Source organism: Microbispora sp. CSR-4, from assembly GCF_008033685.1.
In the GTDB taxonomy this organism is placed as follows: Bacteria; Actinomycetota; Actinomycetes; order Streptosporangiales; family Streptosporangiaceae; genus Microbispora.
In genome coordinates this window covers 1-57671 of the sequence record NZ_VJVX01000004.1, presented here as the reverse complement: position 1 = coordinate 57671, position 57671 = coordinate 1, and the positions used below count along the sequence as shown (strand labels likewise).

Annotated in this window: 52 protein-coding genes (1 of these 52 running past the window's edge); 30 read left to right on the top strand and 22 right to left on the bottom strand. The window is 70.7% G+C overall.

The features are described from left to right. Positions 1-1301: the 5' portion of a LuxR C-terminal-related transcriptional regulator gene (locus FLV34_RS06105; protein WP_261985673.1), read on the bottom strand. 1090 nt of this gene lie to the left of the window's left edge; only the first 1301 of its 2391 coding nucleotides appear in the window; it begins with the start codon at positions 1299-1301; the stop codon falls past the left edge of the window. Positions 1302-1409: 108 nt separating this feature from the next. On the opposite strand from FLV34_RS06105, the gene FLV34_RS06100 reads away from it, so the two are divergent. Next, positions 1410-2057 (top strand): DUF1707 domain-containing protein, encoded by a 648-nt coding sequence (locus FLV34_RS06100; protein WP_260617424.1) that lies wholly within the window; start codon positions 1410-1412, stop codon positions 2055-2057. Positions 2058-2061: 4 nt separating this feature from the next. Here the strand turns inward: FLV34_RS06100 and glpX are convergent, their stop codons facing one another. After that, entirely contained in the window at positions 2062-3090 is a 1029-nt protein-coding gene (gene glpX / locus FLV34_RS06095; RefSeq protein WP_142650338.1) for a class II fructose-bisphosphatase, read from the bottom strand. 146 nt (positions 3091-3236) lie between these two features. On the opposite strand from glpX, the gene FLV34_RS06090 reads away from it, so the two are divergent. Both FLV34_RS06090 and FLV34_RS06085 read left to right on the top strand, forming a co-directional pair. After that, complete coding sequence (locus FLV34_RS06090) at positions 3237-3830, top strand: TetR/AcrR family transcriptional regulator (RefSeq protein ID WP_142650339.1); 594 nt, start codon at positions 3237-3239, stop codon at positions 3828-3830. A gap of 46 nt (positions 3831-3876) precedes the next feature. Beyond that, entirely contained in the window at positions 3877-4425 is a 549-nt protein-coding gene (locus FLV34_RS06085) for a DUF4245 domain-containing protein (RefSeq protein ID WP_142650340.1), read from the top strand. A gap of 122 nt (positions 4426-4547) precedes the next feature. Here the strand turns inward: FLV34_RS06085 and FLV34_RS06080 are convergent, their stop codons facing one another. Then, the gene (locus tag FLV34_RS06080; protein WP_142650341.1) at positions 4548-4841 is read right to left on the bottom strand and encodes an exodeoxyribonuclease VII small subunit; all 294 of its coding nucleotides are present in this window, start codon (positions 4839-4841) and stop codon (positions 4548-4550) included. Positions 4842-4975: 134 nt separating this feature from the next. Here FLV34_RS06080 and asnB point away from each other — a divergent pair, with 134 nt between their 5' ends. Beyond that, positions 4976-6817 carry an asparagine synthase (glutamine-hydrolyzing) gene (gene asnB / locus FLV34_RS06075; RefSeq protein WP_147942574.1) on the top strand — a complete coding sequence of 614 codons (1842 nt, stop codon included), beginning with the start codon at positions 4976-4978 and terminating at the stop codon, positions 6815-6817. A 114-nt stretch (positions 6818-6931) separates the two neighbouring features. Here the strand turns inward: asnB and xseA are convergent, their stop codons facing one another. Both xseA and FLV34_RS06065 read right to left on the bottom strand, forming a co-directional pair. Beyond that, entirely contained in the window at positions 6932-8137 is a 1206-nt protein-coding gene (gene xseA, locus FLV34_RS06070) for an exodeoxyribonuclease VII large subunit (RefSeq protein ID WP_147942573.1), read from the bottom strand. Between the two features lie 313 nt (positions 8138-8450). Further along, the gene (locus FLV34_RS06065; protein ID WP_147942572.1) at positions 8451-9785 is read right to left on the bottom strand and encodes a hypothetical protein; all 1335 of its coding nucleotides are present in this window, start codon (positions 9783-9785) and stop codon (positions 8451-8453) included. A gap of 152 nt (positions 9786-9937) precedes the next feature. Between FLV34_RS06065 and FLV34_RS06060 the strand changes: the two genes are divergently transcribed. Next, positions 9938-10903: a 4-hydroxy-3-methylbut-2-enyl diphosphate reductase gene (locus FLV34_RS06060; RefSeq protein WP_142650345.1), complete on the top strand. Its 966-nt coding sequence runs from the start codon at positions 9938-9940 to the stop codon at positions 10901-10903. 24 nt (positions 10904-10927) lie between these two features. Here FLV34_RS06060 and FLV34_RS06055 read toward each other — a convergent pair whose 3' ends face one another. Both FLV34_RS06055 and FLV34_RS06050 read right to left on the bottom strand, forming a co-directional pair. Beyond that, positions 10928-11428, bottom strand: a complete 501-nt coding sequence (locus FLV34_RS06055) for a DUF6542 domain-containing protein (protein WP_142650346.1) — start codon at positions 11426-11428, stop codon at positions 10928-10930. 10 nt (positions 11429-11438) lie between these two features. Further along, a complete protein-coding gene (locus tag FLV34_RS06050) occupies positions 11439-12761 on the bottom strand; it encodes a DNA recombination protein RmuC (protein WP_205830786.1) in 1323 nt (440 codons plus the stop codon). Positions 12762-12861: 100 nt separating this feature from the next. Between FLV34_RS06050 and ychF the strand changes: the two genes are divergently transcribed. Next, positions 12862-13950, top strand: coding sequence for a redox-regulated ATPase YchF (gene ychF, locus FLV34_RS06045; protein WP_142650347.1), 1089 nt, complete (start codon positions 12862-12864; stop codon positions 13948-13950). Positions 13951-14074: 124 nt separating this feature from the next. On the opposite strand, the gene FLV34_RS06040 is transcribed toward ychF, so the two are convergent. Together FLV34_RS06040 and FLV34_RS06035 are read right to left on the bottom strand one after the other, a co-directional pair. Further along, positions 14075-16444 carry an RICIN domain-containing protein gene (locus tag FLV34_RS06040; protein ID WP_142650348.1) on the bottom strand — a complete coding sequence of 790 codons (2370 nt, stop codon included), beginning with the start codon at positions 16442-16444 and terminating at the stop codon, positions 14075-14077. 404 nt (positions 16445-16848) lie between these two features. After that, a complete protein-coding gene (locus tag FLV34_RS06035; protein ID WP_260617427.1) occupies positions 16849-17319 on the bottom strand; it encodes a GNAT family N-acetyltransferase in 471 nt (156 codons plus the stop codon). A gap of 79 nt (positions 17320-17398) precedes the next feature. Between FLV34_RS06035 and FLV34_RS06030 the strand changes: the two genes are divergently transcribed. The 12 genes from FLV34_RS06030 to FLV34_RS05975 all read left to right on the top strand — a co-directional run bounded on the left by FLV34_RS06030 (position 17399) and on the right by FLV34_RS05975 (position 33038). Beyond that, entirely contained in the window at positions 17399-17896 is a 498-nt protein-coding gene (locus tag FLV34_RS06030) for an RNA polymerase sigma factor (protein ID WP_142650349.1), read from the top strand. Further along, the gene (locus FLV34_RS06025; protein ID WP_142650350.1) at positions 17889-18812 is read left to right on the top strand and encodes a hypothetical protein; all 924 of its coding nucleotides are present in this window, start codon (positions 17889-17891) and stop codon (positions 18810-18812) included. Before FLV34_RS06030 ends, FLV34_RS06025 begins: the two co-directional genes overlap by 8 nt. A 312-nt stretch (positions 18813-19124) precedes the next feature. Beyond that, positions 19125-19829 (top strand): hypothetical protein, encoded by a 705-nt coding sequence (locus FLV34_RS06020; RefSeq protein ID WP_147942571.1) that lies wholly within the window; start codon positions 19125-19127, stop codon positions 19827-19829. A gap of 353 nt (positions 19830-20182) precedes the next feature. Beyond that, on the top strand, positions 20183-21193 hold the full coding sequence (locus tag FLV34_RS06015; RefSeq protein ID WP_142650352.1) for a conjugal transfer protein: 1011 nt from the start codon (positions 20183-20185) through the stop codon (positions 21191-21193). Between the two features lie 65 nt (positions 21194-21258). Then, positions 21259-21531, top strand: coding sequence for a hypothetical protein (locus FLV34_RS06010; protein ID WP_244312715.1), 273 nt, complete (start codon positions 21259-21261; stop codon positions 21529-21531). Between the two features lie 22 nt (positions 21532-21553). Further along, positions 21554-24664: a TcpE family conjugal transfer membrane protein gene (locus tag FLV34_RS06005; protein ID WP_187280552.1), complete on the top strand. Its 3111-nt coding sequence runs from the start codon at positions 21554-21556 to the stop codon at positions 24662-24664. 30 nt (positions 24665-24694) lie between these two features. Beyond that, on the top strand, positions 24695-27172 hold the full coding sequence (locus FLV34_RS06000) for an ATP-binding protein (protein ID WP_142650354.1): 2478 nt from the start codon (positions 24695-24697) through the stop codon (positions 27170-27172). Then, the gene (locus FLV34_RS05995; RefSeq protein WP_261985672.1) at positions 27169-29706 is read left to right on the top strand and encodes a type IV secretion system protein; all 2538 of its coding nucleotides are present in this window, start codon (positions 27169-27171) and stop codon (positions 29704-29706) included. The genes FLV34_RS06000 and FLV34_RS05995 overlap by 4 nt, the downstream gene beginning before the upstream one ends. 19 nt (positions 29707-29725) lie before the next feature. Then, on the top strand, positions 29726-30373 hold the full coding sequence (locus FLV34_RS05990) for a hypothetical protein (protein WP_147942569.1): 648 nt from the start codon (positions 29726-29728) through the stop codon (positions 30371-30373). Further along, positions 30370-31515, top strand: coding sequence for a bifunctional lytic transglycosylase/C40 family peptidase (locus tag FLV34_RS05985; RefSeq protein ID WP_260617426.1), 1146 nt, complete (start codon positions 30370-30372; stop codon positions 31513-31515). Before FLV34_RS05990 ends, FLV34_RS05985 begins: the two co-directional genes overlap by 4 nt. Continuing rightward, positions 31512-31913: a (deoxy)nucleoside triphosphate pyrophosphohydrolase gene (locus tag FLV34_RS05980; protein ID WP_142650356.1), complete on the top strand. Its 402-nt coding sequence runs from the start codon at positions 31512-31514 to the stop codon at positions 31911-31913. Before FLV34_RS05985 ends, FLV34_RS05980 begins: the two co-directional genes overlap by 4 nt. 93 nt (positions 31914-32006) lie before the next feature. Then, positions 32007-33038, top strand: a complete 1032-nt coding sequence (locus tag FLV34_RS05975) for a hypothetical protein (protein WP_147942568.1) — start codon at positions 32007-32009, stop codon at positions 33036-33038. A 1-nt stretch (position 33039) separates the two neighbouring features. On the opposite strand, the gene FLV34_RS05970 is transcribed toward FLV34_RS05975, so the two are convergent. The 10 genes from FLV34_RS05970 to FLV34_RS05925 all read right to left on the bottom strand — a co-directional run bounded on the left by FLV34_RS05970 (position 33040) and on the right by FLV34_RS05925 (position 42233). After that, positions 33040-33315, bottom strand: coding sequence for a hypothetical protein (locus FLV34_RS05970; RefSeq protein WP_147942567.1), 276 nt, complete (start codon positions 33313-33315; stop codon positions 33040-33042). 61 nt (positions 33316-33376) lie between these two features. Then, positions 33377-33724: a DUF262 domain-containing protein gene (locus FLV34_RS05965; protein ID WP_187280551.1), complete on the bottom strand. Its 348-nt coding sequence runs from the start codon at positions 33722-33724 to the stop codon at positions 33377-33379. Between the two features lie 65 nt (positions 33725-33789). Then, positions 33790-34293 (bottom strand): ATP-binding protein, encoded by a 504-nt coding sequence (locus FLV34_RS05960; protein ID WP_147942565.1) that lies wholly within the window; start codon positions 34291-34293, stop codon positions 33790-33792. 146 nt (positions 34294-34439) lie between these two features. Further along, positions 34440-35192: a succinate dehydrogenase/fumarate reductase iron-sulfur subunit gene (locus FLV34_RS05955; protein ID WP_142652439.1), complete on the bottom strand. Its 753-nt coding sequence runs from the start codon at positions 35190-35192 to the stop codon at positions 34440-34442. Further along, positions 35192-37078 carry a fumarate reductase/succinate dehydrogenase flavoprotein subunit gene (locus tag FLV34_RS05950; RefSeq protein ID WP_142652438.1) on the bottom strand — a complete coding sequence of 629 codons (1887 nt, stop codon included), beginning with the start codon at positions 37076-37078 and terminating at the stop codon, positions 35192-35194. The genes FLV34_RS05955 and FLV34_RS05950 overlap by 1 nt, the downstream gene beginning before the upstream one ends. A gap of 9 nt (positions 37079-37087) precedes the next feature. Next, positions 37088-37891, bottom strand: coding sequence for a hypothetical protein (locus FLV34_RS05945; RefSeq protein ID WP_142652437.1), 804 nt, complete (start codon positions 37889-37891; stop codon positions 37088-37090). Positions 37892-38038: 147 nt separating this feature from the next. Then, the gene (locus FLV34_RS05940) at positions 38039-38476 is read right to left on the bottom strand and encodes a response regulator (RefSeq protein WP_147942564.1); all 438 of its coding nucleotides are present in this window, start codon (positions 38474-38476) and stop codon (positions 38039-38041) included. Continuing rightward, on the bottom strand, positions 38469-40040 hold the full coding sequence (locus FLV34_RS05935) for an ATP-binding protein (protein WP_222709425.1): 1572 nt from the start codon (positions 40038-40040) through the stop codon (positions 38469-38471). The genes FLV34_RS05940 and FLV34_RS05935 overlap by 8 nt, the downstream gene beginning before the upstream one ends. Next, the gene (locus tag FLV34_RS05930; protein WP_142652435.1) at positions 40037-41203 is read right to left on the bottom strand and encodes a PP2C family protein-serine/threonine phosphatase; all 1167 of its coding nucleotides are present in this window, start codon (positions 41201-41203) and stop codon (positions 40037-40039) included. Before FLV34_RS05930 ends, FLV34_RS05935 begins: the two co-directional genes overlap by 4 nt. Positions 41204-41306: 103 nt before the next feature. Then, a complete protein-coding gene (locus tag FLV34_RS05925) occupies positions 41307-42233 on the bottom strand; it encodes a LysR family transcriptional regulator (protein WP_142652434.1) in 927 nt (308 codons plus the stop codon). Between the two features lie 198 nt (positions 42234-42431). Between FLV34_RS05925 and FLV34_RS05920 the strand changes: the two genes are divergently transcribed. The 5 genes from FLV34_RS05920 (at position 42432) to FLV34_RS05900 (ending at position 46937) form a co-directional block, all read left to right on the top strand. Next, positions 42432-43211 carry a succinate dehydrogenase cytochrome b subunit gene (locus FLV34_RS05920; protein ID WP_312845795.1) on the top strand — a complete coding sequence of 260 codons (780 nt, stop codon included), beginning with the start codon at positions 42432-42434 and terminating at the stop codon, positions 43209-43211. 53 nt (positions 43212-43264) lie between these two features. After that, complete coding sequence (locus FLV34_RS05915; RefSeq protein ID WP_142652442.1) at positions 43265-45187, top strand: fumarate reductase/succinate dehydrogenase flavoprotein subunit; 1923 nt, start codon at positions 43265-43267, stop codon at positions 45185-45187. Then, the gene (locus FLV34_RS05910) at positions 45184-45924 is read left to right on the top strand and encodes a succinate dehydrogenase/fumarate reductase iron-sulfur subunit (RefSeq protein WP_142652433.1); all 741 of its coding nucleotides are present in this window, start codon (positions 45184-45186) and stop codon (positions 45922-45924) included. The genes FLV34_RS05915 and FLV34_RS05910 overlap by 4 nt, the downstream gene beginning before the upstream one ends. Positions 45925-46037: 113 nt before the next feature. Next, positions 46038-46457, top strand: a complete 420-nt coding sequence (locus FLV34_RS05905; protein ID WP_147942563.1) for an STAS domain-containing protein — start codon at positions 46038-46040, stop codon at positions 46455-46457. Positions 46458-46562: 105 nt separating this feature from the next. After that, complete coding sequence (locus FLV34_RS05900) at positions 46563-46937, top strand: STAS domain-containing protein (protein WP_142652431.1); 375 nt, start codon at positions 46563-46565, stop codon at positions 46935-46937. Positions 46938-46979: 42 nt separating this feature from the next. Here FLV34_RS05900 and FLV34_RS05895 read toward each other — a convergent pair whose 3' ends face one another. Both FLV34_RS05895 and FLV34_RS05890 read right to left on the bottom strand, forming a co-directional pair. After that, positions 46980-47537 carry a Clp protease N-terminal domain-containing protein gene (locus tag FLV34_RS05895; protein ID WP_147942562.1) on the bottom strand — a complete coding sequence of 186 codons (558 nt, stop codon included), beginning with the start codon at positions 47535-47537 and terminating at the stop codon, positions 46980-46982. After that, entirely contained in the window at positions 47538-47771 is a 234-nt protein-coding gene (locus tag FLV34_RS05890) for a hypothetical protein (RefSeq protein WP_030507490.1), read from the bottom strand. It abuts the gene before it with no gap. A gap of 112 nt (positions 47772-47883) precedes the next feature. On the opposite strand from FLV34_RS05890, the gene FLV34_RS05885 reads away from it, so the two are divergent. Both FLV34_RS05885 and FLV34_RS05880 read left to right on the top strand, forming a co-directional pair. Beyond that, positions 47884-49578: an ABC transporter ATP-binding protein gene (locus tag FLV34_RS05885; RefSeq protein WP_147942561.1), complete on the top strand. Its 1695-nt coding sequence runs from the start codon at positions 47884-47886 to the stop codon at positions 49576-49578. A gap of 2 nt (positions 49579-49580) precedes the next feature. Further along, entirely contained in the window at positions 49581-51329 is a 1749-nt protein-coding gene (locus FLV34_RS05880; RefSeq protein WP_142652428.1) for an ABC transporter ATP-binding protein, read from the top strand. Between the two features lie 5 nt (positions 51330-51334). On the opposite strand, the gene FLV34_RS05875 is transcribed toward FLV34_RS05880, so the two are convergent. Beyond that, positions 51335-53383: a DPP IV N-terminal domain-containing protein gene (locus tag FLV34_RS05875; RefSeq protein ID WP_142652427.1), complete on the bottom strand. Its 2049-nt coding sequence runs from the start codon at positions 53381-53383 to the stop codon at positions 51335-51337. A gap of 42 nt (positions 53384-53425) precedes the next feature. Between FLV34_RS05875 and mshB the strand changes: the two genes are divergently transcribed. The 5 genes from mshB to rraA all read left to right on the top strand — a co-directional run bounded on the left by mshB (position 53426) and on the right by rraA (position 56887). Continuing rightward, positions 53426-54331 (top strand): N-acetyl-1-D-myo-inositol-2-amino-2-deoxy-alpha-D-glucopyranoside deacetylase, encoded by a 906-nt coding sequence (gene mshB / locus FLV34_RS05870; RefSeq protein ID WP_147942560.1) that lies wholly within the window; start codon positions 53426-53428, stop codon positions 54329-54331. A gap of 22 nt (positions 54332-54353) precedes the next feature. Beyond that, positions 54354-54788 (top strand): DUF6113 family protein, encoded by a 435-nt coding sequence (locus FLV34_RS05865; RefSeq protein ID WP_147942559.1) that lies wholly within the window; start codon positions 54354-54356, stop codon positions 54786-54788. Positions 54789-54836: 48 nt separating this feature from the next. Next, positions 54837-55271 carry a hypothetical protein gene (locus tag FLV34_RS05860; protein ID WP_142652424.1) on the top strand — a complete coding sequence of 145 codons (435 nt, stop codon included), beginning with the start codon at positions 54837-54839 and terminating at the stop codon, positions 55269-55271. Positions 55272-55360: 89 nt separating this feature from the next. After that, positions 55361-56374 carry an MBL fold metallo-hydrolase gene (locus FLV34_RS05855; RefSeq protein ID WP_142652423.1) on the top strand — a complete coding sequence of 338 codons (1014 nt, stop codon included), beginning with the start codon at positions 55361-55363 and terminating at the stop codon, positions 56372-56374. 30 nt (positions 56375-56404) lie between these two features. Next, the gene (rraA, locus tag FLV34_RS05850; RefSeq protein WP_147942558.1) at positions 56405-56887 is read left to right on the top strand and encodes a ribonuclease E activity regulator RraA; all 483 of its coding nucleotides are present in this window, start codon (positions 56405-56407) and stop codon (positions 56885-56887) included. Positions 56888-57671: the final 784 nt, after the last annotated feature.

Genomic DNA, 57671 nt, shown 5'->3' with positions numbered 1-57671 from the left:
CGGCCCTCGTTGTAAAAGGCGTTGGCCAGCCAGCAGGGGTCGTTCAGGCAGAGGGCCATCCGCAGCCCGGTCTCCGCCTCGCCGGGCTCCTGCAGGCAGAAGTCCATCGCCGTGCGCAGGTTCGCGTGCTCCAGGTTCAGCCGCCTGAGCCAGGAGGACTGGTCGGGGCCGAACCACTCGGCGGCCGCCTGCCGCGCCAGCAGGAAATAGTGGTCCCGGTGCCGCCGCTGGAGCGCCCGGCGCTCCGCGGGCCCGCCGAGCCGCATGCGGCCGAACTCGCGCAGGGTGTCGAGCATGCGATAGCGGACCGTGCCTTCGTGCTCCTCACGCAGGAGCAGCGACTTGTCCAGCAGCGCGTCGAGCAGGTCGAGGACGTCGTCCCGTTCGATGCCGTCGCCGGCGCACACCGCCTCGACGGCGTCCAGGTCGAAGTGAGAGGGGAAGATCGACAGCCGGGTCCACAGCGTCCGCTCCGCCGCGGGCAGCAGCTGGAAGCTCCAGTCGACCAGCGCGTGCAGGGTCTGCTGACGTGGCACGGCCGCACTGCTGCCTCCGGTGAGCAGGCGATAGCGGTCGCGCAGGCGCTCGACGAGCGCGTTCACCGACAGGGCCCGCAGCCGCACCGCGGCGAGCTCGATGGCCAGGGGGATGCCGTCGAGCTGGCGGCACAGCTCGGCGACGGCCGCCTGGTTGTCCTCGGTGACGGCGAATCCGGGCAGGACGGCCGCCGCCCGTTCCGTCAGCAGGCTGATCCCGTCGTACAACTCCAGTGATCTGCGGTTGAGCGGCCGGTCCGGCTCGGGGACGGGCAGCGGCGAGACCTTCATCCGATGCTCGCCTGTGATGCCGAGCGACTGCCTGCTCGTCGCGAGGATGCGCAACTCGGGGGCCGCCCGCAGGAGCCGGTCGGCGAGCACGGCGCAGGCGTCACGCAGGTGTTCGCAGTTGTCCAGCACGAGCAGGGTCCGCTGCGAGGAGAGCACCCGCTCCAGCGCGTCCAGCGGGCAGTCCGCGGTCTCGTCCCGCACGCCCATGGTCGCCGCCACGGTCTCCGCCACGAGCGCGGGATCGGTGACGGTGCTGAGGTCCACCAGCCAGACGCTGTCGAACGCGCGGCGCTGCTCGGCGGCGGCCCGCAGGGCCAGCCGGGTCTTGCCCACGCCGCCCACGCCCGTGAGGGTCACCAGGCGCGACACCGAAAGCAGCCGCCTGATCTCGGCCAGCTCATGCCTTCGGCCGACGAAACTCGTCAGGTCGGCTGGAAGGTTGCCGACCTGCCGTGTCACCGCCCCCGCGACCACGCTCCTCACGCTAAGTGGCCATGAAGTCCCCGGTCAATTCCGGGAGGGCGATGCCGGGCGTAGCGCCGCATGGTGACCGTCGTACGCGGACCGCTTACTCTCGAAGATGTGAGCAGCAGCGAGTCCTCAGCCGTGAAGTGGATCTCCGCGTTCCTCGCGCAGCGCACTCCGGACACGCCCGACCCCTCCCTGCTGCGGGCCTCGGACGCCGACCGGGAGCGGATCGTAGAGGTGCTCACGGACGCCGTCACCGACGGGCGGCTCACGCCGCTGGAGCACGAGGAACGCATCGAGCGTGTCTGGGCCGCCAGGACCCTCGGCGAGCTGGCCGAGCTGACCGTCGACCTGCTGCCGCCCGAGAGCCAGCCGTTCCGGATGGACAGCCGCCCGGTCACCGCCTTCTTCCGTACGGAGACCCGCGGCGGCCGGTGGGTCGTGCCCTCCCAGGTGCCGGTGACGTCCCTCGGCGGCACGGTCACGATGGACCTGTGCGAGGCGCTGCTCCAGTCGCGGCACGTGGTGGTGCAGCTCGCCGTCATGGCCGGCACCGTCAACCTGACGGTGCCCGAGGGCGTGCGGATCGTGACCGCCCCGGACGCCCGCGTCCGGTCGTTCAGGAACGAGGTGCGGCTCCCGCCGGGCGCGACCGACTTCGCGCCGGACGCGCCCGTGATCGAGCTCGCGGGGTTCGTCTTCGGCGGCAGGGTCGTCGCCCGCTCGCCGAAGCGCCCCCGCCGCCGCCTGTTCGGCAGTTGAGGTCCTATACGGCGGTGTCGAAGTTGATGGCGCTGTAGGCGCCGAGCTTCCAGAGCTGGTGCTCGCTTTCGATCTTGCGGATCGTGCCCGACCGTCCCCGCATGACGAGGGAGTGCGTCACCGCCGCGCCGCCCTGGAACCGCACGCCGTGCATCAGCTCGCCGTCCGTGATGCCGGTCGCGGCGAAGAACACGTCGTCGGAGCGTACGAGGTCGTCGGTGGTGAGCACCTGATCGAGGTCGAGCCCGGCGTCGAGGGCCTTGAGGCGCTCCTCCTCGTCGCGGGGCCACAGCTTGCCCTGGATGACGCCGCCCATGCACTTGAGCGCGCAGGCCGCGACGATGCCCTCGGGCGTGCCGCCGATGCCGAGCATCAGGTCGACGCCGGTGCCGTTGCGCGCCGCCATGATCGCGCCGGCGACGTCGCCGTCGGTGATGAAGCGGATCCGGGCACCGGTCTCCCTGATCTCCTTGACGATCCGCTCGTGCCGGGGCCGGTCGAGGACCACCACGGTGACGTCGGACGGCTTGGCGCCCTTGGCCCGGGCCACGGCCCGGATGTTGTCGGCCACCGGGGCGTTGATGTCCACGTGCTCGGCCGCCTGCGGGCCCGTGACGAGCTTCTCCATGTAGAAGACCGCCGACGGGTCGTACATCGAGCCGCGCTCGCTGACCGCGATCACGGAGATCGCGTTGTTCATGCCGAGCGCGCACAGCCGGGTGCCGTCGATCGGGTCCACGGCGACGTCGCACTCGGGGCCGGTCCCGTCGCCGACCTCCTCGCCGTTGAACAGCATCGGGGCGTTGTCCTTCTCGCCCTCCCCGATCACGACGACGCCCTTCATCGAGACCGTGTTGATCAGCTGGCGCATGGCGTTCACCGCGGCGCCGTCCGCTCCGTTCTTGTCGCCGCGTCCCACCCAGCGCGCGGCGGCCATGGCAGCGGCCTCGGTCACCCTGACCAGTTCCAGGGCCAGGTTGCGGTCGGGTGCGCGTTCCCCCGTCGCGAGAGCGGCCGGTACGTGATCAGCCATTTGTCCCCTTTTAGGTAGGTGCCGTTCCAGCGATCGTAGTTCGCGAACCGGTTCTTGTCCGATTGGTCTGAACCTGTTGGGCCAGGTAGGAGGCCATTTGCGGGCGCGGCCCCCCGGAACGCACGGGCCGGGGATATCGTCGCCGCATGAGCGGCGACACCGAACGACCAGTGACGATGCGCACGTCGGAGCGCGGCGCGGCGACCCGGGTAGCTCTCCTGGACGCCGCGAAGGAGACGTTCATCACGAGCGGCTTCGCCGAGGCGGGCGTCACCGACGTCGTGGCCAGGGCAGGCGCCAGCGTCGGCAGCCTCTATCACCACTTCTCCGGCAAGGCCGACCTCTACCTGACGCTGTTCGAGGAGTTCCAGAAGCGGCAGACCCAGCGCACCCGGCAGGCCGTGCAGGAGGCGCGGGCGGCCGGGGAGACCGACCCCATGCCCCAGTTCCTCGCCGCCGCCCGGGCCTACCTGGAGGGCTGCCTCGAAGAGCGCGATCTCGCCGCGCTCTTCCTCCGCGGCGACGCCCCGCCCGGGTTCGAGGTGATCATGCGCGACCGCCTCCGGCAGTGGGCCAGGCGCACCGCCGCGCTGTTCGAGCACGAGGACGCCCTGGTCGTCGTCGTCACCGGCGCCCTGGCGGCCGTCGTGCAGGAGGTCACCCTGTCCGAAGACCCGCAACACGCCCGGAGGATCGCCGAGGACGCTCTTCGCATCATCGGCGAAATTCGGCACCCCTGACGGCCGGTACGGCCACCGCCCACCCCACCGACTAGTCTCGCCTTACGTGGGACGATTCACCCAGGGCATCTACGGCTACGCGTTCGCGCTCCTCGTCTGCCTCGCCGCGGTCGGAGCGTTCCTGCTCGTCACGCCGCAGAGCCGCACCGAGCACATCCCCCGGGTGGACTTCTCGATCGACCGGGTCAACGCGGCGCGCGCGGCGTCGTACGAGGTCGTCGCCCCGAGCCAGGTGCTGCCCGACTGGGTGCCCAACAGCACGTCGCTGACCGACAAGAACGGCGTCGTGACGTGGCGGCTGGGGTTCGCGACCGCCAAGCGGCAGCACGCCATGCTCGCCCAGAGCGACGAGAGGCCGTCCGCGGACTTCGTGAACCGCATGGCCAACACCGACAAGCCCGGCGGGAGCCGGCAGATCGACGGCGCGACCTGGGAGGAGCGGTTCCGCCAGGACAAGAACCAGCGGTCGCTGGTGCGGGTCTTCCCCGATCACGCCGTGGTCGTCACCGGGACGGCCGATTGGGACGAGCTGACCGCCCTCGCCCGGACCCTCGCCCCGCAGCCCAAGCCCTCTCCCGTGCCGTCGTCGGGCTGAGCCCGGGTCTCTTCTGCCGTCACGCCGGGGGAGTGCAGCCGTGCACGATGACCTCGGCGTGCCCGACGGCCGTCTCCGCCGGCCACTCGGCGGCTCGCCGCCCTCTGGGAGGTCTGGGACGGTCAGAAGGGGGCCTCCTCGGGGCCGTTCGGCTGGGGCTCCTGGCGCTGGGCCATCGCGGCGGCCAGTTTGGCGCGGGCGCCCTGCAGCCACTCCTCGCAGATCGCCGCCAGCCGCTCTCCCCGCTCCCACAGCTCGATCGACTGCTCCAGCGTGAGCCCCCCGGTCTCCAGGCGGCGCACCACCTCGGTCAGCTCCTCGCGGGCCTGCTCGTACGACGGGGTCGCATTGTCAGACGCGGTCGCCTTGCCCGACGCGGTCCGCTTGTCCGGCGGGGTCTGCTTGTCCTCAGCCACGTCCCCACCTTAGAGGCCGGCACCGACACTCCGCGGCCTCTTAGATCTGTCCGTTTTGGGCATAAAACGTAGACATTGTCTGTTAGTTAGAAGGACTAACCACTTTCGAGGGCGATGATCGGGGGGTCATCCTCATGTGTGGAATCAGCGGCTGGGTGGACTTCGGACGCGACCTTCGTCGCGAGCGGGAGACCGTGCAGGCCATGACGGACACGATGGCGTGCCGGGGGCCCGACGCCGAAGGGATGTGGCTCGCTCCGCATGCCGCGTTCGGCCACCGGCGGCTGGCCATCATCGACATCGAGGGCGGGCGCCAGCCCATGATCGCCGACGCCGGCGGCGAGGTCGTGGCCGCGCTCACCTACAGCGGCGAGGCCTACAACTTCAGGGAGCTGCGGGCCGAGCTCATCCAGCGTGGGCACCGCTTCCGCACCCAGAGCGACACCGAGGTCGTCCTGGAGGCGTACCTCGAATGGGGCGAGGACTTCGCCTCCCGGCTCAACGGCATGTACGCCTTCGCCATCTGGGACCTCCGCAGCGAGGAACTGCTGCTCGTGCGCGACCGCATGGGGATCAAGCCCCTGTACTACTACCCGATGCCTCACGGGGTGCTGTTCGGCTCCGAGCCCAAGGCCATCCTGGCCAACCCGCTCGCCGAACGAGTGGTCGACGCCGACGGCCTGCGCGAGATCCTGTCCTTCGTCAAGACGCCCGAGTGCGCCGTCTTCCGGGGGATGTACGAGGTGCGGCCCGGCCAGGTGGTGAAGGTGCGCCGCGAGGGCCTGAGCAAGCGCCGCTACTGGCGGCTGGAGGGGCGTGAGCACACCGACGACCTGCAGACGACCATCAGGACTGTGCGGGAGCTGCTCGAAGACATCATCGAGCGGCAGCTCATCTCCGACGTGCCGCTGTGCACGCTGCTGTCCGGCGGGCTCGACTCGAGCGCGGTCACCGCGCTCGCGGCCCGCGCGCTGGCCGGGAAGGGCGCGGTGCGGTCGTTCTCCGTCGACTTCGCCGGCTACAGCGAGAACTTCCAGGCCGACGACATGCGCGACACCCCGGACACTCCGTACGTCCACGACGTCGTGCGGCACGTCGGCTCCGATCACACCGACATCGTGCTCGACTCGGCCGACCTCATGGACCCCGCCGTACGCGCGGCCGTCCTGCGGGCACGGGACCTCCCGCTGGGCATCGGCGACATGGACACCTCGCTCTACCTGCTCTTCAAGGCGATCAGGAAGCACTCGACGGTGGCGCTGTCGGGGGAGTCCGCCGACGAGGTGTTCGGCGGCTACCGGTGGTTCCACGATCCCGAGGCGGTCGACTCCGGCACCTTCCCGTGGCTCGCCATGCAGGGCCCGACGGGGCTGGCCACCCTGGGCGAGTTCCTGAACGAGGACCTGCTCGGCAAGCTCGACCTCCCGGCCTACCGCGCCGACAGCTACCAGCGGGCGCTGGCCGAGGTGCCCCGGGTGCCGGGGGAGACCGGGCTGCAGAAGCGGATGCGCGAGGTCAGCTATCTGCACCTGACCCGGTTCGTGCAGATCCTGCTCGACCGCAAGGACCGCATGAGCATGGCCGTCGGCCTGGAGGTCCGGGTGCCGTTCTGCGACCACCGCCTGGTCGAGTACGTCTTCAACGCCCCCTGGTCCATGAAGACCTTCGACGGGCATGAGAAGAGCCTCCTGCGCGCCGCGACGGCCGACCTGCTGCCCCGCTCGGTGGTCGAGCGCCGCAAGGTGCCCTACCCCTCCACGCAGGACCCGGCGTACGAGCGCGCGCTGCGTGCCGAGGTGGCCCGCGTGCTCGACGGCGACCCGCCGATCAAGGGCCTGGTGGACGCGGCGAAGGTGCGCAGGATCCTCGACCAGCCCGTGGGCGCGGTCAGCCTGCAGGGCGCCCGGACCTCGCTGGAGGGCATCCTGCAGATCAACGCCTGGCTCGAGGCATACAACGTGCGTCTCATGATCTGACGAGACCTGGCCTGATGGCCCGACCTGACGCGATCCGGCCCGACCCGGCCTGATCTGGCCCGACCTGGCGCGATCCGGCCCGAGCGCCCGGGGCTCCGGCTGCGCGTCCCCGGATCACGCGTCCTGGGCGGTCACCGTCACCCGGTCGTCCGAGAAGCGGATCGTGAGCTCGTCGCCGGGCTTCACGTCCGAGGCCAGGCGGACGACCTCTCCGGAAGGACGCTGCGCGATGGCATAACCCCGTTCCAGAGTGGCGGCGGGGGACAGAGCCACCAGCCTGGCCCTGAGATGTTCCAGCGAGTCGGCCGAGCGGTCCAGGGACGAGGAAAGGCAGCGCCGTGACCGCTCGCGCAGCGCGTCGACCTGCTCGGCACGCCGGTCGAGCTCGCGGACGGGATCGGCGAGCGACGGCCGCGACCGCACGGACTCGAGCCAGGAGATCTCGCGCTCGACCCAGCCCCGCAGCACCCGGCGGCCCCGGTCTCTGAGCTGGTGGACGAGCGTGAGCTGCTCGCCCACGTCGGGCACGACCTTCTTGGCCGCGTCCGTCGGGGTCGAGGCGCGCACGTCGGCGACCAGATCGAGCAGCGGGCTGTCCTGCTCGTGTCCGATCGCGCTCACCACCGGCGTACGGCAGGCCGCGACGGCCCGCACCAGCGACTCGTCGGAGAACGGCAGCAGGTCTTCCAGGGAGCCGCCGCCTCTGGCGATGATGATCACATCGACCTCGTGGTCGGCGTCGAGCCTGCGCAGCGCCTCGGTCACCTCGCCCACGGCGTACGACCCCTGGACGGCGACCTGCTCGACCTTGAACCGGACGGCGGGCCAGCGGCGGCGGGCGTTCTCCAGCACGTCACGCTCGGCGGCCGAGTCGCGCCCGCAGATGAGCCCGACGGTGCCCGGCAGGAACGGCAGCCGCCTCTTCCTGTCGACGTTGAACAGGCCCTCGCCCGCCAGCACCTGGCGGAGCCGTTCGAGCCGGGCCAGCAGCTCGCCGATGCCGACCGGGCGGATCTCCAGGGCCGTGAACGCGAACGAGCCCTTGTTGACCCAGAAGTCCGGCTTGACGTGCATCACGACGCGTGCGCCGTCGACGGGACGCGGCACGCTGGCCTCGTACACGCCCCGGGCGCAGGTGATCCGCGCCGAGACGTTGGCCACGGGATCGCGCAGCGTCATGAAGACGGTGCCGCCCCGGGCGGTCAGCTCGGTGATCTGCCCTTCGACCCAGACGGTGCCCAGCTTGCCGATCCACTGGGCGACCATCTGCAGCACCGACCTGATCGGCAGCGGCGCCTCAGGAGACGTCTTCGCGCTCAAGTGCCCTCCTCGCCTGGACCGGCTCGCACCTGCAGGCTAGCCGCACCCGCCGACATTTCCCGGGCGACCGGCGGATGGCGCCGTACGGCGTGGACCGTCCGGGCGTGGGCCGAGGGGGCGTGGGCCGGTCGGGCAGGCACTTGAGCGCGCTCGCCATAAGGCCATGCACATAGAGCCGCGCATGAGCCCGCCCGGGTGTGGGGCCGGGCGGGTGTAGACCGGGCGGGTACTGGAGGGCGCTCGCCATAAGGCCGTGCGCATAGAGCCGCGCATGAGCCCGCCCGGGTGTGGGCCGGGCGGGCGCGGTCCGGGATCAGGACTCGGACTGGAGCTTGGCCAGCCGGTTCTGGAACATCCGGACCACCTCGGGGCGGTTCAGGTGCGCCTGCTCGTAGTCCAGCAGCGCCTGCACCTGCTCGGCCGACCTGCCGCGCATCCGGGCCCGCAGCGACGCCACGGAGAGGTTCGCGTAGCCCGGCAGCGGCTCCGCCGTCTCGGCGGTCGTCTCGACGGTCGTCTTCACTGCCGCCGGCTGCTCCACGGGCTGCGCGGGCTGCTCGGTGGACTGCGCGGGCTGCGCAGCCGGCTCGGCCGCTGCGGCGGCGGGCTTCTTGCGCGTCCTGGTGGCCTTCGGCGCGGCGGCCGCGCTCTTGGCGCTCTTGGTGCCGCTCTCGGCGCTGCTCTCGGCGGCCTCTGTGGCTCCGGTGGCTTCGGGGGTTTCGGCGGCGGTGGCCTTGCGGCGGGTGCGCGGCTTCTTCGGGGCGGCAGCGGCGGCGGGCGCGGCCTCCTCCTGGGTTCCCGCCGTCGCCGAGGTCGCGGTGGCCTCAGTGGTTTCGGCGGTTGCGGGGGTTTCCGCCGTTTCGGCGGCGGCCTTGCGACGAGTGCGCGGCTTCTTCGGCGCGGCGGGCGCGGCCGGGGCGGCCTCGGCCTCCGGCTCGGTCGCGACGGGCTCTGCAGGCTTGACGGCCTCCCCGGCCTCCCCGGCCTCAACAGCCTGGGTGGTCTCGGCGGCAGGTGCCCCGGTAGCGGCGGGTGCCTCGACGGGGGCGCTCTCCGCGACCGGCGCCTGGGCAGGGGTGGTCGTGGCGGCCTGCGTCTCGGCGGGCGCCGCCTCGGTCGCAGCGGACGCCGCAGCGGGAGACTCGGCAGGGGCGGCGTCCGTGGCAGGGGTCCCGGCAGGTGCCTCGACGGGGGCGGTCTCCGCGACCGGCGTCTCGGCAGGAGCCCCGGCAGGTGCCTCGGCAGGGGCGGTCTCCGCGGCAGGAGCCCCGGCAGGAGCCTCAGTGGGGGCGCTCCCTGCGGCAGATGCCTGGGCGGGGGCCGTCTCCGTGGCCGGTGTGGCCGGTGCCTCGGCCGTCACCGCGTCGGTCTTGTCGGCCTCGGCCTTCTCGGCCTCCGCAACCTTTTCGGTCTTCTCGGCCTTCTCGGTCTTGCTCGGGCGGGGCGCGAAGATGACGGGCTCCCGGCGCGCGGGCCGTTCCCCGGCGGCCTGCTCGGTGCCCTCCTCGGTCCTTACTGCTCCGTTTCGCGCTGCCTCGGCGCGTGCCCCCTCGGGCGTCTCTGCGGTCTCGCGGCGCTCGCCGTCCTGCGCCTCGCCACCGGCGAAGCGCTCCTTGAGAGTGGACTTGATCTTGTCGCCGGCCAGCAACGCCTGTCCGACCCCATTCAGAGCGGTCTGAAGAACGGTCGTTATTGCTCTAAGGACGGACATTTCGGCTCCCGGGGAGATGCGTATCTGGTACACCCAGTCTTGCAAGACCAGGGTCAAGAGGTGGCTCGCGTTCCACATAGCATAGGAACATGGACGTGCAGACCTCAGCGACCCGCCGTGTCCTGGTCGCCAAGCCCCGCGGTTACTGCGCGGGCGTCGACCGAGCGGTGCAAGCGGTCGAGCGGGCGCTGGAGCAGTATGGCGCGCCCATCTACGTACGCAAGCAGATCGTGCACAACACCCACGTCGTGAAGACGCTGGAGAAGCGCGGCGCCGTCTTCGTGGAGGAGACCGAGGAGGTCCCCGAGGGGGCCATCGTCGTCTTCTCCGCCCACGGCGTCGCGCCCGCCGTGCACGAGGAGGCCGCGAGCCGCCGGCTGCGGACCATCGACGCGACGTGCCCTCTGGTGACCAAGGTGCACAACGAGGCCAAGAGGTTCGCGGCCAAGGACTACGACATCCTGCTCATCGGGCACGAGGGGCACGAGGAGGTCGAGGGCACCGCCGGCGAGGCGCCCGAGCACGTCCAGCTCGTCGACGGGCTCGACGGCGTCGAGAGCGTGTCCGTACGCGACCCGGAGAAGGTGGTCTGGCTCTCCCAGACGACCCTCTCGGTGGACGAGACCACCGAGACTGTCGCGCGGCTGCGGACACGGTTCCCCAACCTCATCGACCCGCCGAGCGACGACATCTGCTACGCCACCTCCAACAGGCAGACCGCGGTCAAGCAGATCGCCGCCGAGTCGGACCTGGTCATCGTCGTCGGCTCGGCCAACTCCTCCAACTCCAAGCGGCTGGTCGAGGTCGCCAAGGACTACGGCGCCGCCGCGTCCTACCTGGTCGACGACGCCTCGTTCGTACGGGACGAGTGGCTGGAGGGCGTGCGTACGGTGGGCCTGACCAGCGGCGCCTCCGTCCCGGAGGACCTTGTGCAGGGCGTGCTCGCCAAGCTGGCCGACCACGGCTTCACCGACGTCGAGGAGGTCGAGTCGGTGCAGGAGAGCATGCGGTTCGCCCTGCCCCACGAGCTGCGCAGGGATCTTCGCGCGGTCTAGCAGCGGTTCAGCAACGATCCGCGTTCACTCGTCGGCGGCCCTGCCGTACACCCGGGGCTCGAAGTAACCCTCAGGCTCCGGGTCGAACGTGTGGGCCCGGCCACGGCGTGAACGGAAGCGGGACGCCGACGTCGGTTCGGGCGCCGGCGCGCCGCGCAACTCCCGCACATTGTCGGGCAGGCCGCGCACCCACGCGATGCCCAGCGCCAGCGCGGACCCGAGGAACAGCCACGGCGCGCCGGACGACAGCGCGGTGAACATCCCGAGCCCGAACGTCGGAAGCGTCGACGCGGAGCCGAGCGCCCGCACGAGCTCCACCAGCAGCGCCGCGGCGAAGAAGACCAGCGGAGGCGTCACCACCAGCGGCAGCAGATCGCGGGGACGCACCAACAGGACCGCCGCCAGGCACCCGGCCACGAACGCGGGTCCGGGCAGGAACGGCATGCCCACCAAAGTGATCACGAAGAGCATGACGATCGCCCCCCGAGCGGTCAGCCGCAGCCCCGCTCGACCGGTGCCTGTCATCGGGCCCCCCTTACGACAAGTCTCGCGTCAATTTACCGTTCTGACGATGCGGGGGAGGGGGGCTTACCCGCTCTTCACCTTCGAGTTCGGGGATGGCGACCGGCCGGGGGACCTCCTCGACCGCCGACGGGGCGTCGAGCGCGTAGTCCACGAGACCGAGGTCGTTCATCCTCCGCGCGCTGACCAGCACGCGGCTCTCCAGCGAGCCGACCGTCTGGTTGTACGCGGTGACCGCTCGCGTGAGCGCCTTGCCGAGGTTGTCCACGTGCCGTCCGAGGCCGCCGAGCCGCTCGTACAGTTCCTTGCCCAAATCGAAGACGGCCTTGGCGTTCTCGCTGACCGCCGTCTGCTGCCAGGCGTACTGCGCGGTGCGGAGCATCGTGACGAGCGTCGTGGGCGTGGCGATGTGGACGCGCCGGCGCATCGCATACTCAAGCAACCCCGGGTCGCGCTCCAGAGCCGGCGCGAGGAACGCCTCGCCGGGGATGAACAGGACCACGAACTCCGGCGACGGGTTGAACGCCTGCCAGTAGGACTTGGCCGCTAACCGGTCGACGTGCTCGCGTACGTGCCGCGCGTGGGCGTCCAGCCGGGCCGAGGCGAACGCGGGATCGGCGGCCTCGGCCGCCTCCAGGTAGGCGGCGAGCGAGACCTTCGCGTCCACGACGATGTTCTTGCCGCCGCTGAGCCGTACGACCATGTCGGGCCGGACCACGCCGTCACGGGTGACGGCGCTCACCTGCTCGTCGAAGTCGCAGAAGCGGGCCATCCCGGCGATCTCCGCGACCCGGCGCAGTTGGAGCTCTCCCCACCGCCCCCGGGCCTCCGGCCGCTGGAGCGCCCGCACCAGCGCGTCCGTCTGGGCCTTGAGCCGATCGGAGCTCTCCCGTACGAACTCCATCTGCTTGCTCAGCTCGGCGCGGGCGGCGCGGGCGCCCGACTCGCTCTCCCTGAGCTGGCTCTCCACCTTGGCGAGCGTCTCCCGCAGCGGCGCGACCAGGTTCTCGACCGCCTGCCTGCGCTGGTCGAGATCCCCGGCCGCCTCGGCCCTGGTGGTGTTGAGCCGGTTCTCGGCGAGTTCGAGGAAACGCAGGTTGGCCACGTCGAGGGCGTGCGCGGAGAGGGCCTGGAACCGCTCGGTGAGCTGGTTCTCCATGTAGGACACCTTGTCCTCGGCCGCCCGCGTCCGGGCCTCGGCCTCGGCCACCCTTGCGGCCGCCTGGGCGGTCCGGCCCGCGGCCCGCATCCCGGCCAGGGCCGCGCCGACCACCACCCCGATCACCAGTCCCAGTGCGAGCGCCACGACATCCACGGTCTGGATGATTTCAGGCATTGGCGTCCCAAACAGGGAGGCGCGCCTGCGGGCGGGCCGAGCCGGACCACGAGGCCGTCGATGTCAGGCGCACCCCCCGAGACCCCTAAACTCGTGGTACGTGAGCCTGAGCATCGGCATCGTCGGCCTGCCCAACGTCGGCAAGTCCACGCTTTTCAACGCCCTGACCAAGAGCGGGAACGCCCTCGCGGCCAACTACCCGTTCGCCACGATCGAGCCGAACGTGGGCATCGTCGGCGTGCCGGACTCCCGTCTGGACAAGCTGGCGGAGATCTACGGCTCCGCGCGCATCCTCCCGGCCAAGGTCGAGTTCGTCGACATCGCGGGCCTGGTGAAGGGCGCGTCGGAGGGCCAGGGCAGGGGCAACCAGTTCCTCGCCAACATCCGCGAGACCGACGCGATCTGCCAGGTCATCCGCGTCTTCTCCGACCCCGACGTCACCCACGTGGACGGCGAGGTGGCGCCGGAGCGCGACATCGAGACGATCAACACCGAGCTGATCCTCGCCGACCTGCAGACGATCGAGAAGGCGCTGCCCCGCCTGCAGAAGGAGGCGCGCAACAACAAGGACCGCAAGGTCCTGCTGGAGGCCGCCGAGGCCGCGGCGAAGCTGCTCGACACCGGCACGACCCTGTACGCCGGGGGCAAGGCGGCCGGGATCGACCTCGCCGACCTGCGCGAGCTCCACCTCCTCACGGCCAAGCCGTTCCTGTACGTGTTCAACCTCGACGCCGACGAGCTGACCGACACCGACCTGCGGGCCAAGCTCTCGGCGCTCGTGGCCCCGGCGGAGGCCGTGTTCCTCGACGCCAAGATCGAGTCCGAGCTGGTGGAACTGCCCGACGACGAGGCGCTGGAGCTGTTGCAGTCCGTCGGCCAGGAGGAGTCGGGCCTCGCCCAGCTCGCCCGGGTGGGCTTCGAGACGCTCGGCCTGCAGACGTACCTGACGGCCGGGCCCAAGGAGGCCAGGGCCTGGACGATCCGCAAGGGCGCGACCGCCCCCGAGGCCGCCGGGGTCATCCACACCGACTTCCAGCGCGGTTTCATCAAGGCCGAGGTCATCTCGTTCGAGGACCTGGTGGAGGCCGGCTCGATGACCGCCGCCAGGGCCGCGGGCAAGGCCCGCATCGAGGGCAAGGACTACGTGATGCGCGACGGCGACGTGGTGGAGTTCCGCTTCAACGTCTGAACCGGCTCTGCCCGCCGTGCTCGCCGCGAGTGGCCGGCCGGGTCCGCGTCGCAGGGTTGCGATGCGGGGGTTCGCGATGCGGGGGTTTGCGATGCGAACCCGGCCGGCCGGTGTCACCGTCGGCTCAGCTGCGGGACCACTTCTGGTTCCCGCCGCCGTTGCACGTCCAGATCACCAGCTGCGTGCCGTTGGCGGTGCCGCCGCCGTAGGCGTCCAGGCACTTGTTCGAGCCGACTCCGACGATCGTGCCGTCGGGGTTGAGCGTCCACTGCTGGTTGGTGCCGCCGTTGCAGTCGTAGATGTCGACCCGGGTCCCGTCCGCCGTGCCCTGTCCGTAGGCGTCCAGGCACTTGGTGCCGTAGACCATCAGCTGCTTGGACGGCGTGAGGGTCCAGGTCTGGTTGGCGCCGCTGTTGCAGTCCCAGAGCGCGACCTGGGTGCCGTTGGCCTGCGACTGGTTGGGGACGTCGACACAGCGGCCGGAGGCCTGGCCCCTGATGGGACCGACGCCGCTGTTGCCGTTTCCGCCGCTGGTCTCGGTGACGGAGAGGTTGTCGAACATGTCGGTCTGGTATCCGACCACTCCGAGCCCGACCTGTCCGGTGAAGTAGGAGTTGTCCGTCACCGAGCCGAGCGCGGTGCCGTCGAGGGTGGCGCTGATCTGGTTGCCCGTGAAGCTGAGCGAGATCGTGTGCCAGGTGTTGGTCCCGAGCGAGCCCCGGGAGCCCGAGGTGAGGGTGCTCACCGTGCCGGACGTGGTGCTCTTGGCGATCGACCAGGCGCCGGAGTTGTTCAGCCGCAACTGGTAGGCCGCCTGGTGGCTCTGCGGGCGTGACTGCGTGTTCGCCCGCCCGAGCAGCGTGATGGTGCCGGCCTGCTGGAAGTTGACGTCCACGCTGACCTTGTAGTTGCTCCAGGACGGGTCTCCGACCAGGCCGAAGGCGTCACTGTCGTCCTGCCATTCGATCGGACGCATGGGGGTCACCTGCTGCAGGCACTGACCGGCCCGGCCGCCTGCGCAGGGCCGGACCTCGAAGGATCCCTGCATGTCGGAGAAGTACTTGGCCTCGGTGCGGGAGGCGTAGGCGTCGAAGTCGTCGGAATACGGCAGAGCCAGCGGCGCGCTCGCCGGTCCGGTCGCCGTGCCCTTGCCCTGGCCGGTGGTCGTGGTTACCGAGTAGATCCGGTTCGGCTGCATGGTGAGCGAGTAGGAGCCGTTGCTGGGGGTGATGTCCGGCTGCCTGACGAACCAGTCGGCCGGGTTGTTCGACCCCAGGTCGGTGGACCACACGTGCACGGTCCCGGTGCTCAGCCCGCCTGTCACGTTGACGTTCACGGTCTGCGTGGTCGTCGACGTGCTGGTCTCGTAGATGGTCGAGTAGTCGGTGTTGTTCGTGGACTTCAGGGAGATGTAGCTGCCGTTGCTCCGGTTCCCGCCGAGGTATCCGCTCGCGGAGCCGGTGAGGAAGCGCCAGCCCGGCTGGGTGAACTGGGCGACCTGGGCGTTCGCCCACAGACTGCGGCCCACCCGATAGGCGCCCGACCACGGCGAGTTGGCGACCGCCAGGGCGGTGGTGTTGAAGGGCAGGTTCGGGTAGAGCGCGGCCACCAGCGGCCAGTTGACGAAGCCCGTCATCTGGCCGTCGAGATATCCGCGGGTGATGCTGCGGATGTAGGGGGCCGAGCCGCTGATGTAGTCCTGCGACCCGAACTCGCTGTTCCAGATCGGCTTGCCGGTGGCCACGGCGTTCGCGCTGGACGGACACGAGGTGGCGTCGCTCAGGTAGCCGCACAGGTAGTGCGCCCCGACCACGCCGACCGCGTTCTTGAACGCGGAGTCGCTCAGCATGTCGTCCGCGGTGGACAGGCCGAAGCTGTCGTCGCCGACGATCTGCACGTTGCCGTAGCCGTTGGAGTCGAGGGCCGACCGGAGGTTCTTGTACCAGGTCTTGTTGTGCCCGCGCTCGTTCCATCCGCCGATGTAGCTGATCGTCAGGCCGTGCTGCTTGGCGCAGTTGAGCCAGGAGATGTCGTAGTCGATCATGTCTTGGGACCAGAAGTTCCCGCCGCCGATCCAGCCGGGCGCGGTCCACGGCAGCGCGATCAGCTTGATGTTCGGGTTGCGCGCCACCGCCTGCTCGCCCAGCCAGAACTCGTAGCCGACGTTGCAGTTGATGTCACCGCGGGTGTGCTCGATGCTGGGTTCGGAGCCGTCGGTGGAGTTGGCGTCACCGCCGATCTCCAGTTTCAGCAACTGCACCGCCGCGCCGTACCCGGGCTTGAACAGGTAGTCCAGGATCTGGGAGCGCTGCGTCTCCGGGTAGTCGATGAGCAGCCGGGAGTTGCCGCCGCCGCCGCTGATCGCCCCCACCCCGTCGAACGTGCGACCCGTCGAGCCGCCGTTCAGCGTGATGGTCGTCGTGGCCGCCTGGGCCGCCGGCGCGGTCACCACCACCGCGCCGGCGCCGGTCACGGCCGCTGTGACCGCCGCCATGATGATGCGGATCCATTTCCTGTCGCCGACTGGTCGACGTTTGCGCATGCCGGACCTCCGGGGTGTCCGTGTGGGGGATGGGTGACGGGCGGTCCACCGACCCTGCCGGATCGCTTTCTGTTGGAAGCCGTTTGAAATTGTCAGAGCGGTTGGGGCATGTCAAGGCGTGGTCAGGCGGGAAAGATGGCGTGTGAACCTGGCTGAACAGGCATGCAGCGGAAACGCGGCTGACGGCCGTCGCCCGTGATGAACGTTTCAGGCGTCCGCGTACGTTCGGTCGCGCTCGGTTATGGCAGAGAATGTTGGAACGCGAGCCCTCGACGTTCGTGCTGCTCAGACGTGCTCAGACGCGCTCAGACGGGCTCAGACGGGCCCAGACGGGCTCAGACGGGCCCAGGCCGTGCTCAGGCGAGAGCGCGGTAGTAGTGGAACATCGGCTCGGGCGCTCCGGGCTCGATGTTGGCGAAGCCGTGCGCCTCGTAGAAGCGGCGCGTGTCGGTGTCCTCGCCGTCGACGTTGATCGCGAGGATCGCCGCGCCGCGCTCCCGTGACAGGCGGCACGCCTCCTCGAGCAGGGCGTGCCCGAACCGCTGCCCGCGCAGGCCGGGCCGTACGTACAGCTCGTCGAGGACGACGGACGGGCCGTCATGCCAGACGTCGGGCCGGAAGGTCAGAACGGCGACGCCGACGGCCGGTTCGCCGGTGAGAAGGGCGACGAGGTCATCCCCGGCGAGCAGCCGGCGGAGGCGCGCCGTGAGCACGTCGCTGCCCGGTGTCGGCGTGTCGAACTCGCGGTTGAAGGCGTCCAGCAACTCGGCGACGACAGCGGCGTCGGACGGCCTCGCCTGCCGCGCCGGGTGCTCCTGCTGCGATATGGCCACCTTCGCACCCTCCCTGCCCGGCTCGGCGGACCGCAAGAGATTTTGCGGGTGACCATTTCCGGCCCGTTCGCGTCTGGTCTGTTGTGACAGACACGAAGACGCGGGGGGCATCATCATCGAGGAGCTGTACCGCGAGCACTGGGCGCTCGTGTGCGGGTTCCTGTTGCGCCGCACCCGCGATCCCCACCTCGCCGAGGACCTCGCCCAGGAGACGTTCGTCAAGGCGACCAGGGCCCTGCTCGGCTGGCGCGGCGGAAACCCGGCGGCATGGCTGCTCGTCATCGCCCGCAACGTTCTCGTCGACCAGGTGCGGCGGCACCGCCGCGAGCTGGACCTGCCCCACCCTGACGAGCTCGGCGTGCCTCCGTTGCACGTCGAGTCGCTGGCCGTACGCGACGCCCTGGACCGCCTGCCCGAGGAGCACCGCAGGCTGCTCACCCTGGTCTACTTCGAAGGCTTCTCGCTGGTCGAGGTGGCCGCGATGACCGGCAGGAAGCACACCGCCGTCAAGACGGCCGTGTGGCGTGCCAGGGCGGCCTTCGCCGATCTCTACGGAGGCCCTCATGACTGACGACGCTCTGCTGCCGCCCATGCCCGACTTCGATCCCCGGGCGACCCGCCGGGCCGTACGGCGGGGTGTCGCCCGCACCGCGATCACAGTGCTGGCGGGGCTGCTGGTTTCGGTCCTGGCGGCGACGGTGGGCTCCGGCATGATCCAGCGGCGCGGCGACAGGGAGCAGCGCATGACCGACGTGCTGGGCACCGCCTTCAAAATCTACAACCCGAGCTACGACATCGAGGTCAGAAACTGGGGTGCCACCACGCCGCTGTCGATGTCGTTCACCGTGGCCGCGAGGCCGGTGCGGGCCGTCGGAGGTTTCGTCGAGGGGTACGGCGGCGCCGAGCACGTGGTCACCCAGGACTTCTTCGGCCATGTGGGCAGGCTGCCGCTCGGCGCGAGCGCCGGCACCACGCTCAACCTCGCCCTGATGAACGTGGGGACGGGCAACCAGCCCAAGGAGGACAGCCGCAAGGTTCTGGCCCGGCTCCCCGAGGGGCTCAACGCGCTGGCGGTGGTCGAGTTCGCCACGCCGCTCACCATCGATGAGCTGACCTCATTCACCGGCAGGTACAAGTCGTACGCCGACAAGGTGGTTTTCGAACGGCGTCCCAGGTCGATCCCCATCACCTGGGGAGGGACGACGACATGGGACCGGGCCCCGATGCCGGGGGAGGACGATGAACCACTCAAATCCGACCTGGCGAACTTCCGCCGCTGGGTCGGCATCCTCAAGGACTACGACGACGACAACCTGCGCGACTTCGATCTCAGCCTGGCGCGGCTGCGCAAGGCCGTGAACGACGGCCTGGCCTACGCCTACGTGGACTCGTTGGTGACCATCGGAGAGCTGCGGAAGATCATCGAGGATCCGCTGGTACGGACGGTTCGCGTGGCGGACGTCGCCTACGATCTCGAACGGCCTTGAGATGGCCCGGTCGGGCAAAAGCGGTGGTCATGGTGGTGAGCGGCATCACCCGCCACACCTCTCCCTCTGGTCAGATCCTCCATGGCCAGCGGAAACGCTTGGGCCAACTGCCCTAGACGCATTCGTGAGCTTCGTTGAAGCATCGAGATGAGGCCGTTTGGCGCGTAGTCGCCGTTTGAATCCCTTTTCGCCACAAATCTCTTCGCCGCCGCAATCCGGCACAGCGGAAGGGGATGCCGGCCGATTTCGGGCACCGGGAAAAGCCCAGGTGGCCTGACCTGGCGAGGCCCGATCGGACCCAAGGAGGGGACCATGCATCGGAAATCCAGACAGCCGGCTCTCGCGGTGATTTTCGCCTCGACGCTCACGGCCGCCGGAGTCGCGCTGCTCGGCGGCACCGCCTCCGCCGCGACGGGTGCCCCGGAGTCGGCGTGGGCGCCGCAGGCGAGCGAGCCCGGCGGATCGGTGCGGGCGACGTCGTACACCACCACCCTCGGCGAGCCGATGATGATGGCCGAGGCCATGCCCGAGACGATGCAGCTCGGCATGCCGATGATGACGGTCGCGGAGCTCCCGGCGCAGTGGTCCACCGGCTGGTACGGCGGTGCGAGCCTGCGGAGCCAGGCGCTCCCGGGCATGACCGCGGCGTCGATAGAGGGGATGGCGGAGCAGGCCCGCCAGAGCATCAGGGACGAGGCGAGCAGCGCCAAGCAGCAGATCATGCAGGAGGCGGCGAGCGCACAGCAGCGCATCGAGGAGATGTCCCAGCGCGCGCAGCAGCAGCTGTCGGACCAGGCCCAGTCGCTGGCCGAATCCCAGGCCCAATCTCCGGAGCAGTCGTCCGCGAGCGAGTCGCAGACCTCCTCGCTGCCGGAGAGCGCCCCGGAGAGCGCCCCGGAGAGCGTGACGGGCAGCGCCATGGGCAGTGCGCCGGAGAACGTCCCGCCGGCCGCCATCCCACCGGCGTCGACCGAGTCGCAGTCGTCCTCCGCGTCCTCCTCCGAGGCGTGCCAGTGACGGTGCGGGCGTAGCTCAGAGGCACGACGGCCCTGCTCCGGCGGGGCCGTCGTGGCGCGTACGGACGGTTTCGTTATGCCTGCGAGCTGCGAAGACAGCAATAGGTGGCGGTTAGGTAATCGATGCCCCCGCTGGCCAGGCGTAACGTGCTTTTTCGCGGAGTGGATAGGTGTGGGGCGTCTCTCTGGGGATGTGGACCCGGTTTGCTCGGTCGCGGCGATGCTTGCACCATGGGCGTGGCTTACCTGGAAGAATTGGCGAGGCCGCTAGGGTGAATACTTCAATGCGGTTAACCGGATCGAGAGCAAGAGGAAACCGCGCCAGCCGGAGGGATCGGCGCGAGCGGAGGCGTGATGGCTCGCAGGTCAGACGTCCAGCAGGATCCGCGGATCGCTGGCGACCCTGACCCGTACCCACTGGAAGGTTTCGAGGCGGCGAGCGCGGCGCACGGCACGGTCCCCCGCCGCAGAGGCTGGAGCGGTGGTGGAGGCCGCTGGCTCGTCTGGACCGGGCGGGTCATCCTCTGGGCGCTGATCATCGTCATCGTGGTCAACGGCATCCGCGCCCCGCTTGATCGGCTGACGCAGGACGACCCGGCCGGCGTGGCCCCCACCGGCTCGGCCACCTCCGGATTCCCGGTGACGCAGGCGGCGGCCTTCGCCAACCAGTTCGCGGCGGTCTACCTCAACTACGACGCGGCCAATCCCCAGCAGCGCGCGGAGCGGCTGAGGACCTTCCTGCCGGAGGGCGCCGACGAGCAGTTCGGCTGGAACGGCTACGGACGCATGTCCGCGGGGGCCTTCCAGTTCACCGGCATCGACGTGATCGACGACCACAACGCCCGAGTGACCGTGACCTACCAGTCGGGGGGCACCCGCGGGCTGCTGTCCGTGCCGGTCTACTACGACAACGGCAGGTTCGTGGTTTCGGCCCAGCCGGCCCTGCTTCCCGCGCCCGGCCCGGCAGGGCTGCCGCAGCTCCCGGACCCCGACCGCGACTCCGCCACCGAGGCCGAACTGCGTCCCCAGCTCGAAGGCTTCTTCAAGGCGTACGCCGCGGGCAACCAGGTCGACCTCCAGCGCTACGTCGCGAGCGGGGTGACCGTGAACGGGTTCAACGGCGAGTTCAGCCTCGCCGAGCTGAAGGACGTGGTGGTCCCGCCGGGCAGTTCCGACAGCAGGAAGGTCACGGCCGTGGTCGTGTGGGCGGTCGCGTCAGGACAGTCGGCGGGGGTGGCGAGCCCGTCGCAGGACCCGGCGGCACAGCCGGCCGGTCTCGAACAGGCCTATCAGCTGACCATGGAAAAGCAGGGCGGCAAGTGGTTCGTCAGGGACATCCAGGGTGCGAACCGGTCCGTGGGGTAGCGCATGCCCGGCAAAGACATCGCTGATCCATCCCCCCGGGAGGGCGAGAGTTGATACTGAAGACCATCGCGGACCACTTCCTTGATCTCGCCGCGCCCTCACCGGCGCCGACGGCGGGCATCAACACCGAAGGGCTCGCCGACTTCCTCCGGAGGTTCTTCGCTCCGCTCTTCCTCGCGGTCGTCTCCGTCGTGGCGATCTTCTTCCTCTTCACCCGCGAGATCACCAGGTTCGTCCAGTTCATCATCCTGGCGATCGCGATCGGCGTGATCTTTTACGTTCCCAACATCATCGAGGTGACGGCGAAGGCGATCGCGGGCGCACTTGGCATCAAGTGATCGGGCGGAGAGGAGGTTCGGGGTGGATCTGCCCACATATACCAATATCTGGCGTATTGAGAAGCGGCTGTACAAGCTGTACGACCTACGACTGCCGATGCCGCTTCCGGTCGTCTGGATCGGTGTGTTCGTGGGTGTCTCCGTGCCGTGGTGGGTCTTCCTCTACCTGATCGGACTGCCGTTCGAGGCTCCCTGGCACGTCATCTACCTCGTTCCGCCGGGTGTGCTCACCTGGTTGTCCACCCGCCCTGTCATCGAGAGCAAGCGCCTCACCGAGCTGCTCCAGTCGCAGCTCCGCTACATGAGCGAGCCCCGCACGTGGTGCCGTATGGCCCCGTTCGACGAGCCGGATGAGGTCACGCTGACGGCGCGTGTCTGGCGGACCACGCTGCCGGTCGCGGCGCCGCAGGCCAGGGCGGAACGCAAGGCGCGCCGCGCGGTCTCGGTCAAGGTGCCCGTTCCGAAGGTCTCCAGGAGCGGCGCGCGGCCGGCCTCGCGGGCCGCCGCGCGAGCAGGCGCGCATCAGGTGGATCCGTCACGTGTCGTACGCCCGGCCGTGGCGGCCGCCGCTGCCGCCGCCGCCCCGGTCGCCGACGCGCCTCCCGCACCTCTGTCCCGAAGCGGTGCCGCCTCCCGGGCGGGCGCCACCGGCGAGCGCGTCGTCTACCTCACGCAGCCGCCCGCGCCGCCCGCGCCGCCCGCGTCGCCTGTGTCCTCCGCGCCGCCCGCGCCGCCCGCGCCGTCTGCGTCACCTGCGCCGCCCCTGCCGGCCGCGTCGTCTGTGTCGTCAGTGCCCCCGCCGCCGTCGCCGACGGAGTTGGAGCGGGAACGCGAGCCCCAGGAGCTTCACGAGAGCCGCGAAGAGAGCCACGAGCCGGGCCCTGTGCATGCCGCCGTGCAGGACCCCATGCAGGACTCTACGCAGGGCACTGTGCTGGACGCTGTGCAGGGCACTGTGCTGGACGCTGTGCAGGGCACTGTGCTGGACGCTGTGCAGGGCACTGTGCTGGACGCTGTGCAGGGCTCTGCGTATGGCGCCGTGCAGGACTCCGCGCAGGGCGCTGCGCCGGCACCTGTGGAGCACGCGCCCCTGGCCGCCGCTGAGTCCGCCGCGCCCGCCGAGGCGTCGGAGGCACCCGCTGCTCCCGCGCCCGCCGAGGCGTCGGAGGCACCCGCTGCTCCCGCGCCCGCCGAGGCGTCGGAGGCACCCGCTGCTCCGCACGCCGTCCCTCCCATCGGCACCGAGACGCTGCGCCGCCTCCGCAGGCTCGCCGCCTCGGCCGAGCCCCGTCCCCAGCCCGGTCCCGAGCCCGGTCCCGAGCCCGGTCCCCAGCCCCGCCTCGAACAGGCTCCCGAACCCCGGCCCGAGCAGACTCCCAAGCCTCACGCCGTACGGTCGTCCGGTGCGGCGTCCTTCACTGAGCCGCAGCCGGAGCTGGAGCTGGAGCCCGGGCCGTTGCCGGAACCCGAGCCGGAGTCGGCTGCGGTGGAGCGCGCGCACGCCGCTGACGCCGCGGACGCGCCCCGGAGGCCCGCCGAGGACGCGGGCCGGGCACCCATGGCCCGGGAAACCACGGCCCGGGAAACGACGGCGCGGGAAACGACGGCACAGCACGACGCCGAGGCACTCGCGCAGCATCGGAAGGGCCGTCCGCCGCGGCTCGTGCGGCCCCGGGTGCCGGTCGGCACAGAGAGCGGCACGGAGAGCGGCACGGAGAGCGACGCAGCGGGCGAGCCGGCGGGCGAGGTGCCCGTGGTTCACGCGGCCACAGAAGCGGCATCCCCGGCACCCCCCGCGTCCATGGCGCCCATTGAGACCCTGGAGCCGGCGGGCGAGGCGCCCGTGGTTCACGCGGCCACGGAGGCGGCGCCCCCAGCCCCCCCGCAGCCGCTAGCGCCTCAGGCACCCCCAGCGCTCCCGGAGCCCCTGGAGCCGGCGGCCGACGTCTCCACTGCTTCCCGACCTGCTTCCCAACCTGAGACGCGGGACACGCCCGCCCGGGAGGCGGCGCACCACACGGGGGCCAGGCCGTACGAGAGCGCTGCGGGCACTGTGGGCACCCCTCGTTCAGCGGGCGCTGCGGGTTCGGCGGGCACGGCGGGAGTGTCGATCCGCGCCGTGCCTGTGGGGCCGCGCGCCGCGGGCCCGGCCGGTCCCGCCCGGCCGTCGCTGCCCACCCCGGGGACGCCCACCCCCGGCAGGCCGGCGCACGAGGAGCCGCCGCGCCTGCGCCGCGTCGAGGCCGTCGTCGGACGTGACACCTCCGGAGGCTGGCGCCGCCTGGCGCAGGTCGTCGTGGGCGGCAGCCGTACGGACGGCATGGAGGTCGACGAGGCCAGGACCCGCATCCCGCTCACCACGAGCAGGCGGATCATGGTGCTCGGCTGCACCGGCGGCGCCGGGCAGACGACCACGGCGTTAATGCTGGGCCACACATTGGCCCGCTATCGCGATGACCGTGTGCTCGCGCTCGACGCGAACACCGGAGAAGACACGCTCACGACGAGGATCGCCGCCGAGTCCCCCGAAACGCTGAGCTCGCTCATCGAGAGCTCGGAAGAGGTGAACGGCTACCTCGGCATGCGGGCGTACACGACGCGCTGTGAATCGGGGCTTGAGGTCGTCGGGGCGGACACCGACGACCGGGTGACGCAGCGCCTGGCCGAACGCGCGTTCCTGGCCGACTGGCGCAGGACGCTCGCCGCGCTCGACCGGCACTACCGGCTTACCGTGATCGACCCCGCGGCCGCGCTGGCGGCCCGGCTCCTGCCGTACGCCGACCAGCTCGTGCTGGTCGCCCCCGCGAGCGAGGACGCCTCCGAGGCGGTGGCGATGACCTACGAGTGGCTCGACGGGCACGGCTGCTCCGACCTGCGGCGACGCGCCGTAATGGTGATCAACGGCGTGAGCCGCCGCAGCCTCCCCGACGTGGAGCAGGCCGAGGCGGTGGCCAGCGGCCGCTGCCGGGCGATCGTCCGGGTGCCCTGGGAGGACGAGCTGGCTCCTGGGCGGCCGGGACCGGTCGACGTCAATCACCTCCGAATGGGCGGCCGCAGGGCGTACGTTGCGCTTGCGGGTGTGATCGTGAGCGGCCTGGCGGCTGTCCAGGCCAAGCAGGAGGTGGCCAGATGAGGGGCGAGCGAGGAAGCTGGTGAGAGGTCGATGAGCAGGGCGCGCAGTCGCCTCGCGGTGCGTTACTTCGACGACCGGGTTCTTCTCACCGACTCGGCGGCCTGGGCCTACTTCCGGCTGCCGACGGTGAGCTACGAGTTCCTCACCCCCGAGGAGCGCGAGGCGCTGGCCACCAACATCACGATCGCGCTGGCCGCGATCAGGATGTCCGACGCCGAGGTGCACCTGCGCATCGCGCACCGGGCCTACCCGGCGGCGGAGTGGGCGATGGCGCTCAACTCGACCTCCGACGAGGGCCCGGGCTGGCGGGAGTACCTGGAGGAGATGTACCGCCACGTCTGGGCCAAGGACTTCTGGAGCAAGGAGGTCTATCTCGGCGTACGGCTCGGGCCGCGTGGCGCGCAGCTCGGCACCGGCGTGCTGGCCCAGCTCTTCGGCTTCTACCAGCGCAGCGAGAAGGCGCTCGGCATCGAGGACGATCACGTGCCGGACAAGGAGATCACCCGGTGGACCGAGGCCGCCGAGCGGCTCGGCCGGGCCCTGGCCTCCAGCGCGCTCTACGCCCGCCACGCCACCTCCACGGAAATCGCCTGGCTGTTCCAGCACGCGGCGGCGGGCGGCCTCGGTGAGCCGTCTCCCTCGGCCACGCCGCGCCGTAGGTGGGGCAAGGGCGAGATCGAGTCGCTGGTCGAGGGGCAGATCCACAACGGCAGGTCGCTGCTGCGGATCGAGCAGCCGGCCGGAGACTCCTACACCGCGCACCTGTCGTTCGCCCGGTTCCCCGACCTCATGCCGTTCCCCGACGGCGAGCCGTGGCTGCACTTCGCCGACCAGTTGCCGTTCCCCGTGGAGATCTCCAGCCGGATGCGGCTGATCCCCCCGGTCAGGGCGAGCAAGGACGTGGCGCGCAAGCTGGCCCACGCCCGCGACATGGACATCCACATCCGCGAGGCGGGCGCGGAGGCGCCGCTCGCGCTGGCCGAGCAGATCGACGCCGCCCGCATGCTGGAGCACGGCATCACCAAGGAACGCCTGCCGTTCGTGTACGGCTGGCACCGCCTGAGCGTGAGCGCGCCGACCGAGGAGATGTGCGTCCAGCGGGTCGAGGCCGTCGTGGAGCACTACCGCGACATCGGCATCGACGTCGTCAACTCCACCGGCGACCAGTTCTCGCTGTTCTGCGAGGCCCTTCCCGGCGAGCGGCTGCGGGTCAACGCGTACGCCCAGCGGCAGCCGCTGCGCACGATCGCGGGCGGCATGGCCACGGCGACCGTCGAGCTCGGCGACCGGGTGGACGAGTCGAACGCCGGCTGGATCGGGCCGTACGTGGGGGAGACGCTGGGGCGGGCGCGCAGCATCGTGCACTTCGATCCGCTCGTCGCGGCGGCGCGCAACCGCCCGACCGCCATCGCGATCACCGGTGAGCCGGGCGGTGGCAAGACCACGCTCGCGCTGCTGCTGATCTACCAGATGGCGCTGCGCGGCGTCACGATCGCGGTCATCGACCCCAAGGGCGACGCCGAGTCGCTCGTACGGCTGCTGCGCGACCGGGGCCGCAGAGCCAGGGTCATCCCGCTGGGATCGGCCTCGCCGGGCCTGCTCGACCCGTTCTCGTTCGGCGACGACATCGCGACGAAGAAGACGATGGCGACCGAGACCCTGCGGCTGCTGCTGCCGAGGATGTCGGAGGAGCGCGAGTCCGCCATGATCCAGGCGGTCGCCGCGGTCTCCAACGAGCCCGACCCCTCGCTGGGCAAGGTCGTGGATCACCTGGAGCAGTCGACCGACCCGGCGTCGAAGAACCTCGGCGCCGTGCTGCGGTCGATGTCGGAGATGCACCTCGCCCGGCTGTGCTTCGACGCCTCGGGCGGCGAGCAGATCGACACCGAGGGCTGGACGACCGTGTTCACGCTCGGCGGCCTCACGCTGCCCGACGTGATGACGGCCAGGGACGACTACTCCTACGAGCAGCGGCTGTCGGTCGCGCTGCTCTATCTGGTGTCGCAGTTCGCGCGCCGCCTGATGAACGGGCTCGACCGGCGCACGCCGAAGGCGATCTTCCTCGACGAGGCGTGGGCGATCACGTCCACCCCCGAGGGCGCCAAGCTCGTGCCGGAGGTCTCCCGGATGGGCCGCTCGCGCAACACGGCGCTCGTCCTGGTCTCACAGAACGCCGGTGACCTGCTCAACGAGCAGGTGACCAACTGTCTGTCGTCGGTCTTCGCGTTCCGTTCGACGGAACGCGTGGAGGTCGAGCACGTGATGGAGCTCCTGGGCGTCGACCCGTCGGAGGAGCACAAGGCGGTGCTGCGTTCCCTGGGCAACGGGGAGTGCGTCTTCCGGGATCTGGACGGCCGGGCCGGCCGTATCGGGGTGGACCTTATCTCGGAAGAGCTGCTGCGCTGGCTTGACACCAATCCGACACACGACAAACCCAACGAGAACGTGCATGATCTTCTTGACGGGGGCTCCGGTCGGTCGGGGGTCGCGCAGGAGGTGCGATCGTGAGCGTGCGCAGGAACGGTCCCAGGGGTCGCACCCGGGAGGGCGGCAGACGTGGCAGGCGGGTCCGCCGGACCCTGGCCCTGCTTCTCGTCGCCTTCGCGGCGTTCGTGACGCTTCCCCTGGTTTTTCCCACCAGTACGGCGAGCGCGGTCGGGCCCTGTGACCTGTCGCCCAACCTCGCCCCCGAGATCGTTGGCGGCGGCGTCGACGGGCTGGTCCAGCCACCGGCGACCGACGACGCGGTGGCCGGCCAGAACGCCGGTCAGAACGCCGGTCAGAACACGGCGCAGGCGCCGAAGGAGCCGCAGACCAACTACGAGCGGTACGGCATGGCCGGCCAGTTCTGGCACACCTATGACCTCGGGTGCTCCGACGTCACGGCCGTGCTCGGCAACGCGTGGGCCAACACGGTCTTCTCGTGGGCCAAGGCCGTCGACCGGCTGACGATCAGCACCTACCAGGCGGCGGCGACCGAGGGCCCGCTGCAGCCCATCAAGGACGTCGCCGACGAGATCGTCACCAACCTGGCCAACGCGATGTACTGGCCCTACCTGCGGCCGATCGTCATCCTCGGCGCGATCTGGCTGGCGTGGTACGGCCTGATCCGCAAGCGCGCGACGACGACCACCGAGGGCGTCATCTGGATGGTCCTCGCGGTCACGGTCGCCATCTGGTTCTTCAGCCGTCCGGGTGACTTCACCAGCCTCGGCAAGACCGTCACCGACAAGACCGGCGAGATCGTGAACTCGGCGTTCTCCGGGCTGCCCGGGGCGGGCGGCGCGTCGTGCCTGCCGATGAAGGAGACCGCGCCGGGCGAGGTGCCGAGCGCCCCGACGGCGGGCGGGTACGGCCGCCAGGGCACGCCCGGTGTGGCGCAGAACGCCGACGCGCTGTGGTCGGTCCTGGTCTGCAAGCCGTGGCTGATGGGCGAGTTCGGCACGGCCGACCCCAACTCCGGTCTCGTGAAGGGTCTGGGCGCCAAGCTGCTCAACCTCCAGGCGATCGACGCCGCCGAGCAGGCCGCCGACCAGACGCCGGCCTCCGACTCGCACCAGCAGCGGTTCGAGGAGGAGATCGCCAAGCCGATGCAGAGCACCCCGGCGTACTTCCTGTTCCAGGGCAAGGACTGGACCAGCCGCCTGGGCATCGCGATCGGCGCGTTCATCGCCGCGATGGTCGCCGGTCTGCTGATCTTCCTCGTCGCGGTGTCGCTGCTCGTGCTGAAGGTCGGCTTCCTGCTGCTGCTGATGCTCGGACCGGTCTTCCTGTTGATCGGCGTGCATCCGGGCTCCGGCCGCATCATCGCCATGCGCTGGGTGGAGATGCTGGTCGGCACCCTGCTGCGTCAGGCGGTGCTGGCCCTGGTGCTGGGCGTCCTCGTGTACGGCTACGCGCTGATCATCTCGACCAGCCTGCCCTGGGGCATGCAGATCCTGTTCATGGCGCTGCTGACGATCGCGGTCTTCTTCTACAGACGGCCGTTCCAGCACCTGTTCGCCTCGATGGACGGGCACACGATCACCACCCGGATGCTCGGCGAGGCCGCGACCGCGCCGACCCTCTCGCGGGCGGCCAACGCGCTGCCGCCGGTGGCGGCGGCCCGGGCGGCCCGGTGGGGGCTGCGCAAGGCCGAGCCGGTCATGGGCGCGGTCGCGATGGCGACCGGTGCGGGCACGGCGGCGGCCGCCGCGACGGGCGTGGCGCAGGGCCGCGTGCGCGGCGAGGAGGGCGCAAGCAACGTCCCCGCCCAGGCGGGAGCGCGTGCGGGGGCGCAACCCGCGCCGCTCGACGCCGACGCGCAGGGGGCCGGCCGCCGCAAGGCCGGGGTCACCGCCTCGCGTCCGGGTACGGCCCCGCCGCTCAACCTCTCGGGCGTGCGCCCCGCCGGGGCCGTACGAGCGTCCATGCCGTCGGGCCCGGGCAAGCGCCCCGCGGCACAGGCCGTGTCGGCGGCGTCCGCGGCGTCCGCGGCGTCCGCGGCGTCTGCGGCGTCGGCGGGGAGCCCGCCGCAGCGGGTCACCGGCGTGTCCCCCGTGCCCGCGCCGTCTGCCGCGTCAGCCACAGCACAGCCCGCGCCGTCCCGCGGCCGTCTGAGCGGCGGGTCGAGCGGCGGATCGAGCGGCGGATCGAGCGGCGGATCCGGTGGTGGCGGCTGGTTCGGCGGCAGGTCCGGTGGCGGCTGGGCCTCCCGGCCGTCGTCCACCCGGTCGTCCGGCGGCGGCTCGGGCGGGTTCTTCGGCGGCGGCTCGCGCGGCTCGTCGGGCAGGTCCTCGAACCGGTCGTCCGGTGGTTCGTCGGGTGGTTCGTCCGGTGGGATCTTCGGCGGATCGTCCCGCCGCAGCGACGGCGGCCGGTCCCGGCCCGCCCCGCGCGAGTCGGGTTCGTCCGGCGGCATCTTCGGCGGGTCGTCCAGCCGTCCCCGTTCGGCCGAGCCGCCGCCGCTCTGGCTGCCGAGCAGGGGAGAGAGCACGCGCCGCGACGGCGACGCGCCCACTCCGTTCTGGGCCAAGCCCGCCGACCGCGACTCCGGCGACTGACGGGAACCTCCGCGCCGTCATGAGAAGCCGAAACAGTGATCGGGGGAAGGGGCTCGCCTTCGCGGCGGCCGTCGTGGTGCTCGCCGCCGTCGGCGTCTACCTCACGATGAGCGGGCCGTCGGACTCCTCCTCGGGAGACGAGCAGACGAGGGAGCAGTCGGTCGTCGCCACCTCGCGGGCGACGGCCGCGGCCCGCGAGCCCAGCCCGGTGGCGACGACTCCGGGCGCCTTCGACGTGTACGCGTACCTGCCGCTGTCGAGGCAGGAGATCGGTGCCGCGGCCGACCTCGCGCGCCGCTTCACCGAGGCGTACGGCACCTTCTCGCCCGGAGATGAGCCGGCGGCGCGCGCCGACCGGCTGAAGCGGTTCGCGACCGACGAGTTCGGCGGGCAGATCACCAGGACCGTCACCGATCCCGCCGTGGTGGAGCAGAACGAGGCCGACCAGGTGACCTCCAAGGGGTCGGCGAAGGTGACGACGATCCGCGACATGACGGCCGACCAGGTGGTGTTCGTCGTCGACTCGGTCCGTCACGTCACGGACAAGAACGGCCAGAAGGACGTGCCCGAGCGCTTCGCCGTGACCGTGATCAAGGCAGGGACCGACTGGCGGGTGTACGACCTGCAACTGGCCGACGCCGGTCAGGACGGGGACAGCACGCCGTGACCGCTCCGCCGCGCATGACTCCCGCCTCGACGCGCGTCGTACGCAGGCTCGCGTCGGCGGGGCGGGACTGGCGGATGATCGCCGTGGCCCTCATCGTGATCGTCCCGGCCACGTTGTTCGGCTCGATCATCCTGATGACGCCCAGCCCGTCGATCCTCTTCGGCGGCGGCGCGGCGGAGAACTGCGCGCAGGCGGCCACGGGGGAGGGCGCCGCCGACGTCTCGCAGACCGCCCAGGGCGACATCCCGGCCGACTACCTGGAGCTCTACAAGAAGTTCGGCAAGCAGATCGGTGTGCAGTGGAACGTCCTGGCCGCCATCGGCAAGCGGGAGACGAACCACGGCCGCTCGACGCTGCCGGGGGTGCGCAGCGGCACCAACTACGCGGGGGCCGCGGGGCCGATGCAGTTCCTCATCAGCACCTGGGGCGGCCAGCCGAGGATCAAGATCGAGCCGGGGATCAACGGCTACGCCTCCGACGGCGACGGGGACGGTTACGGCGACGTCTACGACCCGGCGGACGCGATCCTCGGCGCGGCCAAGATGCTCAAGCGCAACGGCGCGCCCGACGACCTCAGAAGGGCGATCTTCGTCTACAACCGGGCCACCTGGTACGTCGACCAGGTGCTGGAGATCGCCAAGCGCTACGCGGCGACCGGGGAGATCGGCCTGCCGCCCGACGCCGACCCGGCCTGCGACTCCGGCTTCGTCGACAGCGCCCCCGACGACGTCGTCCGCAAGATCCTCGAGTACGCTCTGGCGCAGCGGGGCAAGCCGTACCGGTGGGGCGGCACGGGCCCGGACGCCTTCGACTGCTCGGGAATCATCTACATGGCCTACCGCAACGCGGGTCTGACCATTCCCCGCACGACCTTCGGCCAGTGGCCCTTCGGCGTGAAGATCGAGGCGGGCGAGGAGCAGCCCGGCGACCTCGTCTTCTTCAACGCCGGCCCCGGCACCTCTAAGGACAATCCCGGGCATGTCGGGATGGTCGTGTCGCCCGGCAAGATGATCGAGGCGCGGTGCACGCTGTGCGGGCCCATCAAGGTCACGACGTACCGTGACCGGCCCAACATCGTGGGGTTCACCCGGCCGCTGGAGAACGAGACCGTCATCGAGCAGCTCAAGAGGGCCCAGACGTGACGGGCCCGCGTCTCGTCGTCGGCGCCGCGATCGTCGAGGGCGGCCGTCTCCTGGCCGCCCAGCGGGCCGAGCCCCCGGCGCTGCGCGGGGGCTGGGAGTTCCCCGGAGGCAAGGTCGACCCGGGGGAGGACGAGCACGCGGCGCTGGTGCGCGAGTGCGCCGAGGAGCTCGGGGTCGAGGTCGCCCTCGGACGCCGGGTCGGCGGCGACTGGCCCCTGCACGGCGACTGGGTGATGCGTGTGTGGCTCGCGACCGTCGTCACGGGTGTGCCCCGCCCGCTGGAGCACCTCGCGCTGCGCTGGCTGGAGCCGCACGAGCTCTACGACGTCCCCTGGCTTCCCGCGGATCTGCCGGTCGTCGCCGCGATCGAGAAAATGCTGCCGAATCACGGCGGATAGTCGCCGAATCGTTCGCAAGATCGGGCTTTGCTCGTGCTTTTACCAATCTACAATCGGTTCTGACCTCGTAGCAGGGCCGACAGGAGGCGAGCGGTGATCGGACGCGTGTACCTGAGAGCCGCGTCCTCGGCTGCCGCGTCCGTGGCCATCGCCACGCTGGCGGTCCTGGCCGTGGGCCCGATGATCGGCGCGAACGCCGAGCCGGTGGAGCCGTGCGACCCCACCACGGACCCCCAGTGCGCCGTCGTCACGGTGACCGTCACCCAGACGCCGCCGGTCGGGTCGTCGCCGAGCGCGAGCCCCACGGCCGAGCCCGTGGTGACCAAGACCATCACCATCACGCCGACGCCGTCGCCGAGCAAGTCGCCCAAGCCGGTCACGACCACGACCGCTCCCCCCGCGTCCACGACGGAACAGAACACCGGGCAGAACACCGGGCAGTCGATCCCGACGCTGACCGACACCCCCGTCACGGATCCCCCCAGCCCGACCCCGGAGGACGACGGGGAGGTGAGCCTGGCCCCGGCGTCGACCGGGCCGACGCCGGACGCGGCGCAGCAGAGCCCCACCCCGAGCGGTGTGACGTTCGAGCAGCCCGATCCCCAGACGGTGCCGATCGAGATCCGCAACGCGACGCCCGAGTATGACAAGCCCACGCTGGCCCACCGGCTCGCCATCCCCGCCGGGGTGCTCGTGGGCATCGCGCTGATCGCCTGGCTGATCTTCGAGGGCCGGCTGCGCCGGATGGCGCACGCCGCCGCCGTACGGCGGGGCGGCCCGGCCGCGGCGCGGACGTCGGCACCCGAGGCGGCGGCAGCGGCCTACCCCGCGGCGGCCGCCCCCGGCTACGCGCCGATGGTGGGCTTCGTGCCCGTCCAGCCCTACACCGTGGGCTATGCGCAGCAGCCCTACGGCTACCCGGTGCAGTACGGCTACCCCCAGCCGTACGGATATCCGGTGGCCGACCCCGCCCAGATGCAGGCCCAGATGCATGCCCAGATGCAGGCGCAGCAGCAGGCCCAGATGCATGCCCAGCCGGACCCCTGGGCCGAGGCCACCCGGTCGGGTAACCTTCCGCAGCAGCCTCACGGCCCTGAGGACGAGGACCCCACGACCCGCCGCTGAGTCACCCGCTGTCTTGAGCGCTTTCCGAGCCGTCGGTGTACTCGTGCGCTGTGGCCTGTTCGTCCACGGTCAGTGACAGGCCGGCGCTGTTGAGCCGGGAGAAGACGGTGGTCGCCTGGGAGGGGGATCCTCCGATCACCCGGACGACGGGAATGCGATAATCCTTGATCCGGTGACTCACGTCGTACGCCTCGTGGAGAAGCTCCTCAAGTTCCTCCCCCCGCGCAATGCCGGTAAGGACGCGCTGGTAGGAGAGGAAATCCTTCGTCCTGAGCACCGATCTGAGTGGCAGCCAATGCGGAGGAGCCTCGACCGGGCCCGAGTGCCTATAGCGGCTTTCACGGGGATAGTCGAAGGCCAAGAACACGGTATATCCGCCACATCCAGGCATCGGCGGAAGCCTGTGCGGACGCGGGAGCACGCAGACAGCCGAAAAGGGTCGCCAGGCGCTGGTGTCCGTCGAGCACGTAGCAGATCGGCAGGCCGGGTGGTGGCGGCGGTATCGGAATCCCGCCAATCTCATTCATGCTCTCCACCTCATCGGCAGGCTCCCACAGGACCAGGCTGCCGATGGGATACCCGTCCTCAATGCTCTCGAAGAGAGCGGTCATCTGCCGTGGACGCCAGACGAAGGGGCGGCTGAACAACGGCACACGGATAGCACCGCTCGCGACTTTCTCGATCAACGCCTCCAGTTCCCATCTCTCCGGGACGGATCTGAGCTTCCCGTCACGGTCTGGCACGGCATCCCCTAGATGATTCGTTGAAGCATGGTGAGAAGCTGGCGTAGTTCAGTGGCGATGCCCTCGCCGAGCTTCTCGAAGTCGGACTGCGTCAGCCGGCCGTCTGCCGCAGCGCGTTCCATCAGCTCTCCGGTGCCCGCGTCGGCGAGGTTGACTTCGAGCTCGTACTCGTCCAACCAGGTCAATGTCGTTGTGGCGGAACCCGATGTGACGGTCAATTGCCTGACGACCTGGTCCTGCCACTCGTCGATGTTCTGCACGGTGACGTCGACGCTCCGTGCGTCGTCGGCTGGCCCGCTGGCGCACTCCAGTCCGAGCCGGATGCTGCCGTGAGGCCGACTGCCGTACACCAAGTGGCGGAAGTCAGGTGCCTCGTCGCCCAGCTGATCGAGGTCGAAGGGCGAGCGGGACGTCGTACGGATGCCCGCCTGCAAGAGGAGCGGTGTCCGGACAAGTGCACTCTTTCCGGAATTGTTTCTTCCGAGCACCACGGTGATCGGTCGCAGCTCCACTTTCTGTGGCTTCGCAAAACATCGGTAGTTTTCGACGGTAAAGCTGATCAGCGGTATGAGCCAACGCTAGTCCGCATCTCGATGACCTGTAAGCAAAACGAAAGGCGCCGATCGGAGGGACCGATCGGCGCCTTTCCTGCAGGATCTCAGCGCTGCCGCTTGAAGATCTTCGAGCCCAGCCAGACCAGCGGGTCGTACTTCCGGTCGACCACGCGCTCCTTCATCGGGATCAGCGCGTTGTCGGTGATTTTGATGTGCTCGGGGCAGACCTCGGTGCAGCACTTGGTGATGTTGCAGTAGCCCAGGCCGTGCTCATCCTGCGCCGACTCCTTGCGGTCCGCCACGTCGTACGGGTGCATGTCGAGCTCGGCGATCCGCATGAGGTAGCGCGGACCGGCGAAGTTCGCCTTGTTCTCCTCATGGTCGCGGATCACGTGGCAGACGTTCTGGCACATGAAGCACTCGATGCACTTGCGGAACTCCTGCGAGCGCTCGACGTCGATCTGCTGCATGCGATACTCGCCCGGCTTCACGTCGGCGGGCGGCGTGAACGACGGGATCTCGCGGGCCTTCTGGTAGTTGAACGACACGTCCGTCACCAGGTCCTTGATGACGGGGAACGTCCGCAGTGGCGTGACCGTGATGGTCTCGTTCTCCTCGAAGGTGGACATCCGGGTCATGCATCCCAGGCGCGGCTTGCCGTTGATCTCCATCGAGCACGAGCCGCACTTGCCGGCCTTGCAGTTCCAGCGGACCGCGAGGTCGGGGGCCTGCGTGGCCTGGAGCCGGTGGATGATGTCGAGGACGACCTCGCCCTCGTTCACCTCGACCGTGAAGTCCTCCAGACGGCCCTCGCCGCCCTCACCGCGCCAGATGCGGAACTTCGCCTTGTATCCCATCACGACTCCTTGACCGCGGCGTCGTATTCCGCCAGCTCTTCCTCGGTGAGGTACTTCTCCAGCTCGGAGCGCTCGAACAGGCTGATGAGGTCGCCCCGCATGGACGGCTGGATCTTCTCCTCGACCGTGATGGACGTGCCGTCCGGATTCGCGGAGCAGACCAGCAGCTTGCGCCGCCACTCGGCCGACATGCCGGGGTAGTCGTCGCGGGTGTGACCGCCGCGGCTCTCCTCCCGCAGCAGCGCGGCCTTCGCCACGCACTCGCTGACCAGCAGCATGTTGCGCAGGTCGATCGCGAGGTGCCAGCCGGGGTTGTAGATGCGGCTGCCCGAGGAGGCGGTGTTCTTGGCCCGCTCCTTGAGCTTCTCGATGACCTGGAGGGCCTCGCTGATCTCCTCGGACTTGCGGATGATGCCGACCAGGTCGTTCATCGTGCGCTGCAGTTCGTGGTGGACCTCGTACGGGTTCTCCCCGCCGGTCCGCTCCAGGGGTGCCAGGGCCTCGGCCTTGGCCTCGTCGATCCCGGTCACGGCCGGCCGCCTGGCCAGCCCGTCCACGTACGCCGCGGCTCCCGCGCCGGCGCGGCGGCCGAACACCAGCAGGTCGGACAGCGAGTTGCCGCCGAGCCGGTTGGAGCCGTGCATGCCGCCGGAGACCTCGCCGGCCGCGAACAGGCCGGGAACCGACGCCGCGCCGGTGTCGGCGTCCACCTCGACGCCGCCCATGATGTAGTGGCAGGTCGGGCCGACCTGCATGGGCTCCTTGGTGATGTCGACGTCCGCCAGCTCCTTGAACTGGTGGTGCATCGACGGCAGCCGCCTGATGATCTCGGCGGCGGGCAGGCGGGTGGACACGTCGAGGAACACGCCGCCCTGCGGGGAGCCGCGCCCGGCCTTCACCTCGGCGTTGATCGCCCTGGCCACCTCGTCACGGGGCAGCAGCTCCGGCGGACGCCGGTTGTTGGCCTGGTCGTTGTACCAGCGGTCCGCCTCCTCCTCGGTCGTGGCGTACTTGTCCTTGAACACGTCCGGGATGTAGTCGAACATGAAGCGGCGGCCCTCGGAGTTGCGCAGGACGCCGCCGTCGCCGCGCACCGACTCGGTCACCAGGATGCCGCGCACCGACGGGGGCCAGACCATGCCCGTCGGGTGGAACTGGATGAACTCCATGTTGATGAGCTTCGCGCCGGCGAGCAGGGCCAGCGCGTGACCGTCACCGGTGTACTCCCAGGAGTTCGACGTGACGACGTACGACTTGCCGATGCCGCCGGTGGCCAGCACCACGGCGGGGGCGTCGAAGACGATGAAGTCGCCCGTCTCGCGCCAGTAGCCGAAGGCCCCCGAGATGGCGTCTCCGTCCTTCAGCAGCCGGGTGATCGTGCACTCGGCGAAGACCTTGATGTACGCCTCGGGGTCGCCGTGCAGCTTCTCGTCCTCCTGCTGCAGGGCGACGACGCGCTGCTGGAGGGTGCGGATCAGCTCCAGGCCGGTGCGGTCGCCGACGTGGGCGAGGCGCGGGTATTCGTGGCCGCCGAAGTTGCGCTGGCTGATCTTCCCGTCCTTGGTGCGGTCGAACAGCGCGCCCCAGGCCTCCAGCTCCCAGACGCGGTCCGGGGCCTCCTTGGCGTGCAGCTCCGCCATGCGCCAGTTGTTGAGGAACTTGCCTCCGCGCATGGTGTCGCGGAAGTGCACCATCCAGTTGTCGCTCGGGTTGACGTTGCCCATCGCGGCCGCGGCGCCGCCCTCGGCCATGACCGTGTGGGCCTTGCCGAACAACGACTTGCAGACGATCGCCGTCCGCTTGCCCTGCTGCCGCGCCTCGATCGCCGCGCGGAGGCCCGCTCCACCGGCTCCGATGACGACGACGTCGTATTCGTGACGCTCCACTTGAAATCCTTATGCGAACGGGAAGTTGATGACGCCCTTGGCCACGAGCCGGACGTACAGGTCGGCGATCACGATCGAGGCCATGGACGCCCAGGCGAACTGCTGGTGCCTGGCGTTGAGCTTGGAGATCAGGGTCCACATCTTGTAGCGCAGCGGGTGCTTCGAGAAGTGGTTCAGGCGCCCGGCGGTGATGTGCCGGCACGAGTGGCAGCCGAACGTGTAGCAAAGGACCAGCACGGCGTTCACGACGAGGATGATCGAGCCGAGACCGACGTGTCCCCAGTTGCCGTTCTCGTCGCGGAACGACAGCACCGCGTCGTACGTCAGGATCAGACCGATGACCGCGGCCACGTAGAAGAAGTAGCGGTGGACGTTCTGCAGGATCAGCGGCAGGCGCGTCTCGCCGGTGTACTTGCTGTGCGGCTCGGCCACGGCGCAGGCCGGCGGCGACAGCCACCACGAGCGGTAGTACGACTTGCGGTAGTAGTAGCACGTGAACCGGAACCCGCCGGGGAAGGCGAGGATCAGCAGTCCCGGCGGCAGGGTGTACCAGTCGCCGAACGGAGCGAACCCGAACAACCGGGCCCCCTCCGGGCAGGTCGCCGCCGCCAGACAGGGCGACGAGAAGGGGGCGATGTACGATCCGGCCAGCACGCTCAGGTCGAACATCGCCCAGAAGCCATAAATCAAGAACAAGAAGAGTCCGGCGAACGTGAGCGCCGGAGCCAGCCACCATCGGTCGGTGCGAAGAGTGCGCACCCTGATCTGCGCGCGTTGTTTCCTTGTCGCGCTCTCGGCCGTTGTCTGGGTCATCGGAGACCTTCCACCCTCACTGACTCCGCGCACGCCGGAGCGACCGCGCCGTACTGCTCAGGCCGTGCGCGTATTTGGTGGGGCACACATTACGACGAGCACATCATGAAGTGTGAGGAGCGTCACTCCTCCTCCATGTGATCTCGGTCACTTCCCCGGCAGTTTGACCACGGTCACGAAGAATTCATCGATCTGCCGTACTACCCGGGTGAACTGGTCGAAATCCACTGGTTTGGTGATGTACGCGTTTGCGTGCAAGTTGTATCCCCGCAGGATATCCTGCTCGGCCTCCGATGTGGTGAGGATCACAACGGGGATGGTGCGCAACGCGGGGTCCCTCTTGACCTCCTCAAGCACCTCGAAGCCGTTCACGCGAGGCAGGTTGAGGTCGAGCAGCACGAGATCGGGCCGGGGCGCCGAGCCGTACGTCCCCTCGCCGCGCAGGAAGGCCAGCGCCTGCTCGCCGTCGTTGACCACGTGGAGGGTGTTGCCGACCTTGTTGTAGGAGAACGCCTCCTGGCAGAGCAGGACGTCGCCCGGGTCGTCCTCGACCAGGAGAACCTCGATCGGGCGGAATTCAGTCATCGGGATCTCCTATGGCCGGCAGGGTCCAGCGGAACGTGGCTCCGGCGCCTTCGCTCGTGTCCAGCCAGATCCGGCCGCCATGATATTCGACGATTTTTCGGCACAGGGCCAGTCCGATGCCCGTCCCGGGATAGACGTCCCTCGGGTGCAGCCGCTGGAAGATCAGGAAGATGCGGTCGGCGTATTTCGCCTCGACGCCGATCCCGTTGTCCGAGCAGGCGAACTCCCACATGTCGCCGTCCCGCCGTACGCCGATGTGGACGCGGGGAGGCTCCTCGGAGCGGAACTTGAGCGCGTTGCTGACGAGGTTCTGGAAGAGCTGGGTCAGCAGCGTGCGGTTGCCGACGACCGTCGGCAGGTCGTCGTGGGTGACCGTCGCGCCGGTCTCCGAGAGCCGGGTGTCGAGGTTGCGCAGGGCGGCGGCCAGGGCGTCGCCCGTGTCCATCTCCGCGCGTTCGCCGCCGACCCGGCCCACCCGCGAGAAGTCGAGCAGGTCGTTGATCAGCAACTGCATGCGGCGGGCGCCGTCCACGGCGAAGGCGATGTACTGCCGGGCACGGTCGTCGAGCCGGTCGGCGTAACGCTGCTCAAGCATCTGGGTGAAGCTCGCCACCTTGCGCAGCGGCTCCTGGAGGTCGTGGCTGGCCACGTAGGCGAACTGCTCCAGCTCGCGGTTGGAGCGCCTGAGCTCCTCTGCCTGCTCGGCGAGCTGCTGGCGGGCCTCGGCTGCCGACCGCCACTCGGTCATGATCCGGCGGCGCATGCCGTCGACGTGACCCGACAGCTCCCACAGCTCGGCCGGGCGCTCGACCCCGAGCTCGTGGTCGAAGTCGCCCGCCGCCACCGCCCGGACCTGCCGGGTCAGCCGCGCGATCGGGCCCGTGACCGTGCGGCGCACGATCAGCGCGCAGAACACGATCGCCAGCACCATCGCGCCGGCCAGCGCCGCGACCGCTGTATAGATGGTGTTCCAGCCGGAGTAGAGCCGGTCTCTGGCGACGTCGTGCAGCCGCCCGAGCAGGGCCTGCTGCGTGTCGAGCGCGCTCCTGACCGCGGAGAAGCGCTGGAGGTTGTTCCTGGCCAGGTCGGTGAGCGAGCCGGGGCCGCTCTTGAGGGTCCGCGTGACCACGGGCTCGGCGTAGTCGCGCCGCCAGGCGGTCGTGGCGTCGTCGATCGCGCGGATCTGGCGGCGCACGCCGTACCCCTCGGGCAGCCGGGGGGCGAGCCTGGCGATCTCGCCGGTCGCGGCGCGCTCCTCGGCGACCCCCTGGCGGTAGGCGTCGAGATACTGCTGCTCGCCGGTGAGCCCGTATCCGCGGATCGCGCCCTCCTGCGCCTGCACCGCACGGGCGATGCGCAGCGTCTGCAGGGCGGCGGGGTCCACCGCGTCGACGAGGGTCTCCCGGGCCTCGTGCGTCGTGGATAGCGCGAGCAGGATGGCGGCGACCGCGATCATGAATATGGTCAGGACGCCGGCTCCGGCGAGCACGAACCATCGGCCGACCGGCAGGCGCGAGCCCCGGGCGGACGGCGTGAGCGGAGGCAGGGGGGCCGGCGAGCTCACGCGCCGTCACCCCGCGAGCCGTCACCCCGGGACACGAGGACGGCCGCGACGTCGTCGTGCATGGCGCCGTCGAGGCTGGCGATGATGCGGTCGAGGTCGATTCCGTCCGCGGCGCGGATCAGGTTGGCGAGCCCCTCGGTGCCGAGCAGGTCGCGGTTCTCCCCGACCGTGGCCTCGATCAGGCCGTCGGTGTAGAGCAGCAGAGACCACCGGTCGCCCAGGGTGACGTCGATGGACGTCCACTCGATGCCCGGGAAGATCCCGAGCGGCGGGCCCGACGGCGTCTCGGTGACCACGCCGAGCTCGCCGTCGCGCAGCAGCAGCGGCGGCGGGTGCCCGATCACGTGCAGGCGGGCGGTGGTCAGGTCGGGGGCGATGGCCGCGGTGCACATCGTGGTGAAGATCTCCGGCGACTTGCGCTCGTGCCGCAGCAGCGTGTCGAGCGTGCGCAGCACGTCGTTGCCGGTCTGCCCGGCCAGGACCAGCGTGCGCCAGGCGATGCGCAGCGCCGTGCCGAGGGCGGCCTCGTCGGGACCGTGCCCGCACACGTCGCCGATCAGCACGTGCACCGCGCCGTCGGGCGTCTGCACCGTGTCCCAGAAGTCGCCCGCGAGCAGCCCGCCCGCACGCCCGGGAAGATAGCGGGCCTGGTGGTGCAGGAGCGCGGGGTCGAGCAGCGGGACGGGCAGCAGGCCGCGTTCGAGCCGGGAGTTCTCCTTGCTGACGATGCGTTCCTGCAGAAGCTCACGCATGGCGAGGTCGGCGCGCTTGCGCTCGATGGCGTAGCGGATGGCGCGGATCAGCAGCCGGGCGTCCACGTCCTGCTTGACGAGGAAGTCCTGCGCTCCGGCGGCGACCGCCTCGATGCCGACGTGCGCGTCCCCGAGCCCGGTGAGGACGAGCACCGCCGTGTCCGTGGCCATGGCGAGGACCTGCTGCAATGCCTCCAGCCCCGACGCGTCGGGAAGGGAGAGATCGACGAGCACGCACTGCACGTCGTCGGTGAGCCGCGCCCGCCCCTCGGCGAGGGTCCGCGCCCAGGTGATCTTCGGCGGCCTGTCGGCGCTCGCCAGCAGCTCCTCGACGAGAAACGCGTCGCCGGCGTCGTCCTCGATGAGCAGGAGGGTGAGCGGATCGGGCAGATCAGGGGAGAGGGGGGTCACGAACGCCTCTCGTCAGCATCGGCAGCAGCGTCGTGCAGCATCGTTCGCACAAACCTATCGTCTGGAAACCGCTCGGGCAGGGCTCACACGTCAACGTCAGGGCTCAAACGTCAACGAGCGCCTCTATTCCCTGAGGAAGCGTTCCATCACGTGCGGCCTCGCGGAGGAACGACAACAGCGCGGCGCGGAAGGCCTGCGCGGCCCGGGTCGGCTCCACATCCTTGCGGTGCGCGAGGGCGACCGTACGGCGCAGCCCGGGCAGCAGCGGGGTGCCCGTCAGCCTCGGCCGGTTCTCCAGCACCATCGAGGGCACCACCGCGATGCCCAGCCCCGCCTCGACGAACCGCAGCACCGCGTCCATCTCCCCGCCCTCGACCGCGAAGCGCGGCTCGAACCCCGCCTGCCGGCAGGCCGCCAGCGTCGCCTCGCGCACGTCGTAGCCCCGGCGGAACATGACCATGGGCCGTCCGCGCAGGTCCTCGATCCGCATGTACGGCCTGCGCCCCCGGGGCGAGGCGGAGGCCACGACGAGGTTCTCGCTCAGGATCTCCTGGGTCACCAGGGAGGGGTCGCTGCTCTGCAGCGGCAGGATGATCAGCGCCAGGTCGAGCTGGCCGCGGGCGAGGTCGCGGACGAGGTCGCGCGACCCGCCCTCCTCGACTTTCAGCTCCACGCCGGGATAGTCGCGGTGGAAGCGGGCCAGCACGTCGGCCAGCAGCCCGGCGCACAGCGACGGGGTCGCGCCGAGACGCACCCGTCCACGTCGCAGCCCGGCCAGCTCGGCGACCTCGCGCCGCGCGGTCTCGGCGTCGGCGAGCATGCGGCGCGCGAGCGGGAGCAGCGCCTCACCCGCCGCGGTGAGCGTGACGTTGCCCCGGGCCCGGCTGAACAGAGGCGCGCCCAGCTCGGTCTCAAGGCTCTTGATCTGTTTGCTCAGCGACGGCTGGGCGACCCGCATCCGCTCCGCGGCCTGGGTGAAGTGCCGCGTCTCGGCCACGGCCGTGAAGTAGGCCAGTTGCTGGAGCTGCACACCTCAATAGCCTAGGGCTATCGCCGAAGACGACTTCATGCGCCCCCACCTGTGGCCGTCGGGTGTGAATTTCGTCGCACATCCTCGGGACCTTCGCCTCTGGGATGGCGGTGGGGCAGAGCGCATAGCCGGGGGCTATCGAAACCAGACCTCTCATGACTTGGACGTCTAAACAGTGCAAACCTAGCGTGTGGAGCCGTGACTGCCACTGTTGACCACTCTGTGGACTCCGGTTCCGCGGATCGCGGTTCGGCGACCGCGCCGGTCCCAACGCATAGTTCCCCCCGCACACCCGCCCGTCGTGGCCTGCTCGGCACCTCGGCCGGCAGGAAGGCCGTCATGGCCGTCACGGGCGCCGTTCTCGTGCTCTTCCTGATCGCCCACATGCTGGGCAACCTCAAGATCTTCTTGGGCGCCGACTCCTTCAACCACTATGCCGAATGGTTGCGCACCGTGGGCTCGCCCGCGCTGCCGAACCGGACGCTGCTGACGATCACCGAGATCGTGCTCGTGGTCTGCGTCGTGCTGCACATGTGGGCGGCGGTGTCGCTCGCCCGCCGGGCGGCCAAGGCACGGCCCGTGAAGTACGCGGCCAAGCGGAAGTCGCAGGCCAACGGGTATGCCACGCACACCATGCGGTGGGGCGGCGTGATCATCGTGCTGTTCGTGATCTGGCACCTGCTGGACATGACCTTCGGCACGGTGAACCCCGAGGGCGGCGACGCCACGCCGTACGCCCGCATGATCGCCGGCTTCCAGCCCGACCGCTGGTGGGTGGCGGTGTTCTACCTCGTCGCCATGGTGATGGTCGGCTTCCATCTGCGCCACGGCCTGTGGAGCGCGTTCCAGACGCTCGGCCTGACCCGCCGTCCCCGCGTCCGCAGCATGCTGCAGAAGACCGCCGTCGCGGTCTCCGCCGTGCTGGTGATCGGGTTCATCTCGGCGCCCGTCTGCATTCTGATCGGAGTGGTCAAGTGAAGTTCCGTCGCCGCGCGCAGCAGCAGGAGGAGGAGAACGTGAGCCTCCCCGGGATGTATCGGGTGGGGGAGCCCATCCAGGACACCAAGGCGCCGGATGGTCCCATCGAGGACCGCTGGGACAAGCGCCGCTTCCAGGCCAAGCTGGTCAACCCGGTCAACAAGCGCAAGCTGACCGTCATCGTCGTCGGCACCGGCCTGGCCGGCGGCTCCGCCGCGGCCACGCTCGGCGAGCTGGGCTACAAGGTCAAGTCGTTCTGCTACCAGGACTCGCCCCGGCGTGCCCACTCCATCGCCGCGCAGGGCGGCATCAACGCCGCCAAGAACTACCGCGGCGACGGCGACAGCGTCTACCGGCTGTTCTACGACACCGTGAAGGGCGGCGACTACCGCGCCCGCGAGTCCAACGTCTACCGCCTCGCCCAGGTCAGCGTGAACATCATCGACCAGGCCGTGGCGCAGGGCGTGCCGTTCGCCCGCGAGTACGGCGGCCTGCTCGACACCCGGTCGTTCGGCGGCACCCAGGTGTCGCGCACCTTCTACGCCCGCGGCCAGACGGGCCAGCAGCTCCTGCTCGGCGCCTACCAGGCGCTGGAGCGGCAGGTCGCGGCGGGGAACGTCGAGGTCTTCACCCGCCACGAGATGCTGGAGCTCATCGTCAGCGGCGGCCGGGCCCGGGGCATCGTGGTCCGCGACATGGTCACCGGTGAGATCGAGACCCACCTCGCCGACGCGGTCGTGCTCGCCAGCGGCGGCTACGGCAACGTGTTCTACCTGTCCACCAACGCCAAGGGCTGCAACACCACGGCGATCTGGCGGGCGCACAAGAAGGGCGCGTACTTCGGCAACCCCTGCTACACGCAGATTCATCCGACCTGCATCCCGCAGAGCGGCGACCACCAGTCGAAGCTGACGCTGATGTCGGAGTCGCTGCGCAACGACGGCCGCGTCTGGGTGCCCAAGCGCAAGGGCGACAACCGCGCGCCGGGCGACATCCCCGAGGACGAGCGCGACTACTACCTGGAGCGCATCTACCCGGCGTTCGGCAACCTCGTGCCGCGTGACATCGCCAGCCGCGCCGCCAAGAACGTCTGCGACGAGGGCCGCGGCGTCGGCCCCGGCGGGCTCGGCGTCTACCTCGACTTCGCCGACGCCATCAAGCGGATGGGCCGCGAGGCCGTCGAGAAGAAGTACGGCAACCTCTTCGAGATGTACGAGCGCATCACGGGCGAGAACCCGTACGAGGTGCCGATGCGCATCTACCCGGCCGTCCACTACACGATGGGCGGGCTGTGGGTGGACTACGACCTGCAGTCCACCATCCCCGGGCTGTTCGTGATCGGCGAGGCCAACTTCTCCGACCACGGCGCGAACCGCCTGGGCGCCTCGGCCCTCATGCAGGGCCTGGCGGACGGCTACTTCGTGCTGCCGACGACGATCGGCGACTACCTCGCCGGGGCCGGCTCGTTCGGTCCGGTCGAGGAGGACGACATCACGGAGGCCAGGAAGGCCGTCCAGGACAAGATCGACAAGCTGCTGTCCGTCAACGGCAACCGCACCGCCGACTCCTTCCACCGCGAGCTCGGCCGCATCATGTGGGACTACTGCGGCATGGAGCGCACCGAGGAGTCGCTGCGCAAGGCGCTGGAGCGCATTCCCGAGCTGCGCGAGGAGTTCTGGAACAACGTCAAGGTGCCGGGCGACGCCGAGGGGCTCAACCAGGCGCTCGAACGCGCCGGCCGGGTGGCCGACTTCTTCGAGCTCGCCGAGCTGATGTGCATCGACGCGCTGCACCGCACGGAGTCGTGCGGCGGTCACTTCCGGGCCGAGTCGCAGGACGCGGACGGCGAGGCGCTGCGCGACGACGAGAACTTCGCCTACGTCGCGGCGTGGGAGTGGACGCCCGAGGGTCCGGTCCTGCACAAGGAAGAGCTGAACTACGAGTACGTCAAGATGACCCAGCGGAGCTACAAGTGAACCTGACCCTGAAGATCTGGCGGCAGAACGGCGCGTCGGACAAGGGACGGATGGTGACCTACCGGGTCGACGACGTCTCGCCTGACATGTCGTTCCTGGAGATGCTCGACGTCCTCAACGAGCGGCTGATCCTGGAGGGCGACGACCCGGTCGCCTTCGACCACGACTGCCGCGAGGGCATCTGCGGCATGTGCGGCATGGTCATCAACGGCGTCGCGCACGGCGAGCAGAAGCTCACCACGACCTGCCAGCTGCACATGCGGCACTTCAAGGACGGCGACACCATCACGATCGAGCCGTGGCGGGCCGCGGCGTTCCCGGTGGTCAAGGACCTCGTCGTGGACAGGTCGGCGTTCGACCGGATCATCCAGGCGGGCGGCTTCGTCTCCGTGCCCACCGGGTCCGCCCCGGAGGCGCACTCCGTGCCGGTGCCCAAGGCCGACGCCGACGCCGCCTTCGACGCCGCGACCTGCATCGGCTGCGGCGCCTGCGTCGCGGCCTGCCCGAACGGCTCGGCGTCGCTGTTCACCGCGGCGAAGATCACGCACCTGAGCCTGCTGCCGCAGGGCCAGCCGGAGCGCGAGTCGCGTGCCCGGGCGATGGTCGAGCAGATGGACGCCGAGGGCTTCGGCGGCTGCACCAACACCGGCGAGTGCACGGCGGTGTGCCCGAAGGGCATCCCGTTCGACACCATCGCCCGGATGAACGCCGACTACCTCAAGGCGGCTTCCAAGTAGCGGAAGGGGACGTGGGCCGGTCGGCCGGAACATAATGACCTCACCTCCTGGGTAACGTGTGCTTTGTGTTGGCGTAACACGCCTGCCGTGTCTGCGCAGGCGAGGGAGTGAGCATGTCCGTGACCGGTCCACGTTCCACCTTGAAGGTCGCGTCCACAGTCCACGGCGCGGCCGTCGTCGTGCGGGTGGAAGGCGACCTCGACGCCGGCACGGTTCACCTGCTCCATGACGAGCTGGACGGGCTCTGGAAGTCGCCTGGGACGTCCGTCATCGTGCTCGACGTCGCCGAGCTGGGGTTCTGCGACTCGCGCGGGCTCAGCGAGCTGATCTCCGCGTTGCAGCGCGGCCAGGCCCTGAACGTCCGGTTCATGCTGAGCGGCGTGCAGGGCGTGCTGCGCCGGGTGCTGACGATCACCGGCCTGCGCAACGTGTTCGAGCAGCACCCGACGGTCGCGGAGGCGCTCGTCCAAGCCACGGACGGAGGTTCGGACTCCGATTCCGGCGGGTTGTTCGAGACCGCCGGCGGCCGTTGAGCGCCTGCCTCCCTCTGCCTGCGAGGGGGGCCGGAGGTGTAACTTCTGTGTAGATCTTCTGTGCAGATCTTCCGGGCGGAGGATCTTCCGGGACGAAGGCAGGCGATGACGACGAGACTTGGCGTCACGGTGAGCCACGAGGCGACGCACACGCTCGTCACCCTGACCGGCGAGCTCGACGTGATCTCCGGCGAGCGGCTGCGCACCGTCTTCGGCAAGGTGTTCGGTGAGTTGCCCGGCGCGCTGCCGGACGAGGGCGCCGCCCGGCTGGTCGTGGACGCCTCCGGGCTGACCTTCTGCGACTCCATGGGCCTGCGGCTGTTGCTGGAGACGCACGACCACGCCGTGGAGGCGGGCGGGTTCCTGAAGCTCGCCGGGGTCCGGGGCGTTCTCCTGCGGATCCTCACGGTGACCGGGCTGCACGCCGCGTTCCCCGTCCACGAGACCGTCGAGGACGCCCTGGCGTCGCTGGACGACTGACAATGCTCTCGGGCACGGGCCGACGGGCGCGGCTGAAGCGGGTCAGAGCGCGCTCCTGACCTCCGTCCGCAGCTCGGACAGGTCGATCCCGGCGCCGGCCAGGATCCGTACGCCCAGGCCCTCGCCCTCCCGGATGATGCCGAGGAGGACGTGGCCGTCGCGGATGTCCTTGCTCTTGAGCGCGATGGCCTCGCGCAGCGCGAGTTCGAGCGTCTTCTTGGCCCGTGGGCTGAACGGGGCCCGGCGCCCGCTGAGGAGAGCCCCCCGGCGGTCGCGGCGCGGCTCCCGGTCGAGGGCCCCGACGCCGAACACCTCCTCGATCTTCTCCCGGACGGCCGACAGGTCGATTCCGATCGACTCCAGGGCCTCGGCGTCGATGTCCCCGCCCGTGGCGTCGCCGAGGATCCGCACGATCTCCGCTCTCGCCCGTTCGTAGGTGATCCCGCGGGCCGTGAGGAGCCGGGCCGACAGCGTCTCGGGGCGGCTCAGCAGGCCGAGCAGCAGGTGTTCTGTGCCCACCTGTCCGTGCCGGAGCTCCCTGGCCTGCTCCTCGGCGTGTACGACGATCTGCCGGGCGTCGTTGGTGAACCTTTCCAGCATCTACTTCTCCCGTCTCAGCAGTCCTCGCCCGCCGGCGTACTTCTTGTGCACCGCCTGCCGGGACACCCCGAGCAGGAGTGCGATGTCCTGCCAGGACCACCCGGCGTTGCGGGCGTTCTCCACCTGCAGCGCTTCGAGCCGTTCCACCAGGAGCCGCAGGGCCCGTACGGCCCGCAGACCGACGGCCGGATCGCGGCTGCCGGCGTCGCTCGCCAGTTGTGCCGTATCGCTCATGCCGTCAACATAGGTTGACAGCCGCCGATCTGTCAACCTTGGTTGACGCACTGGTTCGTGCAGGTAAAACGGTTTGCCCCGCGACCTGCGTGTTTGCGAGCCTGGAACGACCATGCGCACTCTTCCTGTGGCCGATCCCGGCACTCCCGACGCCCGCGGGCCGCTGCGCTACCTGTGGTGGGTGGCACGCGGCCAGGGCTCTACGATGCTGGCCGGAGTCGGCCTGGCGGTGCTGTGGTGGCTGGGGCAGGCACTCGTGCCCGCGGCCCTGGGCAAGGCGATCGACGCGATGGCCCAGCGGGACGCGGACACGCTGATCAGGTGGTCGGCGGTGGTCCTCGGTCTCGGCGTGCTCCAGGCGGTCACCGGGGTCCTGCGTCACCGCTTCGCCGTCGTCACCTGGCTGTCGGCGGCCTACCGCACCGTGCAGGTGACCGTACGGCAGGCGACCCGGCTCGGGGCGACGCTGCCGAAACGCCTCTCGACGGGCGAGGTCGTCAGCGTGGGCAACTCCGACATCGCGCATATCGGCAACGCCATGGACATCCTCCTGCGGGGCATCGGCGCGGCCGTCGCCGTCGTCGCGGTGACCGTGATCCTCATCGCCACCTCGGCGCCGCTCGGCCTGGTCGTGCTGATCGGGGTGCCGCTGATGGCGGCCGCGGTGGGTCCCCTGCTCAAGCCGCTGCACCGGCGCCAGCACGCCCAGCGCGACCTGCAGGGCGACCTGGCCACCCGGGCCGCCGACATCGTGGCCGGCCTGCGGGTGCTGCGCGGCATCGGCGGCGAGCGGGTCTTCGCCGCCCGCTACCGCGAGGAGTCGCAGCGCGTACGGCAGGCGGGCGTGCGGGTGGCCTCGGTGGAGTCCCTGCTGGAGGGCGCCCAGGTCCTGCTGCCCGGCGTGCTGATCGCGTGCGTGACCTGGCTCGGCGCGCACTTCGCGCTGGAGGGCCGCATCACCCCCGGTCAGCTCGTCGCGTTCTACGGCTACGCGGTCTTCCTGATCGCGCCGTTGCGCACGCTGACCGAGGCCGCCGACAAGCTGACCAAGGGGCACGTGGCGGCGCGCCGCGTCTGCCGCATCCTGTCGCTGGAGCCCGAGATCACCGGTGGCGACGGCCGCTTCCGTGTGGGCGACGGGGTGCTCCGCGACGGCGAGTCGGGCGTCGAGGTCCGCCCCGGCCGGCTCACCGCGCTCGCGGCGGCCGCGCCGGAGGACGCCATCGCCATCGCCGACCGCCTGGGCAGGTTCGCCCCCGGCGACGTCACGCTCGGCGGCACGCCGCTGGCGGAGCTGCCGCTCACCGAGGTCAGGCGGCACATCCTGGTGGCCGACAACGGCGCGCGGGTGTTCACCGGACGGTTGCGCGACGAGCTCGACGTGCGGGGCACGGCCACCGACGAGGACGTCCGCCAGGCGCTGCACGCCTCGTGCGCCGAGGACATCGTGGCGGCGCTGCCCGAGGGCCTGGACGCGCACGTGGCCGAGTCGGGCCGCGAGTTCTCCGGTGGCCAGCAGCAGCGGCTGCGGCTGACCCGGGCGCTGCTCGCCGACGCGGAGATCCTGATCCTGGTCGAGCCCACCAGCGCCGTCGACGCGCACACGGAGGCGCGCGTCGCCGGACGGCTGGGCAAGGCGCGGGCGGGCCGGACGACCCTGGTCTGCACGACCAGCCCGCTCGTGCTCGACCGGGCCGACCACGTGCTGTACGTCGAGGGCGGCGTGGTGCGGGCCGAGGGCACCCACCGGGAGCTGCTCGACGGCGCGCCCGGCTATCGCGCGACCGTCACCAGAGGGGAAGGCTGAGCATGGCCCGCGAGATCCTGCCGGTCGCCGACCGGGCGCAGGTGCGCGCCTACGCGCGGCGGCTGACGCTGAAATACCCGCGCGAGCTCGGTCTCGCGCTCGCCCTGCACGCGCTCGCGGCGATCGCCGGGCTCGTCGCGCCCCGCATGCTCGGCGACCTGGTGGACGGCCTGGCCAAGGGCCGCGCCGACCTGCACGTGGACACCGTCGCCCTGGCCATCGCCGCCTTCGTGGCCGCGCAGGCCGTGCTGACCAGGTTCGCGGTGTACGCCTCGTCGCGGCTGGGCGAGAAGGTGCTGGCCGAGCTGAGGGAGGACTTCGTCGGCCGGGTGCTCGCGCTGCCGCTGTCGACCGTCGAGCGGGCCGGGTCCGGCGACCTCATCACCCGTACGTCCAGGGACGTGGACGCGCTGTCGCGCAGCGTGCGGCAGGCCGTGCCCGAGACCCTGATCGCGGTCGTGACCGGCGCCTTCGTCGTCGGCGCGGTGATCCTCGTCGGGCCCGTGATGGCGGTGCCGTCGCTGGTCGCCGTGCCGCTGCTGTGGGGCGCCACCCGGTGGTACCTCAACCGCGCCAGGGACGGCTACCTGCGGGAGAACGCGGCGTACGCCGACATGACCGAGGGCCTGGCCGAGACCGTCGAGGGCGCGCGCACGATCGAGGCGCTCGGGCTGGAGGCCCGCCGCCGGGCCCGTACGGACCGGGACATCGCCCGGTCGTTCGCCGCCGAGCGCTACACCCTGGGCCTGCGCATGGTGTGGTTCCCCGCGGTCGAGTTCGGCTATGTCATCCCGGTCGTGGCGACCCTGCTCGTCGGCGGGCTGCTGTCCATCGAGGGCTGGGTGACGGTGGCCCAGGTGACCACCGCCACGCTCTACGTGCAGCAGCTCATCGACCCGCTCGACCGGCTGCTGTCGTGGGTGGACGAGCTCCAGGTCGGCGGGGCCTCGATGGCCCGGCTGCTGGGCGTGGCCAACGTGCCCGACGACCGCGTCGCGGGCGACGCCCGGCCGGTGGGGGAGGAGCTGAAGGTCAGCGGCGTGCGGTACGCCTACCGCGAGGGCCACGACGTGCTGCACGGCATCGACCTCGACGTACGCCCGGGGGAGCGCCTGGCCATGGTCGGGCCCTCGGGGGCGGGCAAGTCGACGCTGGGCCGCCTCATCGCCGGGGTGCACGCGCCGGGGAGCGGGTCGGTCACGGTCGGCGGGGTACCGCTGGTCGAGCTGCCGCTCGACGAGCTACGCGGGCACGTCGCCCTGGTCACCCAGGAGCACCACGTGTTCCGGGGGACGCTCCGCGACAACCTCCTGATCGCCAGGCCCGGAGCCTCGGACGCCGAGATGCGCCGAGCGCTGGAGGCCGTGGACGCCTGGGATTGGGTGGCCGCGCTGCCGGAGGGCCTGGACTCGGCCGTCGGCTCCGGTGGCACGGCGATCTCCCCGGCGCAGGCGCAGCAGCTCGCGCTCGCCCGGCTGGTGCTGGCCGACCCGCACACGCTCGTGCTGGACGAGGCCACCTCGCTGATCGACCCGCGGGCCGCCCGCCACCTGGAGCGGTCGCTCGCGGCCGTGCTCGACGGCCGTACGGTGATCGCCATCGCGCACCGGCTCTACACGGCGCACGACGCCGACCGGGTGGCCGTGGTGGAGGACGGCCGGGTCAGCGAGCTGGGCTCCCATGACGAGCTGGTGGCGGCGGGCGGCGCCTATGCCGCGCTGTGGGACAGCTGGCACGGCACCGCCCGGTAGACCCGTCAGCCGGTGATGTTCAGCGACTTCTTCAGGAAGTCGAGCTGCAGGAGCAGCAGGTTCTCCGCGACGACCTCCTGCGGCGTCATGTGGGTGACGCCCGACAGCGGGAGCACGGTGTGCGGGCGGCCTGCCGCGAGCAGAGCCGACGACAGCCGCAGCGTGTGCGCGGCGACCACGTTGTCGTCGGCCAGGCCGTGGATCAGCAGCAGCGGGCGCTCCAGCTTCTCGGCATCGCCGAGGAGGGACGACCTCTCGTAGTGCCCCTCGTCAGGGTGGCCCAGGTAGCGCTCGGTGTAGCAGGTGTCGTACAGCCGCCAGTCGGTGACCGGCGCCCCCGCGACGGCGGCGTGGAACACGTCGGGGCGGCGCAGCACGGCCAGGGCGGAGAGGTAGCCGCCGAACGACCAGCCCCGGATCGCCACCCGCGACAGGTCGAGGTCGCCCGGGTGCAGGGCCGCCACGCCCTGGAGGGCGTCCACCTGGTCCTGCAGCGACATCGTGAAGTCGTGCAGCATCTCCCGCTCGAAGGCAGGGCCGCGTCCCGGCGTGCCCCGCCCGTCGGCCACGATCACCGCGAAGCCCTGCTCGGCCCACCACTGGGACTCCAGGAACATCCGCCGGGCCGACAGCACCCGCTGGGCGTGCGGGCCGCCGTACGGGTCCATGAGGACGGGCAGCGGGCCCGAGCCGGGCACGTGCCACGAGGGCAGCAGGACCGCCGTGGACAGCTCGCGCTCGCCCGCCCGTACGAGCGACACACGCGGCTCCAGGCCGGGGCGCTCGGCCAAAGATCTGACAGCACTCGCGCCCACGGTCACCGTCATGCCCTCGGTGTCGAGGCTCTGCCGCGCGACGAGCGTCACGCCGCCCGCCCGGCGGCCGGAGTGGACGCCCGGCTCGGTGGTCACCGGGCTGAGCGTGCCCGCCGTGTAGGTCCACAGGTGGATCTCGGTGGGCTCGCCGCTCGCGGAGAAGAGCACGGTGTCGCCGTCCACGTCCAGCACCGCGCGGACCTGCAGGGACGGCGGCGTGACCGGCTTGTCGCCGACCACCAGGCGGTGGCCGCCGTCCGAGTCGGCCACCCAGACGAGCGTGCCGTCCGACAGGCGGGCCGGGACGCCGGGGACGATGTCCACCCAGGCCGGATCGGTGTCCTCGCGCAGGAGCGTCGTCTCGCCCGTGTCCGGGTCGGCCGACAGCAGGCGCATGGTCCGCTGGTCCCGCGAGAGCGTGACGATCGCGAGGCCGTGCCCGTCCCAGGCCGCCGTCACCAGATACTCCTGCTCGAACGGCACCGCCGTACGCGCGCCGTCCAGGCCGATGACGTGCAGCGTGACCTCGGCGTTGGCCGTGCCGGCGGCGGGGTAGCGCTGCTGGACGGGCTGCCGGTCGGGGTTGGCCGGGTCGGCGATGTGCCACAGGGCCACCGGCGACTCGTCCACGCGGGCCACGAGCAGGCGGTCGCCGGAGGGCGACCACCAGTAGCCGCGCATCCGGTCCATCTCCTCGGCCGCGATGAACTCCGCCAGGCCGTAGGTGATCAGGTCGTTCTCCGGCTCGGCGAGCGAGGTGTCGGCGCCGGTGCCGACGTCCAGCACGTGCAGGGCGCCGCCCGTGACGTACGCCACCCGCGCGCCGGTGGGGTCGATGCGGGGGTCGATGACCGGCCCGGCCGCCGGGAGTCGCCGCGCCTCGCCCGAGGCGAGGTCGGCGAGGTAGAGGTCGCCAGACAGCGCGAAGACGGCCCGCCGGACCTCCCGGTCCGTGGCGTACGCCACCACGCCGCCCGCCGACTCCCGCGACCGCTCGCGGCGGGCGCGCTCCTCCGGCGGAAGGTCCTCGTCGGCCGCGCCGAGGGCGAGGGGATCGACGACGAGCCGCTCGGCTCCGGACGCGACGTCCAGCTCCCACAGGCAGGTCACCGGATCGGTGCCCGACCTCGTCCTGAGGAAGATCACCCGACCTCCGTCGGGAGAGATCGTGAAGTTGCGCGGCACCCCGAGGGTGAAACGCCTGGTCCTGGCATGCAGGCGTGGGAAGCTCTCCGTCATAGCTCCTCATACTGCCAGTACGAGGGCACTACCCTCGGAGGCATGACTGACCGTCGCTTGCTGCTCGTGCACGCCCACCCCGACGACGAGACGATCGGCACCGGCGCGACCATGGCCAAGTACGTCGCCGAGGGCGCGCACGTGACGCTCGTGACCTGCACGCTGGGCGAGGAAGGCGAGGTCATCCCCCCGGAGCTCGCGCACCTCGCGGCGGACAGGGACGACACCCTCGGTCAGCACCGCATCGGCGAGCTGGCCGCCGCGTGCAAGGCGCTCGGCGTAACCGATCACCGGTTCCTCGGCGGTGCCGGCCGCTGGCGCGACTCGGGCATGATGGGCGCGGCGACCAACGACCGCCCCGGCTGCTTCTGGCGGGCCGACATCGACGAGGCCGCGGGCGAGCTGGTCAAGGTGATCCGCGAGGTCAGGCCCCAGGTCCTCGTCACCTACGACGAGAACGGCTTCTACGGCCATCCCGACCACATCCAGGCGCACCGTGTCTCCTGGCGGGCCTTCGAACTGGCCGCCGACCCCGAGTTCCCCGGCGGGGAGCCGTGGCGGATCGCCAAGTTCTACCTCACCGCCATGCCGAGATCGGTGCTGCGGCGGACCATCGAGACCATGCGCGAGGCCGACGTCGACTTCTGGGTGCCGGAGTCGATCGACGACATGCCGGGGTGCGCCGACGACCACGTGACGACGGAGATCGACGCCCGGCCCTACGTGGAGGCCAAGATCGACGCGATGCGGGCGCACGCGACGCAGATCGCCGTGGACGCGCCGTGGTTCGCGCTGTCGAACAACGTCGGCCAGGAGGTCCTCGGGGTCGAGCACTACATCCTGCGGGCCGGGGTCCCCGGCAAGCCCGGCATCGGCGCGCCGCCCGAGGTCGGCGGCCTCGGCGAGCCGTACAACCGCGAGACCGACCTGTTCGCCGGCATCGGTTGAGGTATCGGATAAGTTGGGCGGTATGACCCAGGAGACGCACATCGGCGTCGAACCCGCCGAGAACGTCCCCGGCCCGCTGGCCGGGGTCGTGACGGGTGCGGCCTACGGCGTGCTCTTCCTGCTGGGTGTGGTGCTCGGTGTCGTCGGGGGCTTCCAGCACGCGTGGTACGCCGGGGAGGTGCCCGTCGCCGCGATCGGCTGGCTGGCCGCCCTGTTCGCCGTGCCGTACGCGATGGGCAGGCTGATGGGCGGCAAGCTGGGCGCGCTCGTCCCCGCCGTCGGCTGGCTCCTCGCGTCGTTCCTGCTGGCCACGCCGCAGCGGGCCGGCGACCTCGCCATCGCCGGCAACTCGGCCGGCTACTGGTACCTCTACGGCGGCGCCGTCGCCGTCGCGGCGGCCGTGGTCGTCACCCGCTCCACCGGCTCGTGGCTGCTCAAGGCGTACGGCCGCCCGTAGCTTGCCGAGTAGCTTGTCCGGGCGGGACCGGTCGCGGATGCTGAGGACATGCGGCGGTCGCACCGGTTCCGGCAGGTCATCAACTACGTCAACCTCTCCACGCCCCTCGGGCTGCTGATCGCGCGGATCGGCGGAGCCCGCACCCGCAGGGGACAGCGGGGCCTCGTCTACGCGCACGGCTACCGCATCCCGTTCCCCGTCGCCGGGGCGTTCACGGTGGGAAACGTCGTCCTGACGAAGCACGGCGAGGGCTATCTCACCGGCTGCCTGCTCGACCACGAGTCCCGCCACGCCACCCAGTACGCGTTCTGCGTCGGCCTGCCCATGCTCGTGCTGTACGTGCTCGCCTCGGCCGTCTCGTACGCCGTCTGCGGTCATCCGGCCTCGTGGAACCTCTTCGAGCGGATGGCAGGCCTGGACGACGGCGGCTATCCCCGGGTGCGTCCCTGGTGGACGAGGCGGCGGAGGTCCCGTTCCTCCTGAGGACGGAGCGAAGCCGGCCGTTATCGACCGGTCGTAGGAGGAATACTTTCGGCCCTGCGGGGATCATGGAGAACGGAAGGGAGTTCCCCATGTCGCAGACGATTCACTCGGAAAGTGCTGAGGCCCCAGAAATCCCCGTTTCTCCCGTTCCGAAGGCGCCGGTCGTCCGGCCGGCCGGGCCCCGCCGGTGGCCGTCCGGTTTCGCCGACAGGCTGACCGCCCCTCTTCCGGACTTCCGCGAGGTCACCAGTGTCATGTGGCACGGCCAGCTCCGGCCCGACATCGGTGACAGCGACCAGATTCCCGTCCACCGCGTCGGCCTGCCCCGCGCCGCCGCCACCGAGACCGTGGCGACCTGGGTCGGCCATGCGACGTTCGTTCTCCAGATCGGCGGGCTCACCGTGCTGACCGACCCGGTGTGGTCCCGCAAGATCCCCGGCGTACGCCAGCGGCTCACCCCTCCCGGCGTCGCCTGGTCCGACCTGCCCACGATCGACGCGGTCGTGATCAGCCACAACCACTACGACCACCTGGACGCGCCGACGATCCGCCGCCTCCCACGGGACACGGCCGTCTTCGCGCCCGCCAGACTCGGCGGCTGGTTCCGGCGGCGCGGCTTCCGCAACGTGACCGAACTGGACTGGTGGGAGTCGGCCCGCATCGGCGATGTGACCTTCGACTTCGTCCCGGCGCACCACTGGAGCCGCCGTACGCTCTGGGACACCTGCCGCACACTGTGGGGCGGATGGGTGCTCACCTCCCCCGAGCATCGGGTCTACTTCGCCGGTGACACGGCCTACGGGGAGCGGTTCGCCCAGATCGGCGAGCGTTACCCGGGCATCGACCTCGCCCTCATGCCGGTCGGCGCCTACGAGCCGCGGTGGTTCATGAAGGTCTCCCACGTCGATCCCGCCGAGGCCGTGCAGGGCTGCCTCGACGTCGGCGCGCGGCGGATGGCCACCATGCACTGGGGCACGTTCGTCCTGTCGGGCGAGCCGCTGCTGGAGCCCCTGCGCGAGGCCCGCGCCGTATGGGAGTCACGCGGCCTCGATCCCGCCGACCTGTGGGACCTCGCCGTAGGCGAGAGCCGTACGCTGCCCTGACGCGACGGTTGCCTGGGGAACAATGCGGCCATGAGCTTCGCGACCGCCGATCTCTACGACGCCCATGGTGACGCGCTGCGCAGTTGTGTCACCCAGTTCCGTTCGTACGGCTCACGCGCGCGGTTCTCCGGCCGGATCTCCACCATCCGCTGCCTGGAGGACAACGCGCTCGTCAAACAGGTGCTCGCGACACCGGCTGAGGGCCGGGTGCTGGTGGTCGACGGCGGCGGATCGCTGCGTACGGCGCTGCTCGGTGACGTGATCGCGACTTCGGCGGTGGCGAACGGCTGGGCGGGCGTGGTGATCAACGGTGCGGTGCGGGACACGGTTGCCCTGGCCGGGCTCGATCTCGGTATCAAGGCGCTCGGGGCCAACCCGCGCAAGAGCGCCAAGGCCGGCCTGGGGCAGATCGACGTCCCCGTCAGCTTCGGTGATGTGACCTTCGCCCCGGGCGCATGGCTCTACAGCGACGAGGACGGCATCCTGGTCAGCGACCACCGCCTCGACGTCTGACTCCCCGGCGGCTGCCCATGCCGCCGCGCCGCGTTGTGCCGCAAGGCCGCACTGTGCCGCCGGGCCGCACTGTGAAACCTTGCGAGCACCGTGAAGCCCCTGTGAGAACCGCAGAGCCCAGTGCACGGAGGACTATGACGTGAGCACAGCACACCGGCGGCCCTCGCCTCGTGCCTCCCGTCGATCCTCATGTCGGTCCTCGGTCCTCGGTCCTCGGTCCTCGGTCCTCGGTCCTCGGCTCGGGTGGTCACGCACGCAGCCGCCCGGCCTGTCCGCGCGTTGCCTGGGCTTGCCTGTGCGTTGCCCACTGTGCCTCCGCGCCTCCGCCCTCACGCCCTCAGCCTCCCGGGCCTGCCCGCGCGTCCGCCCGGACCTGCCTGGGCGGCGCCCTGGCCTGCCCGCGCGTTGCCTGGGCCTGCCTGCCGCGCCCGGTTCCTCTGTGCCTGCCGTCTCCTTCCCGTAGCCGCGCGGCCCTGCACTGTGCGTCGTCCGCTGTGCCTCTCGCCTCACGCCCGCAGCCTCCGGTGCCTGTCCGTGCGTCGCCCGGGCCGGCCTGTGCGTCGCCCACCCTCCTGTCTCCCGCCTCACTCCGGCAGCCGTGCGGGCCTGTCCGCGCGTCAGCCCGGGCCTGCCCTGCGCATCGCTCACCCCCGTGCCTTCGGCCTTACTCGTGTAGTCGTGGGGTTCTTCCGAGGCGGTGGTAGGTGAAGGCCCAGCGGTCTTCGCCTACGTTGCGGCGGGTGTAGCGCTCGGGGTGCTGGTAGCGGTCGCGGTTGTGGAACTG

Coding starts and splice junctions, on each gene's coding strand:
- glpX (WP_142650338.1), bottom strand. CDS start 3,090: ATGGCTGATCACGTACCGGCCGCTCTCGCGACGGGGGAACGCGCACCC.
- FLV34_RS06090 (WP_142650339.1), top strand. CDS start 3,237: ATGAGCGGCGACACCGAACGACCAGTGACGATGCGCACGTCGGAGCGC.
- asnB (WP_147942574.1), top strand. CDS start 4,976: ATGTGTGGAATCAGCGGCTGGGTGGACTTCGGACGCGACCTTCGTCGC.
- FLV34_RS06060 (WP_142650345.1), top strand. CDS start 9,938: ATGGACGTGCAGACCTCAGCGACCCGCCGTGTCCTGGTCGCCAAGCCC.
- FLV34_RS06055 (WP_142650346.1), bottom strand. CDS start 11,428: ATGACAGGCACCGGTCGAGCGGGGCTGCGGCTGACCGCTCGGGGGGCG.
- FLV34_RS06050 (WP_205830786.1), bottom strand. CDS start 12,761: ATGCCTGAAATCATCCAGACCGTGGATGTCGTGGCGCTCGCACTGGGA.
- FLV34_RS06040 (WP_142650348.1), bottom strand. CDS start 16,444: ATGGCGGCGGTCACAGCGGCCGTGACCGGCGCCGGCGCGGTGGTGGTG.
- FLV34_RS06025 (WP_142650350.1), top strand. CDS start 17,889: ATGACTGACGACGCTCTGCTGCCGCCCATGCCCGACTTCGATCCCCGG.
- FLV34_RS06020 (WP_147942571.1), top strand. CDS start 19,125: ATGCATCGGAAATCCAGACAGCCGGCTCTCGCGGTGATTTTCGCCTCG.
- FLV34_RS06015 (WP_142650352.1), top strand. CDS start 20,183: ATGGCTCGCAGGTCAGACGTCCAGCAGGATCCGCGGATCGCTGGCGAC.
- FLV34_RS06000 (WP_142650354.1), top strand. CDS start 24,695: ATGAGCAGGGCGCGCAGTCGCCTCGCGGTGCGTTACTTCGACGACCGG.
- FLV34_RS05990 (WP_147942569.1), top strand. CDS start 29,726: ATGAGAAGCCGAAACAGTGATCGGGGGAAGGGGCTCGCCTTCGCGGCG.
- FLV34_RS05955 (WP_142652439.1), bottom strand. CDS start 35,192: ATGGGATACAAGGCGAAGTTCCGCATCTGGCGCGGTGAGGGCGGCGAG.
- FLV34_RS05945 (WP_142652437.1), bottom strand. CDS start 37,891: ATGACCCAGACAACGGCCGAGAGCGCGACAAGGAAACAACGCGCGCAG.
- FLV34_RS05940 (WP_147942564.1), bottom strand. CDS start 38,476: ATGACTGAATTCCGCCCGATCGAGGTTCTCCTGGTCGAGGACGACCCG.
- FLV34_RS05915 (WP_142652442.1), top strand. CDS start 43,265: ATGTATCGGGTGGGGGAGCCCATCCAGGACACCAAGGCGCCGGATGGT.
- FLV34_RS05905 (WP_147942563.1), top strand. CDS start 46,038: ATGTCCGTGACCGGTCCACGTTCCACCTTGAAGGTCGCGTCCACAGTC.
- FLV34_RS05900 (WP_142652431.1), top strand. CDS start 46,563: ATGACGACGAGACTTGGCGTCACGGTGAGCCACGAGGCGACGCACACG.
- FLV34_RS05895 (WP_147942562.1), bottom strand. CDS start 47,537: ATGCTGGAAAGGTTCACCAACGACGCCCGGCAGATCGTCGTACACGCC.
- FLV34_RS05890 (WP_030507490.1), bottom strand. CDS start 47,771: ATGAGCGATACGGCACAACTGGCGAGCGACGCCGGCAGCCGCGATCCG.
- FLV34_RS05885 (WP_147942561.1), top strand. CDS start 47,884: ATGCGCACTCTTCCTGTGGCCGATCCCGGCACTCCCGACGCCCGCGGG.
- FLV34_RS05880 (WP_142652428.1), top strand. CDS start 49,581: ATGGCCCGCGAGATCCTGCCGGTCGCCGACCGGGCGCAGGTGCGCGCC.
- FLV34_RS05875 (WP_142652427.1), bottom strand. CDS start 53,383: ATGACGGAGAGCTTCCCACGCCTGCATGCCAGGACCAGGCGTTTCACC.
- mshB (WP_147942560.1), top strand. CDS start 53,426: ATGACTGACCGTCGCTTGCTGCTCGTGCACGCCCACCCCGACGACGAG.
- FLV34_RS05865 (WP_147942559.1), top strand. CDS start 54,354: ATGACCCAGGAGACGCACATCGGCGTCGAACCCGCCGAGAACGTCCCC.
- FLV34_RS05860 (WP_142652424.1), top strand. CDS start 54,837: ATGCGGCGGTCGCACCGGTTCCGGCAGGTCATCAACTACGTCAACCTC.
- FLV34_RS05855 (WP_142652423.1), top strand. CDS start 55,361: ATGTCGCAGACGATTCACTCGGAAAGTGCTGAGGCCCCAGAAATCCCC.
- rraA (WP_147942558.1), top strand. CDS start 56,405: ATGAGCTTCGCGACCGCCGATCTCTACGACGCCCATGGTGACGCGCTG.